At 59.7% G+C, this 57,671-nt stretch carries 44 protein-coding genes and 2 pseudogenes (2 of these 46 cut by a window edge); 11 read left to right on the top strand and 35 right to left on the bottom strand.

The genetic code is table 11. The features are described 5' to 3' along the window. The 5 genes and pseudogenes from Q5H33_RS00325 to Q5H33_RS00340 all read left to right on the top strand — a co-directional run. Nucleotides 1-3,078, top strand: partial view of an LPD11 domain-containing protein gene (locus Q5H33_RS00325; protein ID WP_302422424.1) — the end only. Its footprint begins 5,895 nt before the window's first position; the window shows 3,078 of its 8,973 coding nt (coding positions 5,896-8,973); its start codon lies off the left edge, out of view; its stop codon occupies nucleotides 3,076-3,078. A 134-nt stretch (nucleotides 3,079-3,212) separates the two neighbouring features. After that, a complete protein-coding gene (locus tag Q5H33_RS00330) occupies nucleotides 3,213-3,596 on the top strand; it encodes a hypothetical protein (protein WP_042990973.1) in 384 nt (127 codons plus the stop codon). Nucleotides 3,597-3,842: 246 nt separating this feature from the next. Then, nucleotides 3,843-4,487: a hypothetical protein gene (locus tag Q5H33_RS00335; protein WP_042990972.1), complete on the top strand. Its 645-nt coding sequence runs from the start codon at nucleotides 3,843-3,845 to the stop codon at nucleotides 4,485-4,487. A gap of 108 nt (nucleotides 4,488-4,595) precedes the next feature. Further along, nucleotides 4,596-4,676: pseudogene (locus Q5H33_RS08390) on the top strand (IS3 family transposase); the annotation flags it as partial. Between the two features lie 373 nt (nucleotides 4,677-5,049). Continuing rightward, on the top strand, nucleotides 5,050-5,574 hold the full coding sequence (locus Q5H33_RS00340) for a GNAT family N-acetyltransferase (RefSeq protein WP_065438808.1): 525 nt from the start codon (nucleotides 5,050-5,052) through the stop codon (nucleotides 5,572-5,574). Between the two features lie 167 nt (nucleotides 5,575-5,741). On the opposite strand, the gene Q5H33_RS00345 is transcribed toward Q5H33_RS00340, so the two are convergent. Beyond that, a complete protein-coding gene (locus Q5H33_RS00345; RefSeq protein ID WP_134817124.1) occupies nucleotides 5,742-6,944 on the bottom strand; it encodes an IS256 family transposase in 1,203 nt (400 codons plus the stop codon). 189 nt (nucleotides 6,945-7,133) lie between these two features. Here Q5H33_RS00345 and Q5H33_RS00350 point away from each other — a divergent pair, with 189 nt between their 5' ends. Continuing rightward, the gene (locus tag Q5H33_RS00350) at nucleotides 7,134-7,451 is read left to right on the top strand and encodes a hypothetical protein (RefSeq protein ID WP_302422432.1); all 318 of its coding nucleotides are present in this window, start codon (nucleotides 7,134-7,136) and stop codon (nucleotides 7,449-7,451) included. After that, entirely contained in the window at nucleotides 7,448-7,702 is a 255-nt protein-coding gene (locus Q5H33_RS00355) for a hypothetical protein (protein WP_042990970.1), read from the top strand. The genes Q5H33_RS00350 and Q5H33_RS00355 overlap by 4 nt, the downstream gene beginning before the upstream one ends. A 103-nt stretch (nucleotides 7,703-7,805) precedes the next feature. On the opposite strand, the gene Q5H33_RS00360 is transcribed toward Q5H33_RS00355, so the two are convergent. From Q5H33_RS00360 to Q5H33_RS00380, 5 genes and pseudogenes are all read right to left on the bottom strand, one after another. Further along, nucleotides 7,806-9,056 carry an amidase domain-containing protein gene (locus tag Q5H33_RS00360; protein ID WP_302422434.1) on the bottom strand — a complete coding sequence of 417 codons (1,251 nt, stop codon included), beginning with the start codon at nucleotides 9,054-9,056 and terminating at the stop codon, nucleotides 7,806-7,808. A gap of 68 nt (nucleotides 9,057-9,124) precedes the next feature. Continuing rightward, nucleotides 9,125-9,583 carry a hypothetical protein gene (locus tag Q5H33_RS00365; protein WP_130081819.1) on the bottom strand — a complete coding sequence of 153 codons (459 nt, stop codon included), beginning with the start codon at nucleotides 9,581-9,583 and terminating at the stop codon, nucleotides 9,125-9,127. 101 nt (nucleotides 9,584-9,684) lie between these two features. Further along, nucleotides 9,685-10,020, bottom strand: coding sequence for a hypothetical protein (locus Q5H33_RS00370; protein ID WP_042990969.1), 336 nt, complete (start codon nucleotides 10,018-10,020; stop codon nucleotides 9,685-9,687). A 302-nt stretch (nucleotides 10,021-10,322) separates the two neighbouring features. Continuing rightward, a pseudogene (locus Q5H33_RS00375) lies at nucleotides 10,323-11,473 on the bottom strand (IS256 family transposase). 397 nt (nucleotides 11,474-11,870) lie between these two features. After that, complete coding sequence (locus Q5H33_RS00380; protein ID WP_042991133.1) at nucleotides 11,871-12,668, bottom strand: hypothetical protein; 798 nt, start codon at nucleotides 12,666-12,668, stop codon at nucleotides 11,871-11,873. A 170-nt stretch (nucleotides 12,669-12,838) separates the two neighbouring features. On the opposite strand from Q5H33_RS00380, the gene Q5H33_RS00385 reads away from it, so the two are divergent. Both Q5H33_RS00385 and Q5H33_RS00390 read left to right on the top strand, forming a co-directional pair. After that, entirely contained in the window at nucleotides 12,839-14,764 is a 1,926-nt protein-coding gene (locus Q5H33_RS00385; protein WP_042991138.1) for a class I SAM-dependent DNA methyltransferase, read from the top strand. Next, on the top strand, nucleotides 14,754-15,839 hold the full coding sequence (locus tag Q5H33_RS00390) for a restriction endonuclease subunit S (protein ID WP_042991132.1): 1,086 nt from the start codon (nucleotides 14,754-14,756) through the stop codon (nucleotides 15,837-15,839). The genes Q5H33_RS00385 and Q5H33_RS00390 overlap by 11 nt, the downstream gene beginning before the upstream one ends. A gap of 71 nt (nucleotides 15,840-15,910) precedes the next feature. On the opposite strand, the gene Q5H33_RS00395 is transcribed toward Q5H33_RS00390, so the two are convergent. The 7 genes from Q5H33_RS00395 to Q5H33_RS00425 all read right to left on the bottom strand — a co-directional run bounded on the left by Q5H33_RS00395 (nucleotide 15,911) and on the right by Q5H33_RS00425 (nucleotide 23,936). Beyond that, on the bottom strand, nucleotides 15,911-16,273 hold the full coding sequence (locus Q5H33_RS00395) for a hypothetical protein (protein ID WP_042991131.1): 363 nt from the start codon (nucleotides 16,271-16,273) through the stop codon (nucleotides 15,911-15,913). A 6-nt stretch (nucleotides 16,274-16,279) separates the two neighbouring features. Next, nucleotides 16,280-17,035 (bottom strand): hypothetical protein, encoded by a 756-nt coding sequence (locus Q5H33_RS00400; protein WP_042991137.1) that lies wholly within the window; start codon nucleotides 17,033-17,035, stop codon nucleotides 16,280-16,282. A gap of 22 nt (nucleotides 17,036-17,057) precedes the next feature. Further along, nucleotides 17,058-18,407 (bottom strand): hypothetical protein, encoded by a 1,350-nt coding sequence (locus tag Q5H33_RS00405; protein ID WP_302422437.1) that lies wholly within the window; start codon nucleotides 18,405-18,407, stop codon nucleotides 17,058-17,060. Beyond that, nucleotides 18,388-19,869: a hypothetical protein gene (locus Q5H33_RS00410; RefSeq protein WP_302422439.1), complete on the bottom strand. Its 1,482-nt coding sequence runs from the start codon at nucleotides 19,867-19,869 to the stop codon at nucleotides 18,388-18,390. The genes Q5H33_RS00405 and Q5H33_RS00410 overlap by 20 nt, the downstream gene beginning before the upstream one ends. After that, nucleotides 19,866-21,818 (bottom strand): type IV secretory system conjugative DNA transfer family protein, encoded by a 1,953-nt coding sequence (locus Q5H33_RS00415; RefSeq protein ID WP_302422441.1) that lies wholly within the window; start codon nucleotides 21,816-21,818, stop codon nucleotides 19,866-19,868. The genes Q5H33_RS00410 and Q5H33_RS00415 overlap by 4 nt, the downstream gene beginning before the upstream one ends. A gap of 43 nt (nucleotides 21,819-21,861) precedes the next feature. Continuing rightward, nucleotides 21,862-23,595, bottom strand: a complete 1,734-nt coding sequence (locus Q5H33_RS00420; protein ID WP_302422443.1) for an ATP-binding protein — start codon at nucleotides 23,593-23,595, stop codon at nucleotides 21,862-21,864. A 92-nt stretch (nucleotides 23,596-23,687) separates the two neighbouring features. Beyond that, on the bottom strand, nucleotides 23,688-23,936 hold the full coding sequence (locus tag Q5H33_RS00425; protein WP_042991465.1) for a hypothetical protein: 249 nt from the start codon (nucleotides 23,934-23,936) through the stop codon (nucleotides 23,688-23,690). 316 nt (nucleotides 23,937-24,252) lie between these two features. Between Q5H33_RS00425 and Q5H33_RS00430 the strand changes: the two genes are divergently transcribed. Next, the gene (locus Q5H33_RS00430) at nucleotides 24,253-25,617 is read left to right on the top strand and encodes a hypothetical protein (RefSeq protein ID WP_302422445.1); all 1,365 of its coding nucleotides are present in this window, start codon (nucleotides 24,253-24,255) and stop codon (nucleotides 25,615-25,617) included. A 26-nt stretch (nucleotides 25,618-25,643) separates the two neighbouring features. Here the strand turns inward: Q5H33_RS00430 and Q5H33_RS00435 are convergent, their stop codons facing one another. The 16 genes from Q5H33_RS00435 to Q5H33_RS00510 all read right to left on the bottom strand — a co-directional run bounded on the left by Q5H33_RS00435 (nucleotide 25,644) and on the right by Q5H33_RS00510 (nucleotide 51,333). Then, nucleotides 25,644-25,850, bottom strand: coding sequence for a hypothetical protein (locus tag Q5H33_RS00435; RefSeq protein WP_195247722.1), 207 nt, complete (start codon nucleotides 25,848-25,850; stop codon nucleotides 25,644-25,646). Nucleotides 25,851-26,118: 268 nt separating this feature from the next. Next, nucleotides 26,119-26,685 carry a PIN domain-containing protein gene (locus Q5H33_RS00440; RefSeq protein ID WP_195247721.1) on the bottom strand — a complete coding sequence of 189 codons (567 nt, stop codon included), beginning with the start codon at nucleotides 26,683-26,685 and terminating at the stop codon, nucleotides 26,119-26,121. A gap of 21 nt (nucleotides 26,686-26,706) precedes the next feature. Continuing rightward, nucleotides 26,707-27,237 carry a helix-turn-helix domain-containing protein gene (locus tag Q5H33_RS00445; RefSeq protein ID WP_235363009.1) on the bottom strand — a complete coding sequence of 177 codons (531 nt, stop codon included), beginning with the start codon at nucleotides 27,235-27,237 and terminating at the stop codon, nucleotides 26,707-26,709. A 111-nt stretch (nucleotides 27,238-27,348) separates the two neighbouring features. Then, nucleotides 27,349-28,641, bottom strand: a complete 1,293-nt coding sequence (locus tag Q5H33_RS00450; RefSeq protein ID WP_302422450.1) for a hypothetical protein — start codon at nucleotides 28,639-28,641, stop codon at nucleotides 27,349-27,351. 274 nt (nucleotides 28,642-28,915) lie between these two features. After that, nucleotides 28,916-29,872, bottom strand: a complete 957-nt coding sequence (locus tag Q5H33_RS00455; RefSeq protein WP_080723504.1) for a Fic family protein — start codon at nucleotides 29,870-29,872, stop codon at nucleotides 28,916-28,918. 143 nt (nucleotides 29,873-30,015) lie between these two features. Next, the gene (locus tag Q5H33_RS00460) at nucleotides 30,016-33,099 is read right to left on the bottom strand and encodes a CAP domain-containing protein (protein ID WP_302422453.1); all 3,084 of its coding nucleotides are present in this window, start codon (nucleotides 33,097-33,099) and stop codon (nucleotides 30,016-30,018) included. 193 nt (nucleotides 33,100-33,292) lie between these two features. Next, nucleotides 33,293-34,252, bottom strand: coding sequence for a class C sortase (locus tag Q5H33_RS00465; RefSeq protein ID WP_302422454.1), 960 nt, complete (start codon nucleotides 34,250-34,252; stop codon nucleotides 33,293-33,295). Between the two features lie 144 nt (nucleotides 34,253-34,396). Further along, nucleotides 34,397-38,794, bottom strand: coding sequence for an InlB B-repeat-containing protein (locus Q5H33_RS00470; protein WP_302422457.1), 4,398 nt, complete (start codon nucleotides 38,792-38,794; stop codon nucleotides 34,397-34,399). A 148-nt stretch (nucleotides 38,795-38,942) separates the two neighbouring features. Beyond that, nucleotides 38,943-40,529, bottom strand: coding sequence for a SpaA isopeptide-forming pilin-related protein (locus tag Q5H33_RS00475; RefSeq protein ID WP_302422459.1), 1,587 nt, complete (start codon nucleotides 40,527-40,529; stop codon nucleotides 38,943-38,945). A gap of 340 nt (nucleotides 40,530-40,869) precedes the next feature. After that, nucleotides 40,870-46,245, bottom strand: coding sequence for an LPXTG cell wall anchor domain-containing protein (locus Q5H33_RS00480; RefSeq protein ID WP_302422461.1), 5,376 nt, complete (start codon nucleotides 46,243-46,245; stop codon nucleotides 40,870-40,872). A 239-nt stretch (nucleotides 46,246-46,484) separates the two neighbouring features. Beyond that, on the bottom strand, nucleotides 46,485-47,450 hold the full coding sequence (locus Q5H33_RS00485; protein ID WP_118331869.1) for a hypothetical protein: 966 nt from the start codon (nucleotides 47,448-47,450) through the stop codon (nucleotides 46,485-46,487). A gap of 75 nt (nucleotides 47,451-47,525) precedes the next feature. Then, nucleotides 47,526-47,849 carry a hypothetical protein gene (locus Q5H33_RS00490; protein WP_042990896.1) on the bottom strand — a complete coding sequence of 108 codons (324 nt, stop codon included), beginning with the start codon at nucleotides 47,847-47,849 and terminating at the stop codon, nucleotides 47,526-47,528. Between the two features lie 112 nt (nucleotides 47,850-47,961). Further along, entirely contained in the window at nucleotides 47,962-48,999 is a 1,038-nt protein-coding gene (locus Q5H33_RS00495; protein WP_158001466.1) for a HipA domain-containing protein, read from the bottom strand. A 70-nt stretch (nucleotides 49,000-49,069) separates the two neighbouring features. Then, nucleotides 49,070-49,858 carry a hypothetical protein gene (locus Q5H33_RS00500; RefSeq protein WP_118286444.1) on the bottom strand — a complete coding sequence of 263 codons (789 nt, stop codon included), beginning with the start codon at nucleotides 49,856-49,858 and terminating at the stop codon, nucleotides 49,070-49,072. A gap of 277 nt (nucleotides 49,859-50,135) precedes the next feature. Further along, nucleotides 50,136-50,924, bottom strand: coding sequence for a hypothetical protein (locus Q5H33_RS00505; protein WP_302422470.1), 789 nt, complete (start codon nucleotides 50,922-50,924; stop codon nucleotides 50,136-50,138). A 172-nt stretch (nucleotides 50,925-51,096) separates the two neighbouring features. Then, a complete protein-coding gene (locus Q5H33_RS00510; protein WP_042990899.1) occupies nucleotides 51,097-51,333 on the bottom strand; it encodes a hypothetical protein in 237 nt (78 codons plus the stop codon). Nucleotides 51,334-51,575: 242 nt separating this feature from the next. Here Q5H33_RS00510 and Q5H33_RS00515 point away from each other — a divergent pair, with 242 nt between their 5' ends. Beyond that, complete coding sequence (locus tag Q5H33_RS00515) at nucleotides 51,576-51,785, top strand: hypothetical protein (protein ID WP_118278527.1); 210 nt, start codon at nucleotides 51,576-51,578, stop codon at nucleotides 51,783-51,785. A 42-nt stretch (nucleotides 51,786-51,827) separates the two neighbouring features. Here the strand turns inward: Q5H33_RS00515 and Q5H33_RS00520 are convergent, their stop codons facing one another. From Q5H33_RS00520 to Q5H33_RS00545, 6 genes are all read right to left on the bottom strand, one after another. Beyond that, on the bottom strand, nucleotides 51,828-52,382 hold the full coding sequence (locus Q5H33_RS00520; RefSeq protein ID WP_046999611.1) for a hypothetical protein: 555 nt from the start codon (nucleotides 52,380-52,382) through the stop codon (nucleotides 51,828-51,830). After that, nucleotides 52,372-53,169, bottom strand: coding sequence for a hypothetical protein (locus Q5H33_RS00525; protein WP_118278526.1), 798 nt, complete (start codon nucleotides 53,167-53,169; stop codon nucleotides 52,372-52,374). Before Q5H33_RS00525 ends, Q5H33_RS00520 begins: the two co-directional genes overlap by 11 nt. Nucleotides 53,170-53,492: 323 nt before the next feature. After that, a complete protein-coding gene (locus tag Q5H33_RS00530; RefSeq protein WP_046999608.1) occupies nucleotides 53,493-53,816 on the bottom strand; it encodes a hypothetical protein in 324 nt (107 codons plus the stop codon). A 74-nt stretch (nucleotides 53,817-53,890) separates the two neighbouring features. Next, nucleotides 53,891-54,313 carry a hypothetical protein gene (locus Q5H33_RS00535; protein ID WP_302422476.1) on the bottom strand — a complete coding sequence of 141 codons (423 nt, stop codon included), beginning with the start codon at nucleotides 54,311-54,313 and terminating at the stop codon, nucleotides 53,891-53,893. Nucleotides 54,314-54,596: 283 nt separating this feature from the next. Then, nucleotides 54,597-56,063 carry an SCO6880 family protein gene (locus Q5H33_RS00540; RefSeq protein ID WP_302422477.1) on the bottom strand — a complete coding sequence of 489 codons (1,467 nt, stop codon included), beginning with the start codon at nucleotides 56,061-56,063 and terminating at the stop codon, nucleotides 54,597-54,599. 126 nt (nucleotides 56,064-56,189) lie between these two features. After that, nucleotides 56,190-57,671, bottom strand: partial view of a type IV secretion system protein gene (locus tag Q5H33_RS00545; RefSeq protein WP_118331866.1) — the 3' portion only. It continues 168 nt past the right edge of the window; 1,482 of the gene's 1,650 nt are visible here — the last part of the coding sequence; the start codon falls outside the window, past its right edge — the gene reads right to left on this strand; the stop codon is at nucleotides 56,190-56,192.

The following is a 57,671-nucleotide window of genomic DNA, read 5'->3' on the forward strand; positions in this document are numbered from 1 at the left end:
TGGCAGGTCAAATCGTCCCTCAGTCCGAAACTCGACGAGACCACCATCCAGGAATACGGCCTGGGCACCGGTCCGGGACGCAACCCGTTCGAGATCGTCGCGGGAGCTCTCAACTCCACGACCAGCAACCTCACCAAACCGGATCCGAACGATCCGACCGGGAAGAGGAAGGTCAGGGACCCGCAGGCCACGGCCATGCTCTACCAGAAACGCCACGCCGTCGAACAGGCATTCACCGAATGGGTGTGGAACGACCCGGACCGCACGCGCATGCTTGAGAACGTGTACAACCAGCGGTTCAACCGAATCCGTCCACGCGAATACGACGGCTCCTATCTCACGTTCCCCGGCATCAGCAGCGACATCGACCTGTACGGCCACCAGCGCAAAGCCGTCGCGAGGATCCTGCAATCCGAGGAAGGCACGCTCATCGCCCACGTCGTGGGCGCCGGCAAGACGTTCACCGGCGTGGCCGCATGCCATGAGGCGAAACGTCTCGGCAAGGCCACCAAGCCCATGATCGTCGTGCCGAACCATCTGACCGAACAGTGGGCCAAGGACTTCCTCACGCTCTACCCGGACGCGAACATACTCTCCATGACCGAGGCGGACGGCGCCGGCAAGGGCGCGGCACGCTTCTGGGCAAAGGTCGCCGGCGGCGACTGGGACGCGGTCATCGTCCGTCAGGACACGTTCCAACGCATGCACGTCAGTCCCGAACGCCGGCAACGGTACTTCGACCGGCGCAAGAGCGAAATGCTCAAAAGCATCGAGACCGCGAAGACGGACGGCAACGACTTCGCCGCCAAAAAGCTGAAGGACGAGATCGGCAAGATGGAGAAGAACCTGAGCAAGACCGTCAAACAGAACGAGAAGGACCGCGCGCGCGTCGACGGCAAACTCCAGGCGCTCCGTGGCGGCGAGAACAACAAGGACTGGATCGACTTCGAGGACCTTGGCGTGGACATGCTGTTCGTGGACGAGGCCCACCAATACAAGAACCTCGCCATCGCGACCACGATCAGCGTGCCCGGCGTGGACGTCGCGGCCGCGCAGAAATGCGAGGACCTGTTCGACAAGTGCGAATACCTGCGCGATCAGGGCAGGGGAGCGAACATCGTGTTCGCGACCGGCACGCCCGTGTCCAATTCCATGGCCGAACTGTACAACATGCAACGCTATCTAGCCCCAGGCCTGCTCAAGGCCCAGGGCGTGGAGGCGTTCACCAGCTGGGCCAACACGTACGGCAGCATCGTCGAAAGCGTCGAGGTCAAGCCGGAGGGAAGCGGATACCAGATCAAACAGCGTTTCTCGAAGTTCCATAACCTGCCGGAGCTCATGAGCACGTTCCACAACTACGCGGACCTGCTGACCGCCGACAAGCTCGACCTCGACGTGCCGGACTGCGACGTCATCCCCGTCGCGGTCGAACCGACCGAATCGCAGAAAAAAGCCGTCGAAGAACTCGTGCAGCGCGCCGAAGTCGTCAGGGACGGCGGTGTCGACCCGTCCGACGACAACATGCTCAACATCACGAACGACGGCAGGAAGGTCAGCCTCGACCCGAAGCTGCTCGACGTGTCCGACCCGGACGTCAAGCCGATGGAACACGGCAAGGTACAGGTCTGCGCGGAGAACATCTACAGGATCTGGAAGGAGCATGCGGCCGACAAGGCCACGCAGCTCGTGTTCTGCGACTCGTCGACCACGGCGTCCGGAAAGTGGAACATCCAATCCGATCTGAAACGCCGTATCATGGAACAGGGCATCCCCGAGGACGAGATCATGTTCGCAGCCCAGGAGAAGGACCCGCAGAAGAAGCAGGCCCTGTTCGACAAGGTCCGCAAGGGCGAGGTGCGTGTGCTCATCGGCTCCACCGGAACGTTGGGCACCGGCACGAACGTGCAGGACAGGCTCTTCGCCATCCACGACCTCGACTGTCCGTGGAAGCCGGCCGAACTCGAACAGCGTCAAGGCCGTGTCCGCAGGCAGGGCAACATGTTCGACAAGGTGGAGGACTACCGGTACGTGACCGTCGGCACATTCGACAGCTACATGTTCCAGACCGTGGAACGCAAGGCCGGGTTCATCAGCCAGATCATGAACTCCGATTCGCCCGCCCGCGAGGCGTCCGACGTGGACGACACCGTGTTGAACCTCGCGCAGATGAAGGCCCTCGCCACTGGAGACCCGAAGATCGCAGAACGCATGGAGGCCGAGAACAGGCTCACCCAGCTGACGTTGCTTAAACGAGCACACGCGGCGCAGCAGAAGTCCATCCGATTCAAGATCGACATGCAATTGCAGCCGACCGTGGACAGTCTCGAAGTCCAGCACGCCGAAGCCGTCGACGACGAGCCGGCATTCCGGAAGGCGGCGGCATTGCGCGAAGAGTACAGGGAACGCGGCGTATGCGGCCTCGACCTCGGCAACGGCCCCATCACCGACCGGAAGCAGGCCATCCACGATCTCACCGGCATCGCCAGAAGGCTCGGACACGGACAGACGGTGGAGGCCGGCGAGTACTGCGGCATGACCGTCGTCATAGAGAACCGCGACATGAGGGTCAAAGGTCTCAACGCGTTCCATCCGGTCGTCGGTCTGAAAGACAGGCACGTCCACTGGTCCGGTAACGGCATGCCCGACATCAACAATAGCGCCGACAACGTCATCAACCAGCTCGGCAGAATCATCTCCGGCAACACCGATACCGCGCAAAGTCTTGGCGTAAGACTCGAAAACGCCAAGGCGGATCTGGACAACGCGTGGACCGCGTTGTCCAGGCCGTGGAGCGGACAGAAGGAATACGACGAGCTCACCGACAGGATCGCCAAAATGGACATGGAGATCAAGGGGCGGCCCGCCCAACAGCAGGACGACATGGAAGACGGCATGCAGGCGGACCTAGCCGAGGCCACGTTCCGCTCCAACGGACAGGAAGGCGCTCAAACCGCGGACGACCCGTCATACCCGTCCGATTTTCCCGCCATGGACATGGACGAACCGGAAATTCCGGTCCCGGACCCCTGCGTAGACCCCGGCAGCGGCATGCAGGACGGGCCGGGCCTCAGCATGTGACCTCGTCGATGAGACCGAAGGCGTGAGGAAGAGAAACGGGTCGGAAGGGATTGACGCTCCCTTCCGACCCGTTTTCCGATATCGGCGGACTCGCACGTGAACCGGATGGAACGACACAAGAAAGGACTCCACCGATGTCCGAAACGGAGCAGGTAAGAACGGAAATAGAAGACATCCGAGCCCGTTCCGACGATCTTGCGGATGTCTTCGACGGGGTTTCAGAGGGCGTGCCGATGGTCGGAAACGTGGGAAAGACGCGTAGCGAAAACGAGGTGTTCATTCCGGACACGCTGCATTGCACCGTTCTGGTGAAAACCACGGACGCCACGTATATGGGCAGGACATTCAAACGGATCTACCGGCTTGGCGTCAATTCTGCGGAAGCTCCCCTCAAGAAAAGGGAGGCGTTGGAATTTTCCGACTGTTCGCCGGACAATCCCGTACCGGGCCATATCGTCGACTCCATCGGTCCGGTCGCGCAGGCCAACGGTCCCGACGGTCTGGAATTCATACTGTGACGCGTGCCGCAGGGGAAGACCGGAAGGAACCGGCCACAGGCGGGGAGCTCAAGGAATTCTGGAACAGGGCGAAACGTCGGATGGTCCGAAGGGAATTCGAAAAACTCAGACCGCCATCCAACGCCCTCCAATAGGCCGATCCGCCACAAGACCAATAAAAATGTCTCCGCTTCCCCCATCGGAAACCGTAAGGACGATTGGGGGAGACGGGCAAAACAAAAATACAACGACAAAAGGAGAGAAAACATGGCCGAAACCGCACAGACCATGACCGAATTCACGTACGCGCCGGGCGAGAAGAACATTATCGGCGACCGTTTCAGCCCCAGCGTGGTGATCTTCTGGCTCAAGACCTCAGTCGCCGCGTCCAGCACGCGCGTGCAGTACAAGGCGCCGAACACCTTGTTCGGACTGATCCCGTTGGGAGCGTCCACCAAGACCATTCCGCTGCGCAACATCGCCAGCGTCGACACGAACACGAAATTTAACCTCGGAAGCCTCGTGTGGGGTCTGATTTTCCTGTTCGTCGGCTTCGGCATGTTCGACTCGAACGCCCTGGTCGCCATTGTCTGCCTGCTCGTCGCCGCGGCCAACCTCGCCAACGTCATGAGCGCCAGCCTCGTCTTCCACGATCCGTCCGGCGGAGCGAACGCCATCACCGTGAGCATCCTCGAAAAGGACAAGCTCATGAAGCTCGCGCAGGAGATCCAGGCCCGCGTGTTCACGGACGCGGACCAGCTGCGCCACGAGGAAAGCATGCACATGGCCGAGAAGCAGTACACCGCGCAGACCAACAGCGTGCTCATCCAACAGCAGATGCTCGCCAATCAGCAGGCGCAAGCCGTACAGCAGGCTCCGACGCAGTCCGAGCAAACCCAGCAGGGCGAGTGACATCATCCGAAAACCCGAAACGGGAACAGGAACGAAGAAATTGAACCGCACTCCGATTGTTCGGACTGAAGAAATTCAGATTCGACGATCGGGGTGCGGTCCTTTCATATGCGTGAGGTTCGAAGGAGATGTTACGACGACGGATTCCGGCGTGATGCGCTGGAACTCATCAAGGCCGGAGCCGGCAAAGACACACACGACAACGACACCGAGTTCGCCCGGCACGCCCGGTCGCGTGACAAGCTGGGAATGGATACGTGCTTCGTCTACCCGTACTCCAGCTGGCGGCGGGAAAACAACGGGAACAGGAACGGCGTTGCATTTCTAACTAGACACCGGGGGTCGAGATGGGACGGAGCATGTGATATATTTCAATTGACACGAGACATTTATTGGCTAGGAGTATCCACATGATTACCGTTGCGGCTGGCGTCAAGGCGATGCCGGCATACGTCCCTCCGAAGGACGGGAAACCTCGCAACCAAGTGGACGCCAAATGGATGAAGCTCGCGAAAGCATCCTCCAGGAAGAACAGGCGTGGACGGGCTCAGTGCGTTTCCGAATGATAAGCAGCAGGATCTGCGGGCCGGACGACCAGCTCGCCGTCCGAAGATTCGTGTGCTGCGGAGCGGGGGCACCCGAATACGCGATGGACGTCCAACGGTATATCAGAGGTCTTGACCTGAAAGAGAATGCGGACGATGTTCTGCGCATGGCCCTGTATTGCGAAGGTGATTCCGACGTACTCGCATTCTGCGAGTTCGGATGGATAGGGTCTTCGGACGCGTACGCGATTTCGTATATAGCCACGGCCTTGTCCGAGCAGTGCAACGGTCTTGGCGGTATGCTGCTCGCCACGGTCCTTAGATGGGTCGGCAATGATTCGGCGGTCACGGGACGCGACCCGTACATCATGACCCAGATAAATCCAGACAACCACGCGAGCATGCGCCTGTTCAAGGCGTATGGGTTCTCCGACGAGGGCGCCGATGAGGATGATCCCGAATACCACATATGGTCAAGGAACGTCGAAAGGTTCAGAACCGATAAGCTATGGCTGTCCCAGCTAACGCAGGTCACCGAATGATCGGGGGTTCGCCTCTTCGCTGTGTCGGCTTTCCGTCTGTTTGTTGCCGACGATGATGTATTGTCTGCGGCTTCTGGCGTGCCGGTGAACTTGCGGGGAGGGGCGAGAACTGCGGAAAAGCTGTCCACATGGCGGGGTTTCGGTCGCAGGCGATAAAAACCCTATCCTTATGATTGAGACGATATCAAGCAGCCACACCGGAAAGAAGCCTCATATGGAACAATGTCCAGGTAGCGGCGGCTCGACCAATCGTTGGCGGTGACGTATCGGATCCTGGCGCAGACGAGCATGAGCGCGCTCCTGCCGTCGGGGAAGCTGCCGACGACCCTGGTGCGCCGGCGGATCTCCCTGTTGAGGCGTTCGATCATGTTGTTCGTGCGGATCCGCCGCCGGTGCTCCGGGGGATACTCGTCGAGCAGATAGGTCGTGGTCTCGCCGATACCTTCCCTCAGGCAGGAGGCTGCCGCTTTCAGTCTCCTGGACTCCATCTCGCGGGCGACCTCCTCGGCCTTGGCGAGGGCGGACGCGCGTGATTCCATGGCGAAGATCGCCTTGAGCGCGGCGGACGCCCATTCGCGGTGGGTGGGCGGCACCTTGGAGAGCACGTTGCGCATGAAGTGGACCATGCACCGCTGGTATCTGGCCTGCGGCAGCATCTCGCCGACGGTGGCGACGAGCCCGGCGCACCTGTCGCCGACCACGAGCCTGACGCCCTTCAGGCCGCGCTCGATCATGGACCGTATGAACTGCTCCCAGCTGGCCTTGTCCTCCTTCATGCCCTCGGCCACGCCGATGACCTCCCGGTGGCCCGTGTCGTCCACGCCGATGGCGACCAGCACGCTCACGTTCTCGACCGACCCGCCCCATGAGCGCTTGTGCCACACACCGTCCATGAACACGTACGGGCACTCGCCCCCAAGCGGCCGGTTGCGCCATTCGTCGATCTGGTCGTACACCTTCCTGAGCTTGTCGGAGAGCGTCTGCGAGGGCATCCGCTCGCCCCACAGCAGCTGACTGATGTCGTCCACGCGGCGCGTGCTGACGCCGGCCAGATACATGTCGATCAACGACTCCTCGACGCTCTGCTCCCGCCGCCGGTAGCGTTCGATCACCGCCGACTCGAACAGGGCGCCCTTGAGCTTGGGCACCTTGAGTCCGAGCCTGCCGGCCTTGACGGTGAACCTGCGCGCGTAGTGGCCGGCCCGGTACGCCTTGCGTCCATCGCTTCTCTCGTATCTGGCGGCGTTGGCGATTAGGTCGGCCTCCTCGTCGAGCATCGCGTTGACGATCTGCTCGACCTTGTCGCGCACCATGGCGTCGAGCTTGGTCTCGAACATGGCCTGGTCGAACTGTATGATTTCCTTGGACATGGCCCGTGCCTCTTTCCAATCGCGGTTTTCCTGTGTTAGCGACTGAAAATCGTACCCGGTGCGAGCCATGTTCATATCCGGGAAGCCCGAATCACAAAGTGCGCAAAAAACCGGGCGTTATCGCGCGACCGGCGCCCGGACCGCAACGGCGAACTGATCGTCATCGACACCCCGCCGAACGGGTCCGTCGTGGACGAGGCCATCAAGAACGCGGACTTCGTGGTCATCCCCACCCTGTCCTCGCCCATCGACCTGCAGCAGACCATGCTCACCGCCGCCCAATGCCAGGACGCCGGCAAAGACTACGCCGTGCTCATCGTCATGGCCCGCAAGGGCACCAACGCCCTGCGCGCGTTCAGGACCGCCGTCGAGGAATACGGGGCCGGCATCTTCGACACGGAAATCCCGCTGAGGGAGGATTTCAAAGCCGATTTCGGCCACACGTTCAGAAGCAATCTCAACGGATACGAGGACGTGTGGAACGAGCTGAAGGAGGAACTGCGATGAAGAAGGCCTCGGGACGACTTACCATGAGCATGCAGCCACGCCGCGAACTCGAAGGAAAACCAGTGACCAGGCTCATGGACGTGCAGGACAACACCGGCCGTGGCGACGGCGAAACCGTCCGCAAGGTCATGACCACGTTCCAGATGGACGCGGACCTCAAAGCCGAACTCAAACGATACTGTGCGGACAACGGCATGAAAATGGGAGAGACCATCAACCAAGCCATAGAACAATGGCTTCAAACCAAATGAATATTAGGTTCTATATCAACAAATACAGCGCGACTTTTTCTGTCTACCTGGCCTAGGGTCAGAAAAGCCGCGCTGTATATTGCTAAGAATGTATTTAGCCTCTTTAATAAATGAGGTTTAGTTCCACTGTATTAATCTTAGTCTTTCCTTCCGAATACGCTTTAAGTAAAAATGTGCTGTACGGTATGTTTGCACGAAGTGGTGATTTCTGTGATATATAACGCATTCCATCACTGGATACGCCAACAACAATATTTGCATGATCTAAAGTACCATCAGGATTATTGGCACCACTACTATCAATCCAATCATAGTAAATAATCGACCCCATATATGTTTTGAAAACAGAAGAGGCAGCTGTGAAAGATCCAGAATGGTTGAGCATGAATTTATAGTTGTAATCCGCATTAGACCAGGTCCGTGAAGAATCATTCTTTTCTGTATCATAGTCCCAGACATTCGTAAAGTATTTTGTTACAAGATTATACGGAACAAGAGCTTGGCCTCCAGCATGCACTGCCTGAGAAACAAAATTTGTACAGTTTCCACCAGATTTGAAAATCGGATATTCGGTATTAAAAGCATCTACCGGCCCAGTGGTCCATTCATCTACATAATTAAGCATACGACCTTCCGAGATTTGTGATGCCCGAGGCTGCGGCGATGTGTCACCTGGCAGGTTCCCCTCATCTTGAGTGTTCGGAACAGAGTCAGTGTATGCCGTGTCGGGTAAATCACTGTCTATGCCAAACAAATTCTGGTTTTTGCTGTATTTCTTTGCAAAAGCAGCCAAATCATTTGCTTGCATGTATTCTGAATAATCAACCAATTGGTCTGAAATTACTGTATATGCATTTCCAGATGACGCTGACAATGTCAGAATATGGATGTCCTGCCAAACTGATGTCAGATCCTCGGTCTCCCCGTCATACAGAGTCACCGTAGAACCATCAGATGAATGCGATTCAATTGTTTTTGTTTCCAAAACGGCAACTTGTGCTGTGTTGGAAATTACTTCACTCGAGAGAATGGACGACTCCACTGAAGCCGATATAATATCCAATGAACCTTTCTGGAAACAAACCAAATCTTGTGCGGCTTGGCTTGAAGCAATAGCGTTTTGCTGATCATCCCGGCTGTCGCTTTGCAAAAGTGCATTCAAATGCGCTTCCGTAAGATCCGAATACGGATATTTGTACGCATCCTCTATATTCTGCATATAGTTTTGAATGGGAGCACTTAATACATCATCAAGATTTTGAGATGTCTGAGCCGATGCGCTATTAGGTATACCGAACGCCAATGCAGTTACAGATATAGCAACCAGTACGGTTTTGCTCCACTTTCTATACATATTGGCCTCACTGTCTAGTGATGATTGTTTCCCTCATATCATTGTATTGCATTTAATGTTACAACACGTTATTTTTCGATAACGTTAATCAGCTCAATTTCACTTTTGACGGCATCGCTACAAAGGCTTTCCAATTGATTATCATAATACTTTGGAGATTTTGACCATTCAGCTAAATCATATTCAAAGAAACCGGCATTACATGTTGGTATTGGTTCATCATCAAGGTAATCCAACACATCCTGTACATCATCTTTGAAACGATGCAATACGCTAGGAGATTCAACATCAGAATCAGAAAGCTCCATATACTCAGTTATCTCACTCGAATTAATCCACCCAGAATAATGATCATATGCAGCAACTGCATCTTCTCTATAAACTTCACAAAGATTTTCAGATTCGCGAATCTGAATAATTCTACATATTAATAAATATGAAATTAGTGCAAAAATAAGCACTACAACTACCACAATGCATCTACGCGCAATAATATACCGACGTTGATTTGTGTGTTTTAAAGTCATATCGCATCAACCTAAATAATAGATGTTATATACGCCTGCCTGTGTTTACCACGCACTTTACGAAAATCTATCATTTCTTCGTTAATTTACTTTTCTGCGTATCAGAACAGTGATTCCTGGATGTACCCATGCAGGGCGCGATTGCGTTCATCAAACGCGCGCACCGGACACGAAACGGAATCGACGGACCCCTCCAGATGGGCACGGGCCGGCCCCACGTCGAACAGTCTCGGGTACTTGCCATAGGGCAGACAGTCCGCACCGGACACGTAGCGCACGACCAGGCTGCCGTTGCGTCGTTCGATCTCCTTGACGCCGCCCTTCGGCTTGCGGTAGGGCAGGGAGACCTGCGCGGCGATCTTCGAAATGAAGCCGTGCGACATCCACGGCTCGTCCTCCGGGAGCGTCAAATCCTTGAAACGGGTATCATCATCCATTGCCAATCACGGTCCTTTCGTGGTTGCCACGCCTCCGGAGATTGCCGTCTCGCGGGGGCATTTTCATACCAAAATCCAGTGTGGACTTTAGCCACCATAGTAATCGAACAAGTGTGGACTTTAGCCACCGACATGCGTGGACTTTAGGTAGGTTCGGTGGATAACTGCCGTGGACTTTAGCCACCATTTGAGGGACTTTAGCCACCGCAATGTGCTCTTAGCCATTGTGGGAGTAGAGCTGAGCGAGGGGTAGTGCCCGAAAGGTTGCGCACTTTGGATCATGGCCGTCCATGGCGCGATGATCAGTTCGCTGCCTGTAGGGTGTCATCGAGTCGGGACATGTCGAGGTAGCGGCGGGTCGACCATTCGTTGTCGGTGACGTATCTGATCCTCGCGCAGACGAGCATGAGGGCGCTGTTCCCGTCGGGGAAGCTTCCCACGACACGCGTGCGCCGCCTGATCTCCCGGTTCAATCGCTCGATCATGTTGTTCGTGCGGATGCGCCTGCGGTGTCCGTCCGGGAACTCCGGCAGCAGGTACGTGGTCGTCTCGCCGACCCCTCGCGCAGGCAGTTCGCGGCGGCCTTCAGCCTCCTGGCCTCCATCTCCGCGGCGACGGACTCCGCCTTTGCCAGGGCGGATTCCCGGGATTCCATGGCGAATATCGCCTTCAGGGCCGCCGACGCCCATTGCCTGTGGGTGGGCGGCGTCTTGGAGAGCACGTTGCGCATGAAGTGCACCATGCACCGCTGGTATCTCGCCTTCGGCAGCATGGAATTGACCGTGGAGACGAGCCCGGCGCACCGGTCTCCGACCACCAGCCGGACGCCTTTGAGGCCGCGTTCGATCATGCCTCTGACGAACTGCTCCCAGCTGTCCCCGTCCTCCTTCATGCCCTCGGCGACGCCGATGACCTCCCGGTGACCCTCGGAGTCCACGCCGATGACGACGAGCACGCTCACGTTCTCCACGCGCCCGCCCCAGGAGCGCTTGTGCCACACGCCGTCCATGAACACGTACGGATACTCCGATTCCAACGGCCTCGTGCGCCACGAGTCGATGTCCCCGTACACCTTCTTGAGCTTGTCGCTCAATGTCTGCGAGGGCATGCGGTCTCCCCACAGCAATTGGCTGATGTCGTCGACCTGTCTGGTGGAGACACCCGCCAGGTACATGTCGATCAGGGATTCCTCGACGCTCTGCTCACGCCGCCGGTAGCGTTCGATGACGGCGGATTCGAAGACCTCGCCTTTGAGCTTGGGCACCTTCAAAGCGAGTCTGCCGGCTTTGGCTGTGAGCTTGCGTTCGTAGTGGCCGGCCCTGTATGCCTTCCGCTCCCCAGTGCGCTCGTATCTGGCGGCGTTGGCGATCTCGTCCGCCTCGGCGTCGAGCATCGCGTTGACGATCCGCTCGACCTTCTCTCGCACCATGGTGTCGAGCTTGGTCTCGAACATGGCCTGGTCGAACTGTATGATTTCCGCGGGTCTGGCTCCGTGCCTCTTTCCAATCGCGGTTTTTCATTGTCTGGCGACTGAAAATCGTACCCGGCACGGTCCATGTCCCTTTCCATCAAGGCCGAAATCCGAAAATGCGCAAGAATCCGGACGTTATCGTCTAATTCCGGTTATGCAGACATAGCACGCCCCTAATAAATGATTCCTCATCTGCATTCAGATTCTATGCTTATTCCGAAAACGTCCGTTTTTGAAACAGATTTTGTACGATGCTCCGGAGTCTTCAATTTGACGGTGAAAAGCGTCCCAAAACCCGTTTCAAAATCAATGTCCCATAAGACCAGCTGGTTAATGAGTAATGAAAAGAGACATCATCGAAGGTGGAAAATCTAGAAAATTAGTTTTCAGATTCCGCTGATTCGTGAGACAGCTGCAAAATAGGTGTTTCATCTACATCACACGCTTTTAAAGACAAACGTATAATCAACTCAGCACCGAATGCCACACCTGCGCACACCCATGCCCATTGGTTGCCATTATTAGTTCCTAAGCCAACGAAGAAAGTGCCCGCTGGAATCGCAAACGGTTCAATCGCCTTTAATATGGGAATGAATCTGTTGCTACGGTACTCCACTGAAGCGTTTCGTCTAATTATCTCTACTAGCCTCGTAGCTTCATGAAGTTTCTCCTCGTATAATCCCTCTACTTTTTCATCATTCGGAGGAAAAAGCTCATGGATCCTTTGAAGCTGAAGGAAGAGACGATCCGAACTATTGACCTGCCCGCCAAAAGTAGGAGCGGCAGTCCAATCTCTTAGCTGTTTTAATGCCAAGACCGCTGCCGCTTGGGCAATCTCTTCTTTCCAATTGTTCCCATCAATTATTTGTACTTTGGCTTCTCTTCCAGGAAGAGAAGTGTTGCCAAGCCACTCCGTACCACAATCGGCAATGACAGTACCAGTGGACACATTTTGACCTGTCACCACAGCAAATCCAAGGAAATGGACATAGAGGTGCGTCGACTGTTTCTCAAAACAGCATGATGAGTTCTTAACTTCGGAACTCAATTTCCATTTACGCTTTAATAGATGCTTCTTTGCCTCTTCGAGGGGATTGCCGTAGCTACGGGGCCAAGCACCGAGATTCAAGAAAAACGTTTCATTCCGATCAGCATCCATGCCATCGATTGGGCTCATCCCATCGCCTTTCTTTTGAAACTATAGCTAAAGACAATAATAACGGGAGACAGTTACTGCTTTTATGCAATTGAAACACTTTCAGAGGGTATACCGACACACGGTATCGACGGGTGCGGATTAAACCTAACATGGAGAAGCAATGTGAATCGGAGATGGGAGGGATTGGAATGAACAGACATGGAATTGTTGATGTCATTGGTCCGGAGTATCTAACAGCCAATATAGAAGAGGACGAGTGGAGCTATGCCAAGGATGCCGGTAATTTGGGCAAACTGACCGAGGCCCTAGGCGGCGTTAAGCCACATCACTATAAGCTGGATCGCCGGTTCGTGGATAAGGACGACACCGGAACATACACCGTGATTGTCGAGACTAAGCAGGAATTCGTCGATTCCGACTCCGAACAGCTCGCCTCCTATCTTGAGGAGGAATATGCGCTGCATCGCGGTGCAAAGGTTATAGCGATACTCGCCAACACCAATGATGACAAGATTCGTGTATGGAAAGACGAGGTGGACGACGACCATCTGCTTCCGGGGGAGACAGTCCTTGATTGCATGGCGCATTACAAGAAGCTGTTCGCGGTGGATCGTCAGAACGACCGCGAAGCCGTGATGCGCAACACCTATGCGCTAAACGAAATGCTTCACAAGAAGGATATTGACGAGCGCAATCGCAGCCAATTCGTCGGAACGTGTCTCCTTTTCGTCAAGGACGAAGTAGAGAAGAGATGCAGCGGTGGACGAGTGAATGAGACGACCAGGAAAAAACTCGCAGCAAGATGGTCTCAATTCACCCCTTCAGGAATCAGAAACGCCATTGGCGAAATGCTAGAAAACCTACTGGACGGAAGCCAGAATAAGCAAATCAAAATCCAGCTTCTGAATCGCGATGTGCTCGAAGAGCAGCACATCAAGGCGCTTACGCTGAAGGATTGGCTTGAGGTACTGTCCTTTATCCTCATGAAAATTTATAGGTTCATCGATTCCAATTCATCCGAGGGTCAGGACATCCTTAACCTGTTCTTCATCACATTCAACAAATATGTGGGAAAGGCCGATAAGAACCAAGCGTTCACCCCCGACCATATCACTGATTTCATGACCCGTCTCACCGAGGTCACCTATAAGGACAGGGTCCTTGACGCCTGTTGCGGATCAGGCTCCTTCCTGGTCCAAGCCATGGTTCACGAGTTGGCCGACGCACGATACGGTCATACAGACGCTGAGTTCAAGGAACTAGCAGACAAGATTAAGCAAGAACATATATTTGGCATAGAGAACGAGGAAAAGGCATACGGTCTTTCAACCACAAATATGCTCATTCACGGGGACGGCAACAGCAATGTCGAATTCGGATCCTGCTTCGATCTGAAAAACTTCATTGTCGGGGCGAAACCAAATGTGATTCTGATGAACCCTCCTTATAATGCCAAGCCCCGAGGTATCCCAGATGCTTATAAAAAAGAGTGGACATCTTCTGAGAAAAATGGCAAATCCGACCCTACCAAGGGCATGGTTTTTGTAAAATACTTGTCGGATATAGCTAAAGCCGAGAAGTGGGAAGGTACCCGTCTCGCTGTCCTTCTGCCGATGGCTGCGGCCATTGGCACAGGTACTCGTCTAACCAAGATGAAGGAGGAGCTGCTTCAGGACAACACCCTCGATGCGGTTTTCTCTTTGCCAAGTGAGATTTTTTATCCAGGTGCAGCAGTACAGGCTGTCTGTATGCTGTTCACGTTAAACAAGCCGCATTTTGATCACGCCACAGGAAAACCTAGGCGCAAAACATTCTTCGGTTTTTATAAGGATGATGGATTCATTAAGAGGAAAGGCCTTGGCAGGGTCGAACAGTTTGATTTCAATGGTCATAGCGAATGGAAGAAAATCGAGAAGGAATGGCTTAATCTATATCGTAACAAAACCGTGAAAGCGGGTTTCAGCGCCATGCATGCAGTCACGAAAGATGATGAATGGCTGTGCGAAGCGTATATGGAAACTGATTACACAACACTTACTGAAGAAGATTTTCAGCAAACCGTTAACGACTATTTGGCATATCTTGTGAAGACGGGGAGCGTATATGAAGCTTGATATAGATGCATGGGAATGGTTCAAACTCGGTGGGAAAGAAGGCCTTTTCGAAATTAAGAAGGGGAAACGACTCACAGCAGAAGAACAGGTAAAAGCAGGAAAAGGTAAAACCCCATATATTGGGGCGATAGATTCCAATAATGGCGTCTCAAATCAAATAAGCCAAGACCCCATTCATAAAGGGAATACGATTTCGCTAAGCTATAACGGTTCTGTTGGAGAAGCTTTTTACCAGCCTAAAGATTATTGGGCAACAGATGATGTGAATGCTCTATATCTGCGTGCTAGATACGGAAAACTCACCCCGGCGACCGGTCTTTTTATCTGTGCTGTGCTCAAACATGAGAAATGTCGGTTTTCATATGGTCGCAAATGGACTCTTGATAACATGAATAACACATGGATTAAGCTTCCTGCAAAAGATGGGCAACCCGATTGGCAGTGGATCCAGCAATATATGGAGACACTCCACTTCAAACCTCTTTCTACAGCTAATGATGCGAAAAAGGATGAGAGAATTGACGTTTCTGATTGGAAACCTTTTCTGTTATGCAAGCTATTTGATGCCTGTATGGGTAATGGAATAGATGCGATAAAGACAAAAACCTGCCATCCTAAATATAACTATGTATCCCGCGATAGTAACGGCAATGGTGTGGTGGCAAAAATTGATGAAGTTCCCGGGGCGAAGGCATTCCTAGCTGGAGATATGACTCTGTCTCTAGGAGGAAGCTATCTCGGTTCATGCTTCGTGCAATCTGCGCCGTTCTATACAGCACAGAATGTCGCAGTTCTCAGAAGTAGGGAAAACATCTCCACGGAAACGAAACTATTTATCGCAACGCTTATCCGTCTTGAAGCATCAACTAAGTTTCAAGCATTCGGACGGGAACTTAATACCCATTACAAAAAGGATTTCACAATCAAGTTACCCATCAAGAAGACTGAAGATGGTCATCCAATAATAGATGCGGAGCATCGTTTTTCTGATGATGGGTATATCCCCGATTGGGAATACATGGACTCGTATGTTAGGCAATTGCCTTACGGTGATCGCATTCCAGGTTCCATGTGATTCGGTATGGCGTGTGTCTCGCGATGTTTTGGCCTAACAGACATACGTCATACCGAATCTACTTGATTTTTTCAAGCGCTTAGCCGTTTTGCCATGATGATGTCCATGTCGGTGACGATGACGATATAGTAGTTCTGCCCAGACATGTCATGCCATTCGCAGGGACGTCCGATGAATTCGACCGTCTCGCCGCCCTTCAACGATTCCAATTCCTTGCGGATTCGACCGGTCGACGGCATGAGGGAGACGAAACGCGCCTCGTCGCCCTCGAACCAGCAGGCGCGGACGGTTTTGATGCGTCTGCCTCCGGTGAGGTTGAGCGTGGAACGTGGGCAGACGGGCGGGATCTTCACCCTGCCGATCTGCGGGCACACTCCGATGCCGCCGTTCCGTGGCAGTAGCGCTTTCCAAGAGCGGTTGTTCGTGGTGGCCATGTTCTCCTACTCCTTATCTTCCTTGAGGGTTCCCTGCGGTCGGCCGAACACTTTCTCCCGGTTCGTCGGATCGAGGTTGGTCGCGCAGCCGCTCATCGCCGTGGTCAGATTCTGCTGGGCTTTGGTCAAAGCGTCGTAATCATCCGACTTGGAGTCCACGAGTCGTTTCGCGGTCTCGTACGCGGCTTTGAGATCGCCGCAGCCTTGCGTGCCGGAAAGATCGTCCCGTTCGATGGTGGCGACCTCGCGCGCGGTGTTGTCCAATCCGGACGAGAGGTCGTCACGTCTCGCCTCGATGCCGGCCTGCATGGCTTGCGGATACCATTCGCGTGCGAGGCTGCGGATCGTGTCGATGTCCTTCTGCTGGCCGATCGCGTCATACAGATCCGTCGCTTCGGCTAGATCCTGACGGTTATGCCGGTACAGCAGGTTGCCGAGCGTGTCGACGTTCGAGTTCTCCGGCGCGTTCAACAGGTCGCGCACGTCGTCGGCGATCTGTTCCGCGCCGCCGATGAACATGGATTGTGCCTGCTGTTGCAGGGTGCCGGACGGTTTCGTCGTCTTCTTTTTCTTGTTCTGTTTGTGGGATCGTGTCTGCGCGGATTGGCTGGATTGCGGCGTGGACGTCGTGGACGTCTGCTGTTTCCATGGGTTGGCGACCAGGACCATGACGGTGATGGCGATGATGGCGATCGCGCACCAGACGGCCGCCTGCTTCTTCGATTCGGGCGTGGACGCCTGACGATGTTTGTTCTTTCCCATTGTTGTGCTCCTTTCCCGTTTGTCAGAGGCTTGAGTCGTTGCTCGGCAGACTGTTGTCGTTGGTTTCCGGTGGCACGTACCATCCGCCGGAGTTGCCGTTGGATGTTCCGCCATTGTTGTTGTTCGTGGTTCCTCCGCCGTTGTTCCCGCGGGGGATGCTGGTGGAGCCTCCGGATTGACGATGGTATTGCGGGGTTGGCTGTGGCGTGGGAGAGGCCTGCTGTTGCTGTTGTTGCGCCTGCTGCCGGGCTTGTTCCTCCGCCTGCCGTTTGGCTTCCTCGTCGGCCTTGGCTTTGGCGTCCAACGCGTTCGTGAGGTCTTCACGCGCCTTGTCGAGTTTCGCGGCCATGTCGTTCCATTGTCCGACGGTGGTTTTCGAACCGAGTCCGCGGGCCTGCGCGGCCAGCTTGTCCAACGTCTCCTTCGCCTTCCGGGTCGTGTCGTCGGATGGTTTCGCATCGTCGGACGCTTTCACGGCCTTGTCCAGGGCGGCGGAGCATTTGCGTTTCGCGTCCGTCAAAGGCTTGTCCTTGATGGTCTTGGCGATCCTGCCGGACAATTCGCGTGTATGTTCGGACGCTTCGTCGGCCTTGCCGGCCAGCCGGTCGGAAGCCTCGATGGACAGTCCTGTCCGTTTGGATTTCATGAGCATGCCGTTCGATTCGATGGCGTGGCGTAACGCGTCCGCGGAGTCGTCCAGTCCAAGCCGGCCGGCCTGTTTGAGTGTGGCTTTCGCCTTGGTGTTGGCCGTGGCGAGTTGGCTCATCGACGTCTGCAACCGGTCGTACGAGGCTTTCTGTCTGACGGACGCGGAATGGGAGCCGGCCAATGCGAATAGCAGGAGCAGCAGGATGATGGCGCCCACGCCGATGAGGACGCGTGCGACCCATTTCATCGTGGTCTTGTCGCGGGTCCCGCCGTCGGTGGAGTCGGCCACGTCCTCCAGGCCCAGTCCAAAGAGAACGTCCGACGTGTCGTCGTCCGCCAGAACCGTTCGGACGGATTCGGTTTCGACGGGTACGGTCCCGTCGTCAGTCATGTCCGAGGCCGTCATGCCGTCCGGCTCCATGCCCGTCATGGTCCCGTCGTCCGTGCCGGTGTCGGGGATGAGAAGCATGGGCGCGGGCGGTTCCGTGATGGAGTCAGCCGGCCGGCGTGTCTCATGCTCCGGTTTGGGAGTGGTGTTCTTTTCCTCCCGTGGTGCGGGCGTGGCGTCAACATCATGCCGGGTCTTGTCCGGCTTGCGGCCTCGTCCGCGGGTTTTGCGGGGAGCGGGTTCCGTCTCCTGTAGGGAGTCGAGCCAGTCGAGGTCGTCCCTCAGCGAGTCCGACGGCGTCAACTGGTCGAACAGGCTAGGCTGTCCGACGTTCATCAGGTGTCTCCCTTCCACGTTCGAAGGTCTTGTCGATCTGGTCGAGCATGCGTTCGCAACGGTTGAACACGTCGGCTGGATCCCCGTCCACGAGACGGTCCAATCGTGCGGTCAGATCGTCCTGCATGTCGATGGAGCATGGCTCATAGCCTTCATCCAACGGATTCTTGCCGTATTCCCGTAGGATTTCCCGCCCCTTGGAAATGAGACCGGAAAGCGTTACACGTTCCGTGTCCGTTAGGAGCCGGACACGGCCGGTGTCGCGCATCAGCATCGACGCGGACGTCACCGCACGGTCCAGGTTGTCGCGGCTCGTCCGCTCACGGTTCCTGTAGTCGAGCCAGACGCGGCGCATCCGCTCCTCCTCGTCCCGCGCGGTTTGCAGGCGTTCCGGTGAATGGTCCATGTCGTAGCTGTCCCGCAGCATCCGCATGTTCTCCCTCCACTGGCGGGAACGGTCCGACAGCGTCTCGTCGTCGGCCACGCCATCATCCTCGACGCGGGTGGGGGTCAGCAGGTCGCATACGCTGTCAAGACCCTCGTCCGTGCTGCGGTACTCCCACGACGGATCGAAGCGTGGTTCGCCGGACCAGCCTCCCTCACGGTTGAACCAGTCCGCGTATTCCTTCTTCCGGGCCTGTTCGCGTTTGCGTTCGTCCGGTCCGGACAGGTGGTGCTTGTGGTCGGTGTTCGACGTTTCGGCCGATGAAAGGTATTCTTTGACGCGTTCCAACGCCGAATGGATGAGCGATTGCAGCGTCGGCGCGTAGAATCCTCCGTTAGGACTGGCGGCCACAAGGTCCATATAGCATTTGAGCGAATACACCTCCTGGACCACGTCGTCGTGGCGGATCCAGCATGCGGGAAGGGTCTGCGCCCAATCCGTGTAATGCGTGGTGAGGAAACGTCCCATGCGGATGGTGTGCAGCATCATCAGGTCGATGTCCATGCGGGTCGGCGAGCCGGTCAAATCGACCGGCCGCGCCTCGACCATCTCGTCCATACGGTGCTGGGGGAGTTTGGCCCACAGTCCCGGCCCGTGCAGAGGGTCGATGGCGGGCATGAAGGTGACCTGCTTGATGACGTTGTCGACGTTCGTGGCGGCCGTGCCCGGCAGGTCATGGCCGAGCAGTTCCCTGTACTTGTCTTTGACGGTGTCGAGCAGTTCCCCGTACGCGTGTTCGCACTGGTCGATGGCCGGCGGCGTGCCGTTCCTGGAAACGTCCTTCACGAAACGTTCGAAATCGGCCGAGACCCTGCGGCGGAACTGCCTTTCCATGGCGTCGGTCCAATACGGGGGCCGTTCCAGTCCGTCCGTCACGTCCGTTCCGCCGGCGACCGGCGTGGACAGCACGTTTCCTTCGTCCCTCACGTCGTCGTCCGGCATCGTGGCCTCGCCGTTCTCCGGATCCGGAGAGGCCATCCGGTCGTAGAATTCGTCCACCTTGTTCCCGTCGCTCATGCCATGGCCTTCCCCGTGTTCCTCTCATGCCATGGCGTGGATCGTGCGGGACGCATGCCTTCCAATCCTTCCCGCCACCATGCGCGGCGCATGTACATGATCATGTGCACGAGGGCGGGCGCCTGGCCCAATGGTTCGACGAGCGCGTAGCCGACGGGCAGGAGGCTCAGTTCCTGTTGGGTGACGGATTCCTCACGTTCGTGGCGAGTGGTCAATCCGCCCAACGGCCCCTGTCCCGGATTCCAGGAGGATTCGCGGCGGGTATGGTGGTGCGTGCCGATCTGGCTGATCCACCATTTCAACGTCTCGTCGTCGGACACGCCCTTGAGCATGATCCGATGGCAGTTCTCCCACACGGTCTGCTCCACGGCCTTGCCGTACCCGTCCTTCTCGTCGGCCATCTGCTGGCGTGACTGTTCCACGATGATCAGCTGGTAGCCGTTGCCGCCGCCCTGGGTGATGGCGTTGCGCAGACCGGGCCATTTCTCGATGTTCGACAGTTCGTCCAACACGAATCGGGCGGGAGGTTCGATCTTGCCGCGCGAGCCGGAGGCCTTGTCGAACGCGAGATCCTGGCATGCCTCCTGGAACGTGTCGAGCAGGAGGCTCACGAAGATGCCCGCGTTGCCGGCCACTCCGCCGTCACGGCGTGGCTTGGACAGCACGTACACGGTGTCGCCGCGCAGGACCATGCGTTTCGGGTCGATCAGTCGCGGGTCGGACGGGCTGAGGTTCATGCGGGCTCGCACGTTCGGGTCGGCGAGGATGCTGAACGCGTTCTTCACGCCGAACCATTCGCTGCCCTTCTGCCTCGGGTCCACGTGGGGCAGGGCGTTCAGGGTCGCGGCCCAACGGTCCATCTCGCGTTCGTTCGTGTACTTGCGTATCAGGTCGGCGGCCTCCTGCGCGTTCTCCGGGGACAGGCTCCACTTGTAGCAGTCGTTGATGGTGCGGTCCGCGATGGCCGCCGCGTACAGCATGGCCTGCACATACATGGTGGCGCTCACGCCCCACTCCTGGTTGTTCGATCCGGAGCCCATGCCGCCGATCGCGACCATGGTCTGCGCGCGGCGCATCGCGACGGCCGGATCGTCGCAACCCTGCAACGGCGTCCAGTTCATGTTGTGGCGCGTGTCCGGATCGTTCTCCGCGATGCCTTCGGGATCGAAGATGTGCGTGGTGCCCGCGCCACGGCCACCATACGACGCGCCGGTCACCCGATCCTTCACGCCGCATTCGCGCAGGTAGCGGGTCGTTTTGATGATGTCGCCTCGCGTGGAGGTCGCGAGCACGAAGCCGGGAGCCTCGACCACGCTGGGGATGACGACACTGACGGTCTTGCCGGAACGGGTAGGACCCAACACGTAGATGTGCCGTTCGGAACCCAGCCACACCTCCATGTTCCACGACCTGCCCACATACCATGCCGCATGCCATGGGCGCGGACGAATGGCGCCCGGCTTGCGGTAACGGAAATCCTCAAGCATGCGCGGCAGGACGGAGGGAAGCACGTCACGGTTGACGGCGCGTGGACCGTAATCCGCGGCGATCTGACGCCAGGTGGCGACGCCGGGACGTGTGGACAGCCAGTCCGCGGCCCTTTCGCCGGAATCACGGTACGCGTCCCAGAAGATCCACAAAACCATGACCAGCATGAACGCGATGGCGAACACCGGCAGGGTGAGCAGCGTCCACGCGAGCATGCCGCCCTTGACGAGCAGGAACATGATCATGGAGAGGATCAGCGCGAACACGCACACCATCGCGCCGGCACGGACCACGAGATGGCTTTCCTCGTCGGACAGGCGTTCCAACAGATGCGTGTGCCGGCTCAGCCATACGCCCGTCTTGGACGATTCAAACCTTTTCCACACGTCCATGACCTTGCGACGGTTGTCCGCGTTCAGTTCCTCACGGTCATACGAGCCATCATTCCAATATCGGGCCATACCATTCCTCCTTCGCGATTGTTTTTCCCTGGAAGGGCTTGTCTCACGACGCTTTTCGCAGGCTCGACGTGTCGAACACGTCCGCCCACATGGGGCCGGCGATGGGCAGTATCATGCGTGGATGCTCGTGTCCGATACGCCAGATGCCATAGCCTTGCGCCAAACGTGGTATCTGGTCGAGTTCGTCCTCGCTCAAGTCGGGGATGAGACGGTTCAGCAGGGGGATGTTCTCGCCACCCTGCCGGTAGATGATCTTCGTCTCCATCAGATTCATCAACTGTTCGACCTTGCCGCGCAGGCCGGAGCCGGCGGTGAACACCTGGGTCATGTCCGCGACGCCATGCACGATCAGCCATGTGGCGCACCCCCAGTGGCCCGCGGAACGCTGCCGGGTCTGCAACGAGTCGACCAATTGCGGGTTGCTCAGCAGGTCCCACGCCTCCTCGCACACGATGATGCGACGCAGTCCGTCACGCGCCTGCAACAGCCGGTCAATCCACGAGCTGACCGCCGCGGTGTACACGCGTTTCAACGTGGGATCCTGGAACACGGGACCGGACGTGTCGAACACGATGATCGGCGCGGCCGGATCCAACGTGATGGTCGACTCCTTGTCGAACATGCCGCTCATCGTGCCGTCATCGACCATGGGGGAGAACACGCGGGCCGCCTCGCTGGCCTTCTCACGCGCCAGATCACGGTAATGCTCGAAGCCGTGGATATGCGAGTATATGGAATCCACCCAATCCCAGTCGGACAGTCGTTTGACCGCGGCCTGCAACGTCATCGGACCGATACCGTACGAGGCAATGAGCTGGTCGATCAGGGACAGCATGTCCTTGTCCAACGGGAATGGACGGTCCGGTTCCCTCACCGCCTCCGCCAACGCCATCATGGCGCTTTTCCTGCCGGCCAGGACCTCCTGGCGCAACGCGCGCTTGTCCTCCTCGGATTTGAGGTGGGACATGTCGGGCATGGCGAACGGGTTCAGATAGTTGCCTTTGCCGGGGGAGACGACCTGCCCGCCGGGAATGGCCCGCGCGATGGCCTTCCATTCGCCCTGCCGGTCGGATTGGACGATGATGTTGCGTCCGAACCCGATCTCACGGACAGCGATGGTCTTCGCGCAATAGCTTTTGCCCTGGCCGCGCAGGCCGCTGAAGAACAGGTCGGGACTGGTGGTCATGTGCGCGTCGTACGTACCCCAGCAGTCGAATTGGAACAGTTCGCGGGAAAGCGCGTCGATGCCGATCGGCGGTCCGGGGATCAGCTGCGCGCCGGAACCGGCCACGAAAGTGGTGAGCACTCCCGCCCGTCCCGTGCTGGTCTGATGCCATGGGATCAGGGGACGTTCGTTGAAATCGCGGGTGATCATGTCCAACGGGCTCGCGGAACCCAACGGGAGCATGCCTTCCTCGTCACGCTGCCGCGCCTTGTACAGGCTCTTCGTCTGGCTGACCTGCTTCGACACCATCGAATACAGGCGTCCGCGAGCCGATTCGACCGCGCCGCGGTCGGAACGCGAATACCGGTGTTCCGGCACACGCACCGACCGGCCGGCGCCGTCACGCACGCGCATGAGCCAGTCAAGTTCGGGAATGGACAGTCTGGTCGGCGCGGGAACGAAACCCACCACGCCGACGCCACGCCGCGCGGGACGGCCGAGCCTGTGCCCATCGTCCTCCAACATCGGCACGAACGGATCGGCCCCATCGCCGTCCGGTTCCATGCCATCTGCTTCCGAACCGTCGTATTCGTCTTCATCGTCGACGGACATTCCCACCTCTTTTGAAAAGACGGAAGATGGGCGGGAGGAATCCCGTGGATACGGAACCATCCCACCCATCATGGATGTGAGCCGGTCCGACGTCACACGTTGTATCCGGCATGGGCCATCAGCATGCCCGCCACGACCATCAGCACGAAGCAGACGACGGCGAGCACGATGAACAGGACGGCCTTGCCTTGACGGGTCTTACGGCTCATGGCGAGAACCTTTTCCTTGGTCTTGCGGCCAACGAAGGTGCTTTTCTGTTTGACGGCCATGTACACGAACGCCTCATACAGGCATGAGGCGGCGACGACCATCAGGACCAGGATGCAAAGGGTTGCAGCCATATGGATTCCTCCCTAGTTAGGACATGTCCCGGAATCGGCCGGCCATGCGACCGTACGGTTCCGCACAATCCACATGGCACGCGGACGATATCAGACAGGGGGAGGGAATCGAATGCTTTCACAAAAAAGGCAATTCATCAGCAGCGGATATCCACAGGAAAACCAGTATGCCGAAAAATTCTAACGAAAAACATGTCATTTAACGGAGGATCGTATTGACAGAAAACCCGCCCCCTATGAGATAATGGTTTATAGGATATCCACCGGAATGGTCGGGTTCACAGCGGTATTTCTCCAAGAATGACAGAAGGTAATTTTGGATAAAGAAAAAGATCCCATTCTAAAATTGAGGCGCATGGAGGGAAAGCTGCTTCTACTTGATTTGAAGAAGATTATTTGGGTCGCGCCTCTGTCTTGGCTGACGATGTTCATCAGCTTGGCATGTTTGCTCCTTTCGGAGCACCAGTCAGATTGGAAATGGAATATCTCTAGTGTTACCAAGTCAATTATTCCCTTTCTGGAACAGGTTTGGGCGGATGCCGCGGATCATGTTCGACCAGGCTGCTCCGATCCGCTTACATGCTTGTTGACTTTTCTGACATTGAACGCTGCCATTGTTGTGGTGATTGCGTTAGAAGGGAAAACCAGAGTAAAAGGGACGATAGAGCTTTTTTCCTCAGTATCTATCGGAACTTCCGTTTTCATACTGGCTCTCACAGGGATTCTGACCCCATGCCTGATAGAGGAATACGGTCCTATTTTCGGACCCCTCTTCATCCTGTTCATCTTGGTTTGGTCGTGCATATTGGCGAATGCCAGTAGGATTTACAGCGAAGAAGAGCGAATTAAACGCTCAGAAGAAGAGCAGAAGAAAGAACTTGAATCAGAGAAGAAAGATCTCGCAGATAAACTTGAAAAACTACCCGGCGAGGCCAATAAGACAAAATACCTCAAGTGGCACCGCTACGGTCCACCTGTACTGCTTGTATTTATTCCGACATTCCTGCTCAGCTCTGTGCTTTTCACCGTTCTTCTCGGTAACCGGTCCAGCAATTCTGGATTGCTATTTCTTTCGATCCTCATCTGTGCACTGCTGATTTCTTTGTTGTACACCGGGCTTCTTGTCCCCATGCTTCTCGAAGTTGTTGTCGACGCTGAACAACACTCTTTCATTAGGGTAATGGGGATTCTTCTTTGGCCCCTTATGGTTATTTTTTTCTCTCCGCTCCTTCCTTTGCTCACGGTCTATCCCTCTTGGAGCCATGACACACTAGTTCTAATATGCATTGCATTGTGTGCCGTGGCTTATGCTTATTTTTTGATGCGTCTGCCCTGGACCTGCGCATCGAGAAAAAACTGGAGAGGCAGACTATTTAATTGTTATCGTTACCATTCTTTCACTAATAGCATTAAGCGAATTGACAAAGAACTTGAGCTGGTTAATAAAAAACTAGAGCAGAGGAAAAAGTCCGATCAAAAACAGGATCAAAATGGAACTGTTCCACCCTATGCTCCTGCTTCAAATATGGGACAACCATTAGAACAGCGTCTTGCCGTTTTGGAACGTCAGACAGCCGCACTCCTCGACGTTACGGAAAAACTGGAAGCATCCATTTCCAGTACGAAACAGAAAAAACTCTCTGCGGTCTTTCCCATTGGTTCGGCCATTTTTAGCCTGTAAGATCTTCGATTTACTTGAATCGAAGACTAATCATATGTATCTGTTCTTGTAGTCGGCGCCGCTCCCGTCAAGCTTTGGTGTTCCAGCCGGCGCGTTTGAATCCGTTGGCGGGCGTGGCGGTTCTCTTCCATACGTCGGTCGGCTCGTGCCGCGACGACGCACATGCTCCATGCCGTCAGCAGTCCGAGGAGCCAGAAGACGGCGATGATGGTTATGACGACGATCTTGTCCATCTCATCCTCCTTGCGCGGGGATTGTCGTTCCTCTATGCCGCGTTATTTCCACACGCGCCCCGTCCGATACCGTCACGGGGGAGATGATGAGGGTGTGCGGTCTTGCGGAGGGTTGCTTTTCCGTTCCCGACCGTCGTTGGACGGGAGGCATGCGAGGCGGGATAGGGATGCAAGGGAGAAAAACGGCCGGAACAGGGTCGGGAAGCCCAGTATGGGTTTCCGTCGTCCTGCTCCGGCCGTCTGCCGGGTGGTTTACCAGATGTTTAGATCATTCGGAATATAGGCTCTTCAGTCTGTCGGAGAACGTGTTGAGCCGTAATTTTCTGAGATGGGCCAGTTCCTCGCCCATGGTGCGTGGCGGATTGTTCTTGTTGGAGACGACCGTGTCCATCACATCCAGCACTCCACGTGTGTCCCGATCCAGCATGCGGCACAGGAAAACGTCGGGATGGATGGCCGTGATCGAATACCGACTGAGTTTTTCCAAGGGAAAGTCCTTGAGATTGTAAGTGACGATGTAGTCCGCGTCGGCAACCAGAGCGGCGGCGAGCACATGTCTGTCATCGGGATCGGGCAGCTCATCAAGTAATGTTTCGCGAGGCTCCCACCCGTATATGCAGTGCGTGGGATTCATGGAACGTATAGAGTCCAGGAAACGGTCTATACGTTCCGGATCGCGATGCTGGCGTTCGACCATTGCTCGACGCGTTTCGTCGAGGATGCGTTCGGACCATACCACGTCGACGATCTCATGTTCGTCCAATGTGAGGAGGATATCGAGCAGCCAAGTGGTGGGGAATACGTTGGCGTCCAGTAACGCAACCGGCTGGGTCATGGCGTTGTGGTCCCTTCCGGGTTAGTCGAACTGCGCGACGTAGGCGGCCATTTCGTCGTCGTCCATTGTGATTTCCCGAGCCGCCCGTCGCATGGCGTCCAAGGACTCCCGCATGCGCGTACGTTCCTGACGCTGGTATTCCATGATGTCGACCACGTCGACCATGCGTCGTCCGGTTCCGCCGTTACGGGTGAAGGGCAACCGTCCGGAATCAAGGATACGGGCGACGGTACGGGGCGAACAGTTCATCAGCTTCGCGGCCTGCCCGGTGGTGATCATCCGGTGCCGTCCCATGACACCCATCGCCGCGTTCATAGCCGCTTCGAAGGCCTTGTCGTTCAATTCCGTCACGACGCCGTCAGCGTCGATCAAGACACGACGTCCCGCCACAGCCGTGGCGTTCCCAGTGGACGTGCTCTTCTTCGTCGTGCGATGAGCCTTGACGTTGCGCAAGACATAGCGGGTCTTGTTATTGCGTGAAACATGATGGGAATGGGAACCTACGGCTCTCCCAACATGCGAGTGTTCCAATTCCATCGTGCCGGTACTCATATTCCACCTCCAGAATCGACTATCGTGCCTTCACCAGCATACTAAAAACTGTCAAAACTGACAAGGTGCCGTTTTGTCGCTTTTTTAGCCATTCGTTTCTTGAAAATTTCCCTAGGTTAAGCTACTGCCGGGATCGTCCGGCCGCGTATCGTCCGGAATATCGGCCGGGTCCGGCGGTTGGAGTCCTTGACCCGTGGACGGATTGTCCAATCCATGAATGGGAGTCATGCCGATCATGTGGCGGGTGGCGGTGGTGTTCCTTTGACGTCTGATGATCGGGAGCCGGCCACGCAGCAGGCCCGTGATCCGGTCGATGAGCATGGGGGAGAGGCGCTGGTTGGTGGAAAGCTGTTCGTGGACGATGTCGGGCACGTCGTCCAGAACACTGAGATCGTACCTGTCCCAATCGTCGATGAGGGACAATTGCCAGTACGCGTTGTCCTCCTCTCCCCATTGGTCGGTCCAGAACGGTTTCGTCCGGTAGTCCCCGTTGTCCATGGCGTCGGGATCCATGCCGTTCCACAGGCTCGCTCCGCTGTCGTAGATCGGGGCGGGACGGATGGTGAAGGATTCCACGTCCCTGATCAGACCGAAATTGTTGTAATGCCGGTCCGTGTTGCGTAGCAGGAAGTCGAGGAACAGGAAATCATCCGTGGCGTGCATGATCGTTTCACGGTCGACGCCGAGCCGTTGGCAGGCGTCCACCCAGATGTCGCGGCGTTCCCGGTATCCTCCCTTCCGGAAGATCCGCATGATCTGTCCGGCGGGAATGAGCTCCTCCGTATCCGAAAGCATTTCGTCGCATGCCGACACCCTGGCCCCGTTGATCTTGCCCACACGGTATTCGACATGGTCGATGCCAAGCAGGCGGGCCGTTTTCCACGCTATCCGCTCGTTGTCGGGCTCCTGGCCGGACCGTCCCGCCTTGATGAGGGTCCTGACGCCGTCGTTCCGGATGATCCACCGTTTGGGCAGGTCTCCGGCGCTGGTCACGTCCGGCGTGTTCACGTCGCCGATATGGGATGAGTCGCCGGTGAACAACGCCTTGCCGAGCCGTTCGTCGAAATCGTTGTGGAAGAAGTTGAGGTCCTCCCAACGTAGCGCGTCCATGCCGGCGGGACGGATCCAGTACTGGTCGGACAGGCTCAATCCCATGGAACGGTCGAGCAGTTCTTTTCCGGAGGGGATGCCCGTGGCCATGAGCAGCGTGCGCAGGCCGTCCCTTGTGGCGGGGATTCCCCGGGACCGCCACCATGCGGTCACCGAATCACTGTCGGGTCGGGGCTGTCCATCCACGTACATGCCGATCGGTACGCGGCTCGGATCGAACACGTCACCCACTTCGAGGATGAAACCCGCGTTCGATGAGTACGCGAATTCCAGTACCGGATGGTTCCGGCACATTAGGACACGGTTCATTTCAAATAGCATCGGACCCCGCGATTATGGTGGATGGATTCATTGCTTCCCGTTTCCCATGGTAGCAACGTGGATGTCCTTCGTTCATGTGGACGTTCCAGGGGAAACGGACGGCCGGAACAGGTTCGGGAAACCCTTATATGGGTTTCCATCGTCCTGTTCCGGCCGTCTGTAGGATGGTATCGGATGTTCGGTTATGTTCGGGATGCGGTCTCGCTGGCTTGCTCATGCTGGAAGCCGTCAAGACCTGCGAAGAGGGTCAGACCAGGCCGATGCCGGGATCGTCCGGCCGTGCATCGTCCGGAACATCGGCCGGATCCGGCGGTTGGACATCCTGGCCCGGAGCATCCATGGCGATGGAGCCGTCCGTGGTTTTCGGATCATGACGGAGCCGTTCGACAAGGTCGATGAACGTGCGTTCCTCCTGTTCCACGCAGTCGAACAGGATGGAGCAGAACGGTTCGGGATCACCGTCGACCTGCCAGGATTCGAGACCCCGGGCGTAAACACGTCCGGCGTCATGTTTGATCGCCACGGGACGGTATCCGTTCTCCAACAGCATGAGGTTGAGCAGTTGCCGGCCGGTCCTGCCGTTGCCGTCCATGAATGGATGGATGTTTTCGAACATCGTATGGAACGCCGCGGCCTTGAGCAACGGGTGCGCGTCGCTTCCGTTCAGCCCGTCGATCAGGGCTTGCAGGTCGTCATGGATCTCCAACGGGTCGGCGGTCTTGACGCGGGTCGCGGTGATTCTCGCCAGATATCCGTAAGGACGGAACGTGCCGCGTGCGAACGGCTGCAGGTCCAATGCGGTCACCTCGTGGATCCTTTGGATCAGTTCCGGGTCGAGTTCACGTCTTTCGGAGGCGTATTCGCGGACGTAGGCCATGCCGTCGGCGACGCCGCGCGCCGCGAACACGAAACGTGCCGGGGAATCCGAGGGCACGAATTCGCCTTCCAATACAAGGGATGTGTCCTGAAGAGTCAGGGTCGATCCTTCGATGGCGTTTGAATTGTAGGTGTATCTCACGAGCCAGTCGCGGTCGTAATCGGATAATGCCATGGTTTCGACGCCATCCAACGGTTCCAGTGAGAGGGCGTGGGCGCGCAGGGTGTCGATGAGGTCCAGTCGGGTGGTGATTTCCGGAATCCGTTCAAGTTTGGCGAGGATGCCGGGCATGTCGTCGATATGTTGACGCAGTTGCGTGTTGGGCATGGTTTCTCCTTCTTTGGCTTATTTTACCGAACCGTGGTGGATCTGGGTCCTGAGAGAGAAACGGCCGGAACAGAGTCGGGAAACCGTCATGTGGTTTTCCGTCGTCCTGTTCCGGCCGCCTGTTTGTTGGAGGGGGAATTGGGTCAGCGCGTGCCGTGGCGTGCGGTCACGTCCATGCGGCGGCGTTTCAGGTCGAGCGTGGCGGCGCCCATGCCGGCGAACGCGACGACGGCGAGGATGATGCCGTTCGTGTCCGCGCCGGTGGATGCCATGACCTTGTCGGCCTTGTCGGCCGCTTCGACCGTGGCCTGCTGGGCGGCGTTCAGACTGGTCTGGCCGGCATTGTCGTCATGCTTCGGGTTGGCGGCCTGCTGGGCCGTCTTGAGCGCTGCCTTCGCGGTCTCGTAGTCGCTCTTGGCCTGGGCTTCGACCGTCTGGGCCTGCTTGAGGTCGGCCTGCGCCTTGGCGAGGATCGTCTTGGCCTGGTCGAGCGCGTCCTGTGCTTCCTTGACCTTGGCCTGCGCGGTCTTGACGGCTTCCGTGTCCTTCGCGTCGCTCTTGGCCTTGGCGAGGCGTGCCTGCGCGTCGGTCAACGCCTGCTGCGCGTTCCTGACCGCGGTTTCGGCGTCCGTTTCGGATTGCTTGGCCTTGTCGGCCTCGTTCCTGGCGGCGTCGTATGCCTGGGTCTTCGCGTCCAGGTCGGCCTGCGCGGCGGCGAGGGCCTGGGTCCTGGCCGCGAGGTCCGTCTTGGCGTTTTCGAGGTCCTTGACCTGTTGGGCGGCCTTGTCGCTTTCCTTCTTGGCCTGCTCGTACGCGGTCTGGGCTTGGGCGAGTTCGTCCTGCGCGGTCTGCTTGGCCTGCTGGGCCTGGTCGGCTTCGCTCTTGGCCTGGTCGTATGCGGTCTGGGCCTTGGCGAGGGCGTTCTTCGCGTCGGTCAGCACGTCGAGACGCGTGTCGGCGGCGGTCTTGTCCTGTTCGGCCTGCTTGACGTCCGTGTTGGCCTTGTCGAGCGCGGCCTGGGCTTGGGTGAGACGCGTCTGCGCCTGCTCGTCGGCGGATTTCGCCTGCTCGTACGCGGTCTGCTTGGCCTGGCGGTCGGTTTCGGCGGTGGTGAGGCTGGCCTGCGCCTGCTCGTCGGCGGATTTCGCCTGCTCGTACGCGGTCTGCGTTTCTGCGGCCTTGCGGGTCGCGTCGGCGAGCAGCTGCGTGGTGCGTGCGGATTCGTCTTGCGTGTCCTGCAGGTCGGAGGTGGCCTTGTCGAGCGTGAGGACGGCGGACGCGTGGGCCGTGTTGGCCTTGTCGAGCGCGGTCTTGGCGGCCTCGACCTGCTTCAACGCGTCCTCGTACGTGGATTGCGCGGATTTGATCTGGTTGACGTACGCTTCGACCTTCGCGCGGTACACACTGGCATCGAACGTGGTGTCGTTCGCGTTGTAGGAGTTCCAGTCGTTGAAGTACTCCTGCGTGAACGCGTGATCGTAGTTGGTCTCACCGTAGCCGCTGTAGGCCATGCCGGTGGCGATGTACTCCGGGTCGACGATGTTGAGGTAGTGGCCGACCTGCTGGTACAGGTCCGGGTACTTCAGGAAAACGTCGTACGGGGACAGCTTGGCGAGGTCCGGATAGTCGCCGGACTTCACGGCCGCGTCGTAGGTCTCCTTCTCGGCCGTGTACCAGTCGTCGTACGGATCGTCGTCGGAGAAGCCCCAGTCGAGGTTTTCGCCGACGTTATCGTACTGGTAGTTGTGGTTGTAATGGCCGTTGGCCGCGTAGTTGGCCTGGACCATGGCCATCGCCATCGCGGTCTCGGACACCTTCAACGGTTCCAGACCATGGTCGGCGCGCAGCTTGTTGCATTCGTCGATCATGTCCAGGGCCTTGAGCAGGTTGTCGAGGCTGGTCGCGTCGTCCTTCGCGCCGATGTGCGTGTATTCCAGGTACTGGGACACGCTGTCGTCGGTCAGATACTTGTACGCCTGTTCGGCCTTGTTGGTCTTGAACCATCCGGCCGCGCCCTCGGCCTGCGCCTTCGCGGCCTCGTCCGCGGCCTGCTTCGCGGCGTCCGCGGCGGCCTGCGCCTTGTCGTACGCGTCCTTCGCGGCCGCATACTCGTCCTTGGTCCTGTCGGCCTGCGCCTGCGCGTCCTTCACGGCCTGGTCGGCCTTGTCGAGCGCGGCCTGCGCCTTGTCGTTGGCGGCCTGGGCGTCCTTCACGGCCTTCGCGTCCGTGTTCTTCGCGTCGGTGGCCTTGTCCAGGGCGGCGGAGGTCTGGTCGGCCTTCTCCTGGGCGGCGTCCTTCATGTCGTTCGCCTTGTCGAGCGCGGCCTTCGCCTGGTCGGCCTGGGTGCGGGTCTTGTCGGCCTCGGATTTCGCGGTGGCCTCGGCGGCGGTGGCCTGGGCCTGCGCGGTCTTAGCGTCCTTCACGGCCTGGTCGGCCTGCTTGGCCTTGTCCTGCGCCTCCTGGATCTTGGCGGGATCGTTCGCGTCGCCCGCGATGCGGGTGGCCTCGTCGAGCAGGCTCTTCGCCTGGTCGGCCTTCTGCTGGGCCTGCTGCGCGGCGTCGGATGCCTGGTCGGCCTTCGTCTGGGCTTTGCCGAGCGCGTCCTGCTTCGCGGCGGTGGTCTGGTCGAGCTTGGTCTTGTCGGTCGAGTCGACCTTCCGCTGCGCGTCCTTCACGGCCTGGTCGGCCTGTTCCTTGGCCTTGGCGGCGTCGTCACGGATGGACTGGCTGTCGTTCATGGCCTTCTTGATGGTCTCGGCGTTCTTCGCGCTCTGGTCGGCCTTGTCCTTCGCGGCGGTGAGGCTGTCGTGGGCCTTGTCGAGGTTGGTCTGGGCCTGGTTGACGCCCGTCTGGGCGGCGGCCACGTTCGGATCGTTGTTGATGGTGGTCTCGACCTGCTGTTGCGCCTGCTGCACGTTCTGCTGGGCCTGCTGCACGCCGGTCTGGGCCTGCTGGACCTGCTGCTGGGCCTGCTGGGTGCCGGCCGTGGCCTGGTCGAGGCTGGTCTTCGCGTCCGTGACGGCCTGCTGGGCCGCGGCGACCTGGTCCTGCTGGGGCTGCGTGGTCGGCTGGGCCGCGGCCTGGTCGACGGCCTGCTGGGCCTGCTCGACGGCCTGCTGGGCCTGTTCGACCGGGGTGGTCGCGGTCTCGTCGGCCATTGCCGGCGCGGCGATGGTGCCCGCGACGGCCACGGATGCGACGGCCGTTGCGAAAGCCTTCTTGTTCATAATTCTCCCTCCAATGCCATGCCCCGTATCGGGGTCGTGGCTCCAATGGAAACATCCCTGCGACGTTTCCGACAACCATTCCACGTGCCCCCAATCCGATATCGGCGCCATCGGCGTGTCGCGGTCGCGGAGGCATATGGCGCGCATACCCACCAGTCTACCCCCGCATGAGGCGGTGCCGGCGGGTGGGCGTCTACCGTTTCATGCCGTGACGTCCGTACGGACGGACGCGTGGCCTGGACTCGACCATCGCCACGGGCATGCCCGCGAGCAATGCCACACCGGACACGAGCAGCGGGCGCGCGTCACGGCCGGTGGTCCTGGGCGCGTCCTCGGGATAGGGCGCGTCGTCCGGCATGCTCACGCGTTCGCCCGTGACGAGCAGCCGATACGTGTTCAGGAAGATCGGAGTGCAGGTGACCAGCGTCACCAGGTCGCGTCCCGGCTGGATGCGCACGTCGCGCAGATCGTCCGGATCGACCTTGCGGATGCGTTCGACCTTGTAGGCGAGGGTCTGGGCCGCGACCCTCACGTAGAACACGTCACCCTTCCTCAATTCGGTGAGCCGGGTGAACAGGGCCTTGTCGGCCACTCCCGTATGTCCGGTGATCACACTGTGGGTGCTTTGCCCGCCGACGGGCAGGCTGGTGCCGTGAAGGTGTCCCGCACCGTTCTCCAACGCGTACGCGTCGGCCCCGTGGCGGACGGGCAGGTCCACGCCGATGGACGGGATCTCGATGGTCGCCATGATCCCGTCGCCGAAATCCAGCAGGTTCTGGTATTCCGTGTCCGATTTGAAACCGAAATCACCATCGATGGTCCCGTCCTTGCCGGACGTCTCTCCGATGACATGCGGCGTGGCGGCGAGCCTCCGGTTGTACTCGCGGGCCGCGGCGACCATGCGCGCGTAATGTTCGGCCGAATGGTCGTCCTTCGCGGCCAGGGCGGACGATTCGGCCGCCCTGCGGGCCGCTCCGGCCTGTTCCACGCCAAGCCAAGCGAACGTGCCCACGCCCGCCAGGCAGAACACGACCGTGACGGCGATGAGCGCGCGGAACACGCGTCTCGCATGCCGTGCGCGTATGCGGCGCAGGCGCCGCATGCGACGTCCCTCCGAAGCACGTTCGCCCTCGATGATCCAATCCCAATCCATAACGTCCATACCTTTGCCACGATCCGTTCCACGAATATCGACGGGGATGGGCAACGGGAAGGGCCGGCGTCCGGACCATTCCGCCCACGTCCGAATGGAGTTGGTGGATGGCCGTCCGCCGGCCCTTCCGTCACCGGGTTCCGGTCACTCGTCGTCCGGCATGCCGTGGCCGTTCATGCGTCTGGTGAGCATGACGGTCGAGCCGATGCCGAACATGAGCAGCAGGACGCCGCCCGCGATGGCGATCGGCAGGCCGATACCGCCCGTTTCGACGAAGTTCTCGTGAACCTCCTGCCATTGCGCGTACAGGGTGATGTCCTTGTCCTGCAATGCGACCTTGCTGCCGTCCTTATAGACGACGTCCGCCTTACCGGGTTTAGTGCCCCAACCCTTGAACACGTACTTGTCGCGTTTGAACGACTTGGACGTGTCACCGGGAATGGTCACATCCGAATACTGCCAGCCGGTCGTGTTCGGATGCGAACCGGTGCCGCCGTTCGCGTTGTAAACCACGTTGGCCTGCAACCGCTGCCAGTGCGCGTACACGGTCACGCTGCCCGTCAACGGCCTGGTCCAGTCGTACAGGCCCGCATTGTCCTGCGGTCCCGTGTACCAGCCGAGGAACCTGTAGCCGCGGATCTTCGTCGTGTCGCCCGCCCGCCAGCCGGAACCATCCGCCGCGGCCGTGTTGTAAGCCACGGATACGGACGCCGGGGTGGACGGCATCTGGCCCGACCAGGTGCTCGGCTTGTTCGTGTCGTAGGTGAGGACCGGGTTGCCGACCCACACCGCGTACACGGTCATGCCGCCCTCGACCATCGTGACCTGGGCCTGCGCCTGGGTCGCGTTCCGGTCCTGGTTCCAACCCAGCTGGGTGTGGCCCGGACGCGACAGCATGCTGGAATCCCAGCAGTCGTCGTCCTTCGCCATGGTCGCCAACGTGATCCTCTGGCCGGCCGGATAGTAGACCTGGCAGCCGGACACCACGTCCGTGCTCGTGTCGATGGTCTTGACGGTCACGCTGCCGTCCTCATGCGTGGTGGTCCGCTGCACGAGGTCGGACACCTTGCCGTCGGTCTCCGATTTCGCGGGCCGAATGGTGTCAGCGGCCGTGTCGGACGGGATGGAACCGGTGGCATCCTGCGCGTTCTTGTCGTAGGTGAGACGGTAGGCGATGGTCGAATCGACCGGCTGGAAGCCGGACCCGCGGGCCTGTCCCGAGGCGACCGACCAGCGGACGCGGAAGGACGAGCCGGTGAACGTGGCGCCGACGTAATGCTTCATTCCATGCGCGTCGGCATTGTTCTCGTTCTCATCCGTGGCGCCGGCCCAGCCGTTCGTGCCGAACCGGGCGAGATGCGCGTCGGAGCGCACGTACGCGCCATCGAAGCCGCTGACGAGTTCGACGCCCTCGTTGTATCCGCTGGTGCCGCCGTCAAGGTCGGTGAAACCGGTCACACCACGCAGTCCCTGCGGCGTGGAGCCGTCGTCCAGCAGGAAATCGACGGTCACATCCATATACGGGCGGGACGAGGGATGCTTGTCCCACTTGCCATACGATGCCACGAACTTACGTGTCGATGGGATATAAACCAGCGTGCCGAGGTTCTGGCCGTTCACGGTGATCCTGGCGTTGAGCCACCGTTGCGTGCCGGAGGAGTCGCGCCACTGTCCCACATGGTGCAGGATCAGGTTCGCGCCATTCCCGTTCGGCTGGTACATGGTGGCCAGAACACCGGCGTATGCCTGGTTCTCCTCGCACGGATCCCAGTTCGTTTTGACGGTGAAGCCGTTCACGTCGGTGATCTGGTCCGCGGTGAACCCATCGGTCGTGGAGAACTTGAAATCGCCGTACTGGGCCGGAGCGATGTCGCCCTTCTTCAAGTCATGCACCGTCAGACCGGAAGCGGTCCTGTCCGCCACGGTCCTCACGCTTCCGGTCGTCCTGGTCTTGGCCTGCTTGACGGTGTTCGCGGTCGTGTCGGACGGGACTTGGCCGTAGGCGTCGTTCGCGTTCTTGTCATAGGAGAGCTTGTAGGCGAGCTTGAACTGCACGTCGTCGATCAGATTGCCGGAGATGCCGTCGATGGAACCCAACGCCTTGAACGTGAACCTGCTGACGTTCTGACCGGCGGGAACCACGACCGAACCCTGGAACGTGTCCCACGAGCCGAGCCAGCCATCCGTGTTCGGAGCGTTCACCGTGGTGGACTTCTCACCCAGCCTGTTGCCCCGGTCGGACGCGATGCGGGTCATCTCCACCGGCTGCTCGTGGCCGGGCGCGCCGACGAGGATCTGGATCTTCTCATTGGAGTTGATGGTCCCGTTCCTGTGCGCGTACCGGAGCTTCACCGTGTACACGGTCGGATAATCGTGCGCGGTGTCGATGTCCTGATACAGGTACGTGCCCGCCTGCGAGGCGGTGATCTCCGCGTACATGTTGTCGTTCGCACGGGAGCGTTGGATCTCGACGATGCCGCCGCGCCCGTCGACCCTGGTGTCGGTCTGGTTGGATTTCCAGCCGAACTTGTTCGCGTCGAACCCGTTGAGGTGCACCCACTGCTTGGACGCCTCGCCCTTGCCGTTCAACGGTCCGCTGACCTCCACGTCGCCGTGGGCCGGGTCGATGTTGGCGAAATTGTATTTCGCGCTCATCTTCGACTGGGTGACGATGTTCCGCCAATCATGGTCGAAGTCGCTGTTGACGAGCTGCTTCGGCAGGCCGTTGGCGGCGTAGGTCGCCACATCGTCGGATGCGAGACGCACGCTGCCATTGGTCTTCGTCTTGGCCTGCTTGACGGTGTTCGCGGCCGTGTCCGACGGGACGGAACCGGATGCGTCACCGGAATTCTTATCGTAGGTCAGGCGGTATGCGCGGGAGAACTCGATGTCGTCCACGAGATTGCCGACGTTGTTGCCGGACAGGGTCGCATCCTCTTTGAATCCCTCAAGGCTCTTGAACATGAACACCGTGTTCTTCTGCCCCTCGGGCACCAGGTAGGTGCCCTCGTAGGTCTCCCATTGTGCGCCATGATCGCGGGGATCGGTGTTGGACACCTTCGTGGTGATGGTGGTGGACTTCCCGCCCACCTTGTCGCCATGGCCGTTAGAGGTGACGCGGGTCATCTCCACAGGCGTCGCATGGTCCGTGTCGGATCCCACGAGGACCTGCATCCTGTCGGCATGGGAGGATTGGCGGCTGGCGTGCTTGAGCCGGATCTTGTACAGCACGCCGCCGTTGCCGGTGGACACGTTCTGGTAGATGCTGGTGTTGTCCTGTTGGGCGACGATCTCCGCATACGTGTTCTTGGTGTTGCGGTCCTGCTGCAATTCGACCCTTGAACCGTTCTCGGTACTGGACCATGCGAACCTGGAAGAGTCGAAACCGGGGATCTGCCCGATCTTTCCGTACTTGGAAAGATCGGTGGCGGACATGTTGTACCAAAGCGTGCCGTCATCCGATTTGAGGAACGTGCGCAGATCGGCATCGCCGCCCTGCTCGTTCTTCTGAATGTCGGAGAACGAAGGGTAAGAGAAATCGCCATTAGCAAGGGAACCGGACCGGACGTTCTCGTCCGCGACGGTCTTCACGGTTCCATTGGTCTTCGATGCGGCGGGCTGGACGGTGTTCTCCTTGCCGCGCTGATTCGACGGGACCTCGCCGGCGGCATCCGAAGAGTTCTTGTCATAAGTCAACTTGTAGGAACGGGAGAATTCGATATCGTCAAGATCATTGCCGGAATACCATTCCGCGGACGCGACGGATTTGAAGGTGAAACGTACCGTGGTGACCCCGTCGGGCACGAGATACGTGCCGGAGTACGTATCCCACTTCTTGTTGTCCGCGCGGTCGGACGTGGTCGGGGTTGAGATGGTGGTCATCTTCTCGCCGACCTTGTTGCCGTTCTCGGACGCGATGCGGGTGGCCTCCTGCACGGTCTCCTTGTATGGTTCGCCGATCATGACCTGCATCTTGTCCACGTAGGCGCTGGTCGCGCTGGAATGCTTCAGACTCCATTTCATCATGGTGCCCGGCGTGACCTTCACATCCTGATAGATCGCGGTGCCCTGCTGGTCGGCGGTCAGTTCGGCGAACTGGTTGTGGTGGACGGAATCGTAATTGAGTTCCACATTGCCGGCCTCGCAGCTCATACCGCCGGAATAATGCGTGTCTCCCTGGGTGGAGCTCCAGGCGAAACTCGACCTGTTCCAATTGGGAATGGCCCTGCCTGTGGTGGACATGGCGCATCCCGAACCGTATTTGCCGGTACCGGGGTTGATGGTGGCGAGCCGCTTGCCCTTGTTGAATTTGTTCGAACTCGACCCCGCCAAGCCCGTCCACGACGGTACGGATGGATAGTCGAAGCTGCCGTTGACGATATGGTCCGGCAGGTTGTTCGTGTCATCGGCCGTGAGCTTCACGACGCTTTTCGTGGTCCCGGCCGCGCCGTTCGTGTCCACCGCGTTGGCGGTGCCGGCCAGGCCGGTGCCTAACGCCGCGGCCGCCGTGAGACCGGCGAGAAGTCTTGTAAGGAATCCCATTTTCCCTCATCCTTTGTGATTCATATGTGAGTTCCGTATTTTTTGGAAGAGGGCCGGGATCGTGCGGCTGACAGGAGAAAAGGCCGCACGATCCCGGCTCCTGGATCCCCGGACCTTCGCTTTCGAGGCCGGGGACGATTCGGAAAAATCAGGCGATGGCCGGACCGTCGTCCAGGTTCTCGTGGCGGACTCGGTAGGCGGCGAAGCCGGACGCGGTGGCCACGAGGATGATCGCGAACGCGCCGACCAGCATGACGGCCATGGTGGTCGCGCCGGTCTGCGGCAGCTGGGTGATGTTGTCGATGTTCTTCACCACGGCGGTCGGCGTGGTGGCCTTGCCGTCCGCGTTGGTGACCTTGCCGGTCAGTCCCGGCTGGTCCTTGCCGGTGATGGTCACGTGGCCGTCGTCGGTGATCTTGAGGGTGAAGCTCGGCTTGACGAAGCTGAAGTAGCCGGTCGGCACCTGCGTCTCCTTCACGGTGTACGTGCCGGCGCCCAGACGGGTGAAGTTGATGACGCCCTGCGCGTTCGTGGAGAATTCGGTCGCCTTGGACTCGTCCGTGCCGAACGTCCACTGGTTGGAGGCCGAATCCCACGTGTACCACTGGTTCAGGCTGTCGTTGTGGATTTTGAACTTCGCGCCCTGGATGACCTTGTTGCCGTCGGCCGCGCTGATCTTCTTCAGGTTCACGTCGTAGGTCGGGACCGGGGTCTCATCGGTGCCCGGGTTCGGGGTCGGCACGTCCGGCGGGACCACGTTGGGCAGCCAGTTCGAGGTGATCAGGATCTGGTTGATGGCCTTGTTGGCCTTGGACGCGTTGACAACCTTGCCCTGGTAGGTGACGGTCACCTGCTTGCCCTGGACGGTGTCCACGAGGCTCTGCAGGCTGGTGACCTTGAAGCCGGTGCCGTCGGAATTGCCGATCTTGTCCTTGCCGATGGTGCCGAACTGGTTGGTCACGTCCGTGCCGGACGACGTGGTCGCGTGGAAGGAGCCGTCGATGTAGGTGATGCCGGTCATGTGGTCCTCGAGGGTGATGGTGTCCACGGCCAGCTTGTTCGGCACGGTGAACGTGGCCTTGAAGTCACGGGTCTCGCCGTTGGTCGCGGCCGCGGAATCCTTCCACGTGCCGTCCACGCTCTTGATCTTCTTGTCGATCTTGGTGACGTTGGTCTTGATCTGGGTGGAACCGAGGGTCTGGCCGTTGCTCATCCTGACGCTGCCGCCGATCGTGGTGGACACGAGGATCGGGATTCCCTGGGCGTCGACGACGAGATAATAGCCCTCCGGCAGGGTCAGGTTCAGACTGCCCGTGGCGGAGGTCTGGTTGGTCTTCACGGCCGCCACCTTGCTGGACGCGGCGGTGGACTGCAGGGTGCCGGCGACCTTGCGCAGCGTGTCCGAATCGGTCTTCAACCGCAGGAGCTGTTCGGCGGCGTTACGGCCTTCGGACGTGTTGTAGGTCACGCCGTTCTTGTTCAACGCGGCCTTGACCCACGCGTCGGTCGTGGCGTCCGGGGATGAGGCGCTCACGCTCTTCACGTTCGCGCCGTCCTTGACGACGTCGTTGTATCCAGCGACCTTGTACACGGTGAAGCTGTGTCCGGCGAGGGTGCTGCCGTCGCCCGCGTTCAGGGTGAGCGTGCCGTCGGCCGCGAACGCCGAGCCCGGGACGCACAACGCGGCCAACGCGGCGGCGGTCGCGCAAGCGGCTGAGATCTTCTTCATATCCATACTGGATGTCTCCTTTGATAGGGATTCTTCTGTTTTCTGCACGGACGGCTCACGCTGCCGTGGAAGTCCGATATCGTCGGCGTCCGCTTTCGGATCGCCGGCCGGTTGTCGGATCTCTCAACCATTCCCACGTGCACATGGCCGTATGAGCGCAGATATTCGAACGGGTGGCACCCCAATAAGATGGATGGGGGCGTGGGCCGTTCTTTCGGACGAGCCACGCCGGCCTTGTACGGCATCCACGGTCCGGGAAAGGAAAAGGGCGGGATGTTGGAGAATCCTCCAACATCCCGCCCGTGGCGTCACTCATGCCGTATGGCGGATCCGAACGGTCATCGGATCATTTGGCGGCATGCACGCCGTGCTTGACGGTCGAGGTCCTGCGACGTGCGCCCAAGAGGGTCACGCCGACACCGCCGAAGGCGATGAGGGACAGCAGGACGCCGCCGATGGCCATGCCGGTCTTGGCGAGATCCTCGCGGTAGCCGCTCCAGTCGTCGGTGTTCGAGTCCACGGTGGTGTCCTCGCATAGGGTCCTGTCGCCGACCTTGACCTGCTTGAGGCCTGTCGTGTCGGACGCGTCGCCGTCGACCTTCGTGCCGGCGTCGGACTTCTCGTCGCCGGTCTGGTTGCCGTCGGTGGGCTGCTGGCCGCCGAACTGGTCGGTGACGGGGCATTCGACGAGCGGCGTGCCGGTGACCTTCACACGGTCGGTGTGCTTGCCGCCCTGCTCGACGCCCTTCAACGTGCCGGTGATGACGGTGGACTCGCCGGGCTTGAGCACGAGGGTATCCCAATCGTCCGGATACTTCAGGTCCGTGACGTCGCCTTCGCCGGCGATGGTCCTGTCGACCATCTTCAGGTCCTTGGCGAGATACCAGGCGCCCTCACCGGTCGAGGAGTCCGTCTTGGACGTGTTGGTGATCTTGAACGCGATCTGCTGGCTGTCTCCGGCCATCTTCAACGCGTCCTTCACGTCGTCGCGGTCGCCGGCCTGTTCGCCGGAGGCCACGTCGTACTTCTCGATGTGGATCGACGGGGTCATGTCCGGGGTGCGGGTCCACACGATGTTGGACTGGAACTCCTTGTCGTTGAAGATCTCGGTGAACTGGTTCTCGACGCGTTCGGACACCTTCAGGCGCTTGCACTGGATGTACGCGCGCCAGCCGTTCTCATGCGCGTTGTCCGCGGACACGAGGGCACGGTACGCTTCGGTCGCCTCGACGGTGACCACGCCGTTGGCGTCGGCCGTGGCGGTGAACAGTTCACCGCCGAGCTTCGAGCTGTCGAAGCCGTTGCCGGCGAGCTTGTCGCCCTTGGCGGCGAGCACCTTGCCGTCCCTGTACAGGTCGCGGGTCGCGTACACGGCCCACTGGCCCGTGTACTGGTCGAACTCGGTGTTCAGCGGATCCACGATCCTCCACTGGCTGACCTGCGGGTAGGCGCGGTCGGCCGGGATGACGGAGCTGTCGAGCTGGTAGAGGAAGGTGCGGTCCTTGTACACGCTTCTGCCGTCGATGCTTTCGCCGCCGACCTTGACGGTCACGTCCTTGGCCGGGTTGACGGGCTTGAGCGGGTTGGACACCTCGTTGGTCTCCACGGTCGTGTCGTTGGTGACCTGGATGGCCTTGTTCCTGACCGTGTACCCATCCTTGACCTTGACGACCTTGTACGGCATGACGACCTGGTAGGTCCGGCCGAGGAGGTTCTGGTCGATGGCCGGATCGTTGAGCGGATCATGCTTGCCGTTGGTCGAATACTTGGCGAGGTCCTTCGGCTGGGGGTCGCCCTTGACGGTGACGCCCTTCTTCGGGATCCACGTGTCCACGGTCTTCGCGTACACGTATGCGACGCCGTCCTTGACCTGGATGTTGAACTTTCCGGTCACGTCCTTGCCGGACCGGTCGAGCACTTCGATCTTGGTTTCGTCGATGGCGACGTACCCGTCATCGAAATCGTCGGTGATGCCGGCCTTCCACACGCGGTACGCGTTGTCGGTCTGCTTCAGGTCGAGGGTGACCAGATAGTTGCCGGTATCGCCCAGCAGCATGGTCTTCCCATCGATGCTGACGGTCGGATCGCCCTGCTCCTTGGACTGGTTGTCCTTCTTGGAAGGGTTGTGGACCGGCGGCAGGTTGTCGACGATGTTCGACGGGGTGATCATGTTGTTCAGCGTGAGCGCCCACTGGTTGGCCACTTTGCGGTCGACGGGAGCGTTCTTCGCGACGGTGCCTTCGAAACGGACCTGCACCTGCGGGTTCGTGCCGGCCTTCCAATGTTCGGCCACGTACTTGTTCGAGTATGTGATGGTGAACTTGTGCGCCGCGGTGTCCCATGCGACCGTGTAGTCGCCTTCGACGCCCATCTGCGGGTCGCTGGTGGTCAGCTGTCCGCCGGTGGCGAGGTCGGTGATCTCAAGGGTCTGCGGGTCGGGTTCGAGGTACTGGTCGTACACGTCGGTGTCCTGGATGGACACGATCCGGTATCCGAGGTCGGCGGGCAGTTTCGGCTGCGTGGTGAGACGGTATTCGACCTTCTGGCCCGGATACACGACCTTGTCGTCGGCGTCGTTGTTCGCGCCGCCCTGGCTGCCTTCGGCGATGACCTTCTTCTTGACCGGTGGGACGTAGCCGCAGATGTGCGGTTCGTTGGTCGGCTGGGACTCGTTGTTGACCTTCTCGGAACCCGAGTTGGTCAGCTTGGAGCCGTCGGGGTTCTCGCAGAACGTGAGCTCGTCGCCCGCGGCCTTCCTGAAGTCCTTGCGGACCTGGGCCGCGCCCTTGCCGTTGGCGAAGTTCACCACGCCAGGCAGGAGCAGGCTGATCTGCTTCGGATTCTTCAATCCGGCCTGCGCGGCACGGTACTCCGGCTTCGCGGTCGCGGTGACCTTGGTGCCCTGGACGGTGATGTCGAACTGGTCGGTCACGTCACGGCCCTTGTTCGCGATGTCCGCGACGGAGGATGCCGCGTCGGTCGTGGCGTCGGCCTCGTACACGCGGATCTTCGACTTGTCGGACGTGAGGTCCCAGATGTAGTCGGCCTTGGCGTAATCGTCGGTCAGCTTGATGTCGGTGACCTTGACGAGATCGGACGCGATGACGCCGTTGACCACGGACGCGACCTGGTCGCCGTCGAGGAACTTCTGGGTGTCCGCTCCGGTCTTGTTCGTCTCGTCCGGATCGACCACGGCCTGCCAGGTGCCGTCATCGCCGAGCTTGATCCAGCTCTTGTCCGGGTTCGGGCTCCACTCCCTGACGGGCGGCTCGTTGCCGGGCACGGTCTGCTGGTTCCATTTCTCCCAATCGCCGTTGGTGAGCTGGACCTTCTGGCCGGCCTTGAGCACGCCCTTGGCGAACGCGCCCTTGATGGTCATGCGCACCTTGCGGTCCGCCGCCTGGTTGTAGGTCGTGTCGAGCAGCGACTGTTTCGCGGTGATCCACACCCTGTCGTCCTGCTTGTGCACGTCGAACAGGCTGTTCGCGTCCTTGCCGTCGATGGTGACGGTCACCGACGCGGAATCCAGGTCGATGTTCCTCGCGCTCTTGGAGAAATCATCGCCCAATTCGTAGGAGCTCATCTTCCTGGCGAGGTTCTTCGGCAGCAGGCCGTTGACGGTCACGCCGAAATCATCCTGCTGGACGAACGTGTGCGTGTCCGCGTTGACCTTGTTGCTCCACGCCGTGTCCTCGGCCGTGGCGGCCTGGCCCTGGTCGGCGCTCCATACCTTGTCGGGCTTCGGATTGCGCACGTAGACCGGCGGCTCGTTGGTCGGCTGGGATTCGTTGTTCCACTTCTCGGAGGCCTTGTTGGTCAGCTTCCTCTGGTCGGCCGCGGCCTGCGCGTTCGGCGTCTGCTTCACGTATCCGCCGATGTACAGTTTGACCTTGCGGTCCTTGGTGCCGAACGCGGTCTTCGTGAGGAACGACTGCTTCGCGGTCGCGGTGGTCGTGTGCTTCGTGGTGTCGACCGTGATGTCGAACTGGTCGGTCACGTCCGCACCATCCACATACACCTTGACCTGGTCCTTGTGGTTCCAGTCGATCCACTGGGCCGAAGCGGTCCAATCATCGGTGATCGCGTAGGAGGTGAACGGGTTGAGCAGGTGCGCGGGGATACGGCCGTTGACCACGGCGCCGATTGCGTCGCCGGTCACGAACGTGCGGTTGTCGCTGCCCTTGTCGTTCGTATGCTGCGGATCCTCGGCCGTCAGGGCGCCGTTGGAGTCCAACACCCACACCTTGTCGGGCTTCGGAGTGACCTTGCCGACCTGTTCGCTGTTACCGGTCTGGCAGTGGCTCTTATCCGCATTGCCGTATTCGTCGCCGGTCCAGCAGGCCTGGCTGTCGTCCGGGATGGTGTAGTCCGTGCCGGTCGGGGTCGCGGACTGGGGCACGTTCAACGTGTATTGTCCGGAGACCGGGTTCGGCACGTGCGCCTTGACGACGCGTTTGCCCGCATGGGAATCGTCCACCGTGATGTCGGCCTTGACGGTGTTGCCGTCCTGGTCGGTCACGGTGATCTTCGAATAGTCGTCCTTGTCGGCGCCGCCGATCAGGACCTTCTGGCCGGTCACGTCGATCGTGTCGTACAGCCAGAAATGCTCGGACGCGTTCGACTGGGCGGTGATGTGCGCCGTATACAGGCTGCCGGACGCGATCTGCTGGGCCTCGGCGGTGACCTGCTGGCCCGCCATGTTGGTGAGCTTCTTCGACGGCGGGGTCGGAACGGGCTTCCAGGATTCCTTCGCGTCCTGCGCGCCCATATGGATGGCCGCGGCCTTCATGTGGCCCTGCTTGCCGACGGTCACATCATAGTAGTAGGAGCCGGCCGGCCAGACCTTCCAAGACTTGTCCACGTCCCTATAGCCGAACGAGACGCTTTTGGTCGTGTTGTTGTTCTGGGTGAACTGCTTGGACGCGGTACGGGTCGTGCCGTCCAGACCGGTCCAATGCAGCGTGACGGTGCCCGTCACGTCCTCGGAGATCGTGCTGCCGCCACGGCTGGTGGTGATCGCGTCGGAAACGTCATCGGTCGAACCGGCCTGGGTGAACAGGCCACCCGCCTGCGTGCTGACGGTCAGATCGTAGTCGACCGGCGGTTCGTCCTGGTCGAGGACGATGGCGACGACCGCGCGCGGGGCTTTGTTCATCTCACGGGTGGCGAGACTATTGATGGAAGTCTGTCCATCAGAGAAGAACGAACGGGTCGTGTAGTTGGCTCCCTGATACGAATAGGTGCCGTTCGGGATGCCGGAGGCGTTGTAGGCCGCCTTCCACTGGTCCGCGCTGAAGGAGCCGTTGGCGCCCGTGTACCAGTCGCCGTTCGCGCCGGGCGTGTGCACGAAGCCCACGGACACGAGGCGGCAGGTCGGATTCTGGTTGCCCGAAGCCTTCGAACGGGCCACGCATTCGGCGTTCGCGCCGTTCACGGCCTCGTCGATGGCGCTGTTGGACTCGCTGCCGTCCATCGACTTCACACCGACGGATCCCATGGCGGATTTCACATTCTCGCGGGTCGGGGAGCCGAAGGAGTCCTTGTACACCCATGTGATCTTGCCGGTGCCGCCGGCGGAGCCGTCGCCCGTGCCCGTGCCGTCACCGGAGCCGCCGCCACCGTCGGCGGCGAACGCGCCGACGACCGGGGACGCCAGCGTGGCCGCGGCGACCAGGCCGGCTATCGTGGCCTTGCCCCATTTCTTGTTCTTGTTGGAACCCAATGTTCCGTCTCCTTTCAGAGATTCTGCTTGCAGAACGTCCCGCCGTGCGGGCGGGACGGGACGGCGGGAACGCACGTTCCCTGCGCGGTTCCCCTCACGGGGACCGGCCCATCCAATCCGTTCCACGCGCGCACGCCTCGATAAGGGGCAATATTGGTTCGGGGTGGTATGCCGTGCGGACGAAAACGGCCCCGTCCATTGTTGGACGGGGCCTGCGGAAAGGACAAGGGGAAAATGAATCATCCAAGCGGACAGAATTTATCCGGCTGGCAATTGTATTGATCCCCAGTATTGTCTTCCCAGTCGTAGTGGATGCTTGGCGCGGGGGAGTTCCCGCTCGGGGAGCCGCCACCCTGGCCTTGCGATCCGCCTGAATACGATCCGCCGGAATAGGACCGTCCACCGGCGGAACCGGACCAGCCGCCGGACGAATACGAACCGTACGAGTACGAGCGTTGCGCCTGCTGTTGGGCCTGCTGTGCGGCGGCCGCCTGGGCTGCGGCCTCCTGTTCGGCCTGCGCCTTCGCTGCGGCCTCGGCGTCGGCCTGGTCCTTCGCCGTCTTCGAATCGTTCACGGCCTTGACGGCCTTGGCGATTGCGTCGGCGTCGCGCTTGGCGATGGCCTGCTTCAACGCGTCACGGGTCTTATCGTCCTGGACCTTGCCTTCCGTCGCCCTGTACAGTCCGTCCGCATCGTCCACCGTCTTGTCGAGCTTCGACGATTCGACCGCCCTGACCGCGGCCTGCAGCGTCTTCGCATCCGCCTTCACGCTCCTGGCCGTCTTGTCCGCCTTGGCGGTGGCCTCGTCCAGACCGGTCTTGTCGGACGCGTCGCACTTGACCATGGCGGGAGTCTCCGCCCCAACGGCCCGTTTGAGCGCGTCAAGGGTCTTCACGTCCTTCACGCCTGTCGCATCCGTCTTCAACGCGGCCGTCGTAGCATCCGCGCCGAGCAGCGCCTTATACGACTTCACCGTCTTACCCAGGTCCGTGACGGCCGACTGGCACGCCTGGCGCGCCACCGACACCCGATGGTTCTCGTACGCCCTGTATCCGCACACGCCACCCGCGACCAGCGCGACGGCCGCGACGGCGGCCACGCCGATGACGACCGGCCTGCGGTTCTTCCTTCCGGCCGAAACGGTCCCGTCCACGGGCGTGGACTGCGGGATGGTGTCCGGCGTCATGCTGTCTTTCTCGTCCATGACGACTCCTTCTCGACTACGTATGTGATTCATATTACCCACATAACCCCTTGTTGATATCGCACAGGGAAGAGGCTACAGGCTCCTGCCATGCGAGCGAACGAGCAGATACGTCCAGATGGCGAGATTCAGGATTTGGACCAGCAGGAGGATCACTTCCACGCCGGATGCCATGCCGGTCCATCCGTCCCGTGCATGCATGAGCCCGTGACCCAGTCCGTACGAGTAGGCGAACACGCCTATCCAGCCGGCCAGACGACAGTACAGGTCGGTACGACGTCGCGCTTCCGACCATTCACGGTCGGACCGTTTCGGAATCAGATATGGTCCGGTCAACCGCACGCATGCGATGAGGTTCAGAACGCATACGATGCTTTTCAACAGGTCCGCCCAGCTCATTGCCCGTCATCCTCTCCCAGTCCGGAACCTTCAGGCGACTTTTCAGGATACGCTTTCGATGGTCCGGTTGTCCGTTCCACGTTCCTTGACCATTGATATCGAGACGGACGCGTCACATTCCCGGACCGTCGAAACACGTCGGAACAGAAGATGAGGGTAAGACGGAGGGATCGGGATCAGGAAGAGGCTCGGGGACGGATGCTTCCGGACTGGACGGGACACCCACAGTTGGATGCAGGTCGCGCCATGCCTCCATGAACGCGTGCTCGTACCGATAGTCGCAGACCCTGCGATGGTATTCGTGGAAACCATCAGGCACGACGGTGAGACCATGCGACATGGACGGTATGGAGCCAAGCAGATCATGGAAGGAACGTGGATCGTATCTTTCCATGAAGCGATCCAACGCCTTGGTGCATTCCTCGTCCTGTCCTGATGCGAGGTATTTCAATGGGGCGATGGGTTTTCCCCTATCCGTCACGTAGCAGGAGCGGACGTCCAACGCGTCTTGGCGAATGAGATCCGGGTTGGCGAGACGGCGTTCGATTCCCGAGTCGGTTCTTTTGTTGTTGAACGAGTTGCCATTGTCGTAGACCGGCGCGAGGGAGAACTCCCCGCGTGGATTCCTGAGCACGCCCCAATTCGTGTTGTTCCGGTCTATGTTGCGGATGAACGCGTCCACCACGAACATGTCCCAGAACCGGTCGGACACTCCATCGATCGAGCGAAGAACCGGGATGCGGTGAATCGCCGACCGTACGTCGGCGAGCACCACTCCGGAACCGGTGGACGCGTCCTCAGTGAATCCTGGCTCGTCATCGGAAAGCGAGTTCTTCAGATCATGGAAATTGACAAGTCTGGAATCCGGGAAGGTGAAGTCCCTGCAGGCGCAGACGATACGCCCATCACGGATTCCCAGCACCGTTTCATGAACCGGTATGCCAAGAGCGGCATACACGTGGGATCCCAGCCATTCGGACACCGGCGCGGTCGTATACGAAGGAACGCTGCCCTGAAGGTTCCTGGTCGTTCCGGGGAATTTCACCAACCAGTCGCCGGCCCTCCAGACGAGTCCGATCTTCCGTCCGGCGTTCCCGCCGTAGAACTGTCCGGAAGTCTCGCATGATTCAAAATCTTGGATGTCGATCATGATGCCCATTCTAATGGAGCCGCCCCATGACCGGCATATCCGCCCGCATTGGCCAGCCACGTCCCTTGTCTCATAGTCCGGCGTTTTCTCGTACCTGATTCATCAGGTCCTCCAACGTGTCCGCCAAGGCCGACACGCGTCGATGGTCCGCATCGTCGGCCCCGTCGAACGGTTCCGCCTGTTCGACCGTGTCCGCGAGCCTGGACCGCAGGTACGGGACGGACAGTTCCATGCCGGCCGTCCGGTCGAGCAGGTCCCTCGCGGCACGCAGGTCGCTGGATAGTCGCGTCATGTCGTCACGCCGTGACTTCTCGGATCGGGTCTTGTCGTACTCCTTCCGGAACGCGGCCACCCGTTTGGACTGTTCCACGTATGCGGACGCCTGTTTCCTCGCCTTCGCCGTGTTCGATTCGAGTTGCCTGTTCCTCAGAGTCGCGTCGCATTGGATGGATGGCGCGCGTCGTATGGTCCGTAACGATTCGTATCGTCCGGCCCTTTTCCCGTCCAGAACGGACCCGTCGATGTTGAGGTCCACGGCCACGAGTCCTTCCAACCGTTCACGATTCCGGTTCATGGACGCCACCGCGTCCGAACATTCCGAGACGAGCTGGTCGTGGCGCACGCTCAACCGTGATTCCGTGATGACCATGCCGATGCCCGCGACCGCGATGACGAGCGTGCATGCGGTGAGGACGGCCACGCCCTTCCTTGACATGCGCGACGGGTTGGCGTGAGGCGTCTCACTGCCGTCATCCCAGCCGATATCGTCCGGGTCGTCGTCGCGTGGCGTGGAGAACGGATTCCAATCCGGGTCCACGCCATGCGACCGTATGCCGTCGTAACCGTCGTCGTCAATCATGGGAAACCTCCTGAAGAAAAATGAGAAGGCCGCCCGCCGGACCTCCCGTCGAGAAGATAGACAAAAAGAAACGGGACAGAAAACGGTCCGGCGGACGGCTCCCGTCGAATGTCGGATGGGAAGGGGTAGAACCCATCCGGACGGGATCGCTCACCAGCCTTGAAGCGTAGGCCGGACGGGAACGCCGGACGCTCCCTCAAGGGGAGGAAGGAGAAGCCCGGACGTTTCCGTCAACCATCCCACATGACGGCCGACCGATAACAGCCGATACGGGTTTCTAATCCAACACGTCGGCGGCCATGTCCAACAACGTTCGGTTCCTATGTGAATCATCCTTCGCCATGAGACTGTCCAGGAAACCGGTATCCAAGACCAGTTTCAGATCAGGTTCGAACCGGACGTCACCCAAGCATACGGACAGCCGATAGGTTTCCACGCAATGCTCGCCGCGCATGACAGGACTCTGATCGTGGATAAGGAAAGACAAATCGACGAAACCATGGCCCTCCGCTCTATCGACACGGACATAACCATCCATCCTGGTCGGAGTGAAACGAATGCTTTTGATCTGTAGCTTTTTCAGATAACAGTGCAATGGGCCATCTACCAGCAAGTACCGTCCCACCAGGTTCTGGGCGGGCGCGGCGTAGAAAAGCATGAACGACTGGTTGAAATAGGAGGCGCGATAATACTGCCATCCCTCATCGGCACGCCACATGGACAGCAGTTCCCGAGCGTATCCACGTCCCACATGCAGGCCCGTGGTCTTCTCCCAGATGTAAACATACCGGTCGAATTGGTCGCGCATCAGAGCGTACAGTTCCCGTCCGGCCTTATCCGTCGGAGTCCGGCGCGTGTTACCGGGATCCGAATGGTTCCTGGACAGCGGACAGAACATGTACGCGGTCTCGTCATAGTCCGCGACTCCAGGAACCGACGCCGAGTAATGCCGGCCGTACGGATTGGCCGACCGGCTTCCGTCAGTCCTTTTGAACAGGTTGCAGATCAGGATCGGATTGCCGCACGCCGGACATACCGCGAAATACGAGGGATGTCCGCCCCGCATCTGCACGAACGGTGCTTTCCGGTTCGTTTCCCGCCGATAATTTTCTTCCGTCAACGGCACAACGCGTCCTCTTCGACCTGTTCTGAAAACATCCATGGCGAACCTCCACTAACCGGAACCGATATCGGTTCCAATCGTAGGACGATTCGCCTATCATCGGTCAGGACCAAACTCACTGGTACCTCCTGCTGACTTTTATCCACCATTCCGTCGAGAGGGGTGGCACCGCGCCCTCATGTTCGGCGAACGCGAGCATGGAAAGCACCGTGGTCAGTCCCATGCCGAACTCACGGCCACCCTGCCGCAGAAGGAACACGTAATCCTCCGTGCAGTCGTCGCAATCCATATGGTCGATGATCGCCTTGCGCGCCAGACGCGCACGCTCCACCTTGTCGATATCCTCCGCCACGCTTCAGCTCCTTACTATCATTCACTATGCTTTCTCACATGCGTCACTGAAGAGCCGCCGCGATAAGGATACGGGTCCCGAAACAAGCCCATCCATTAGGACCTGCAATGATTAATGCCATGCCGGCGCATGGAACGACAAGCTGATAGAAGTGCTCGCCCGGCCGCAGGGACGTGACATGCTCGTGTTCCACATCGAGCATCTGGCCGACATACCTGCTGGATGAAATGGAGACAACGGAAATGACCGATATCTATGAACGACTGGCGGACGAGAACGAGCCCGCTCCCGCGACAGCTCCGGCCGCGCAGCTCACGGGCGATCAGGCCTCCAATCTGATGGCCTCGCTCACGGTCGAGGACTCCGACGCCACCACGATCCTCGCCGCCCTGGCTGGACCCATTCAGGCCGCCCACGCGCACCACGAAGAACACCGTCTACAAGCCATGTGACGGAACCGTTCACTTTCCATTCCCGTTTCACTTTTCAGGTCATCAGATGAACACGCCTGGCATTCCCGCGCATCCATCAATCTCGACCAGCGGAGACAAGGCCCGTTTGATTCCGTTCACTTTCAATGTGAGGTCCGGTTGTCCCATGGCCGGCCATTCCGCCATCAGACTGCCGTGAGGCCGTTCCGGTGTGAGCATGACTTTAAGTTGCGTGTCGAATATGAGACTCCTGTGGATGATCCGGATCGGATCATCAGCATATGGGAGGTCCACCGTCACGGTCCATGTCAATCCAGTGATTCCATTGAGCCGGTCGAGAGGGGCCACCAAAGGAAGACCGCAACGGGAGACCTTGCGGCCGGCCGTGCGCACCGGACAGTGGATATACCGGTTCGTGTACGGTCGACCGACCTTCCACGTCCCCACGGGAAACGCGTCTTCGCCGGAACGCACCGACAGATCCATGCCGACCCGCGCCCCAGGCTCGAAACAGGGATACATGAGATTCAATACCAGTATCCCGCCACCAGCCCCGACCGGCTGCAGACGCTCGACCTCATCCAGAACGCGGGCGTAATAGGAATGCTCAGTGTCCATGGCGTTCCTCCTCGCATCCGTCCGGCCCATACAGCCAGACACGATGATTCCGCACGCGGAGTACGCCGTTGTTCCTACGCCGTCCGGTGTCGTAGCGGCAGGAGTACAGTCCGTCGAACGGCGGGACCCCTCCGGCCGCGGCGCCGAACCAGTCGACCTCCAGATTCGATACGCCGTAATGGCTCTCCACCATGGACGTCAACGAGGCCGACGCGGTCTTGGGCTTATCCATCATCCAACCGAGCCTTCGCAGCAGGGCGGGCAGTGAATCGTGCAGGACGACGACGATGAACATGACCAGAAGCAGCCAGAAGCATCCATTGGCTGGATTCAATAACGACGGCTGCGGGTCCGTGGAGAAGTCGAATAGCGCCAGCGGGTTCGGCAGCATGCCCATGACGACCAGCGAGAACCATACGACGGGGAGAAGGATCGGGATGACCTTCGTCAGCAGGCATACAAGCCCGCGCCCCATCACGGTTTTGAAGAACCATGGGCGCCGGTCCGGGATCGATTTCGGCGCGCGGGCCTTCCTTCTTTCGTCGAGGTCGAATCCGCCTGCATTGTCGACGGCCTGTTCCACAGCCTCGCTCTTCTCTACTGACCGCTGGGATGCCTCTGGACCGGAAGGCAGGGTATCGACCTCGGACTTCGCTTTCCGCGCTTTGGCTAGCCATGCCTCTATGAGGCTCGCCACAATGACGAAAAGCACAATAGTGCAAAGCGCCAGGATCATCATGGGTTTGGCATCCGAAATGGTTGATACGATCGAATCCTCAAGATTCATGTTTTTTACTTTCCTTCCCGACTGTGTCCTTTTTCGACGAATCCACATGACTGGTATCCGTTATCGCGGAACGCGGGTGACGGGGAAGCGTGGTAGATAAGCCGTCCAAGCCCGATTCAAGGTCATTCCTCGAATCGGAAGACGGGCCATGTCACTGCGCATGGAATGCCTGGCATCCACGTCCTGTCGGAGGTGGGGGTTCGGCGCCTTGAGGTTCCCAGAGCTCAGGTAGAGAAGCCCGAGAACGGCCGAGAGCGAGAACAATGCGACCGCGGGCATCAGGCCCCGGTCCTCCAATATTGCGAACAATCCGTCGATCGATGTCATCGACGGCCTCCCACCATTATGACGATTGCGCCCATGAGCCACAGTGCGAAGATGTAGACAAGCATCCGGCCGTCGCCATCGAGCCCCGCCCACATGGCCTCCAGTAGGTGTTCCAGGTCGGTGGCGCGTGCGAGCATCCACGATCTTGATTCGGGGATGCCGCAGAGAAGCCCCCATGCGATCATGAGCACACCGACCGCAATGGACGCCGGACGTTTCCCGGCCAGCTTTCCCACGATCAGGAAGATTCCCGCCATCACGAACAGCAGTCCCATGCAGAGAATGATGAAGTTCAACGTCTCCACGGTCATATCCTTCATTTCATTCGTCCTCCGCACATATCCGTCCCATCAGCAGGATCGAGAGCCTCAGCAGTTCCCTCTGCCTTCCCATGTCAGAACCTCCTCCTGATCGGCTTCTTCCAGATCTCCTTGTATTCCGCCTCGCCCAGGAGCCGGTAGCTGAAGTCGGACCGGTGTGAGCCGCCTGTTATCTCATAGACGCGCAGCCCGCCCTCCCCGTCGGCCTCCACCGCGCCGGGAACGATGTCGCCGTTGGCGCGCTCGAACCTGCATAGGTTCAGATCCCCGTTGTCCCAATAGCCGGGTGCCGAATAAACCCCCATTCCGGTGACGTTGCGGACTGCAATGTTCAGCATCGTCGCCTTGCGGGCGTCATTCGCCTGCTCGACGTAATAGCCCTTCCTCATGCGTCGGAAGACCAGACATATGATCATCAAGAACACCGCAAGCACATCCAGTAGTACCAGCGGTCGGAATGCCGGATTCGACAGCAGCTCATTCACCAATGTGTTCATTTTTCTTTTCTCCGTTCCCCGCAGCCCCCGGCCGCGGTCCTTCAGCTAGTTCACGGGCCGGCGGGCCGTTATCGCCGGGCGCGGGCCGGCGGCGGACGCGGCCAGCGGACGGTCCAGTCCCCGTCCGACGCCCTTCCGGGAATGGGACGCCGCGCCGGCGGGACGCGCCCTGGATGCGGGGTGCGCGCATCCGACGGGACGGGCGTCATGGACAGGAAGGCCAGCAGGTCTAGCGGACGCAGAAGCGCCCGCATCCATCGATCGTCCATGTCAACCGTCCCGATCAGATGCCGAGGGGAAGGATGGTCGTCAACGCGGCACGCTGCTGGCCCTTCATCGGGTTGAGTTTCATATGCCAGTTCTTGGCCTTGTTCTGCATGTCGCGGTCGAACACGTCGAGTTCCGGCAGACTGGACGCGAACAGGGTGACGTATCCCTGGTGGTCGGTGTCCGGCCAGTTGGCCTCCTGCTCCAGTTCACGCAGCCGCTGCTCCTTCTCCTCACGGCGTTCGTCGCGGCTTTTCTCACGCTGGTCCTGGAGTTTGGCGCGTTGGCGCATACTGCTCTTGCGGTTGCGCAGTTCCGCTTCGGACTGTTCCATCGTCAAAGGCCGCCAGATATGGCAGAACGCCATCATGCGCCGGTCGGTGACCAGGTCGCGTATCCATCCGGCCTGCACGTCGAAGTCGGGCCACTGGTAGATCCAGTAGGTGCGCGCCACGCACGAGTCCAACGTGATGTAGTCGTGTTCCTTGGCTTCCTCGCACCAGGTCACGGTCGGATCGTCCCTGTTGACCGGTGGACGGTCGTTCGCATGCTCCGGGTCCGCGATGGTGCGGATCAGATACCGCAGGTCGTCCACTGAACACCAGTGGATGGTGTTCCGGCGGGCGCCGCAGTCCAGCAGGGACGGGGCGACGGTCATGCGGATCAGGTCGCCCATGGCGATGCCGACCGCGGCCCGTTCCGTCCGGTCCTTCCTCACGACGTGCGGCAGACGGTCCGCGTTCACGCTCACGCTCACGTAGTTCGAGTTCTGCAATGGGGTGAGGATGTCCGGAAGATGCCACAGGTTCGCCAGATCCTCACGCGCCCACTGCGGCGTCCGATCGTCCTTGAGGTATTCGGGTTCCGGGGGAGTGTGGCCGGGAAGCACGAAGCTTGTCTCCTTCAATTCGACGAAACCGTCCGTTTCGGACAGTTCCTTGAGCATCGTGTTCAACGCCATCGCACGGCCGGCCTTCTGCCGGTCGGAGGAAAGAACCCATTCCTCCACGTTCGCGGTCAATACGGCAGTGGCCTGCCGTTTGTCCGGATCCCACAGGTAGCAGGCTCCCTGGAACGGGGTGCCCACGACCTCCACGCCGTCGCCTTCGATGGTCTGGGCACGGTCCTCGACGTGCCCGTACAATCCCAGTACGCCCAACGGGCGGCCGGACGCGAGCGGCGAGTACGCCCAACGGTTCGTGCCGTCCTTCAGCCGGCCACGCCAATGCGTCCAGATCCATGTCCATGACACGAGGCTCAATCCCTGGATTCGTGGGATGCCGTAGGCGAGGACGAGCGCGCCCAATATCATGATCGGCACGTTCAAGCCCATGGCCGCTCCGGCCACGAGGATGGCGAGGCCGATGACGCAGACGATCAGCTGGGCCTTGTCGAGGCCGAGGACCACGCGTGTGGCGGACAGTCGGCTGAACGACGCGGCGGGGACCCTGCTCCGGCCGGCATTGGATTCGTTATCGGACATGGAAACCTCCATCGGATTATCGGTTGTCGGAAAAACAATGGAGGGAACCCGCCTGGGGTCGGGCCCAGGATGGCGGGTTCCCTCCGGTATTACGGCCACACGGCCGCGTGTCGATAACGGATGGCGTCAGCCGACGGTCGGACCGGACGGGGAGCCGTTGACGCCCTGGTACGGGTTCGAACCGCCGGACGAGCCGCCCATGCCGCCGGAGCCTCCCTGGCCACCGGTGCCACCGGTGCCACCGGTACCGCCTTGGCCTCCTTGTCCGCCGTCCGAGCCCTGGCCGCCCTGGCCACCGTCCGCACCCTGGCCTCCCTGGCCTCCTTCGGCGTACGCGCTACCGCCCTGGCCACCGGCCGGTCCAGGAGCGCCTGGAACGCCGGGTGCTCCCGGCGCGCTTGGCGTGTTGGGAACGGAAACGTCCGGCGTGGGTTGCGGTGCGGGAGGGACGGAGGATAGGCCGGAACCGGTCTCGTTCCCATCCGTTTTCGCCGCGGCGTCCATGACCTGGCTCGAACCGGAACGGTCCATTCCATCCGTCGCCGATGGTGGGAGCGGAGGCGCGTCGTTTGGACGGGAAGCGGCGTCCATGACCTGGCTCGAACCGGAATGGTCCGCGCCGTCCGGCTGGACGTCCGGCGTGGACTGGGTTTTCCGCGCGTCATCGCCAACACCGCCGTTCGACGTGTAGTCGCCGTCCGCGCCGCCGGCCTGCCCGTCCTTGGGCAGCAGGTCCTTGATGCCGGAGGCGAGGCCCGGAAGGGAACGGCCCAATTCGCCCGGATTGCCTTGGGACGCGGAAAGCACGGACGCGGCTCCCGAGTTCAACGCCTTGCCGAGACCGCTCGTGTTGCCCGTGGTCGCGGCCTGCACGACACCGGCCGTGACCTGGGCCGCGGCCTTGATGGCGCTTGGACCGATCTTGCCGCCACGCTCCTGCATGTCGGCGGTAACGTTCTCGCCGATGAAGCTCACGGCAGGCATGATGAGCTTCGGACTGAAGCACGCCAGGATGATCGTGGCGATGCCCATCAGCGCGGGGAAGAACGATTCCGCGTAGTTCGGATTGTTCTTCGACACGAAGCAGATGCCGGAACCCACCATGATGACCAGGGCGCTCAACGGTGCGGACAGGAGCACGCCGACCACGGCCTGCGCCCATTTCGCCGCGGCGGGACGCGTGACCTTCCAACCGGTCATCATGACCGGCAGCGGCGCCACGCAGGCCAGCAGGATCAGGCTGATGTCGCGTGCGGCGAGCATGCCCGCCAGGGCGAGGACCGCGAGGAAAAGCACGAAGTCCACGACGCAGCGGATGATCAGATCGTATCCGCCGGTGGTCTTGACGATCGTGCCGATGAGGTTCGACACGATGCTGTCGCCGAACGGGTCGGATGTGCCGGCACCGTTCAACGGGACGGTGAGGATCTTGTGCGTGATCTGTCCGACGATGCCGTCCATGGTGATCATCACGCTGATGCACACCGCGGTCAACGGCCATGCGAGCACGGCCATCGCGAAGCTTTTGATCACGTCGGCGACGCTGCCTTTGGCCGCGGCCTGCAAGGCGCCGATGACGCATAACGCCATGTTCACGAATCCCATGAT

The sequence above is a fragment of the uncultured Bifidobacterium sp. genome, from assembly GCF_959020145.1.
Taxonomy (GTDB): Bacteria; Actinomycetota; Actinomycetes; order Actinomycetales; family Bifidobacteriaceae; genus Bifidobacterium.

What these genes read in the sequence shown, in the direction of transcription:
- Q5H33_RS00330 (WP_042990973.1), top strand. Translation starts at nt 3,213, where the DNA reads ATGTCCGAAACGGAGCAGGTAAGAACGGAAATAGAAGACATCCGAGCC.
- Q5H33_RS00335 (WP_042990972.1), top strand. Translation starts at nt 3,843, where the DNA reads ATGGCCGAAACCGCACAGACCATGACCGAATTCACGTACGCGCCGGGC.
- Q5H33_RS00340 (WP_065438808.1), top strand. Translation starts at nt 5,050, where the DNA reads ATGATAAGCAGCAGGATCTGCGGGCCGGACGACCAGCTCGCCGTCCGA.
- Q5H33_RS00345 (WP_134817124.1), bottom strand. Translation starts at nt 6,944, where the DNA reads ATGTCCAAGGAAATCATACAGTTCGACCAGGCCATGTTCGAGACCAAG.
- Q5H33_RS00355 (WP_042990970.1), top strand. Translation starts at nt 7,448, where the DNA reads ATGAAGAAGGCCTCGGGACGACTTACCATGAGCATGCAGCCACGCCGC.
- Q5H33_RS00360 (WP_302422434.1), bottom strand. Translation starts at nt 9,056, where the DNA reads ATGTATAGAAAGTGGAGCAAAACCGTACTGGTTGCTATATCTGTAACT.
- Q5H33_RS00365 (WP_130081819.1), bottom strand. Translation starts at nt 9,583, where the DNA reads ATGACTTTAAAACACACAAATCAACGTCGGTATATTATTGCGCGTAGA.
- Q5H33_RS00370 (WP_042990969.1), bottom strand. Translation starts at nt 10,020, where the DNA reads ATGGATGATGATACCCGTTTCAAGGATTTGACGCTCCCGGAGGACGAG.
- Q5H33_RS00380 (WP_042991133.1), bottom strand. Translation starts at nt 12,668, where the DNA reads ATGAGCCCAATCGATGGCATGGATGCTGATCGGAATGAAACGTTTTTC.
- Q5H33_RS00385 (WP_042991138.1), top strand. Translation starts at nt 12,839, where the DNA reads ATGAACAGACATGGAATTGTTGATGTCATTGGTCCGGAGTATCTAACA.
- Q5H33_RS00390 (WP_042991132.1), top strand. Translation starts at nt 14,754, where the DNA reads ATGAAGCTTGATATAGATGCATGGGAATGGTTCAAACTCGGTGGGAAA.
- Q5H33_RS00395 (WP_042991131.1), bottom strand. Translation starts at nt 16,273, where the DNA reads ATGGCCACCACGAACAACCGCTCTTGGAAAGCGCTACTGCCACGGAAC.
- Q5H33_RS00400 (WP_042991137.1), bottom strand. Translation starts at nt 17,035, where the DNA reads ATGGGAAAGAACAAACATCGTCAGGCGTCCACGCCCGAATCGAAGAAG.
- Q5H33_RS00405 (WP_302422437.1), bottom strand. Translation starts at nt 18,407, where the DNA reads ATGAACGTCGGACAGCCTAGCCTGTTCGACCAGTTGACGCCGTCGGAC.
- Q5H33_RS00410 (WP_302422439.1), bottom strand. Translation starts at nt 19,869, where the DNA reads ATGAGCGACGGGAACAAGGTGGACGAATTCTACGACCGGATGGCCTCT.
- Q5H33_RS00415 (WP_302422441.1), bottom strand. Translation starts at nt 21,818, where the DNA reads ATGGCCCGATATTGGAATGATGGCTCGTATGACCGTGAGGAACTGAAC.
- Q5H33_RS00420 (WP_302422443.1), bottom strand. Translation starts at nt 23,595, where the DNA reads ATGTCCGTCGACGATGAAGACGAATACGACGGTTCGGAAGCAGATGGC.
- Q5H33_RS00425 (WP_042991465.1), bottom strand. Translation starts at nt 23,936, where the DNA reads ATGGCTGCAACCCTTTGCATCCTGGTCCTGATGGTCGTCGCCGCCTCA.
- Q5H33_RS00435 (WP_195247722.1), bottom strand. Translation starts at nt 25,850, where the DNA reads ATGGACAAGATCGTCGTCATAACCATCATCGCCGTCTTCTGGCTCCTC.
- Q5H33_RS00440 (WP_195247721.1), bottom strand. Translation starts at nt 26,685, where the DNA reads ATGACCCAGCCGGTTGCGTTACTGGACGCCAACGTATTCCCCACCACT.
- Q5H33_RS00445 (WP_235363009.1), bottom strand. Translation starts at nt 27,237, where the DNA reads ATGAGTACCGGCACGATGGAATTGGAACACTCGCATGTTGGGAGAGCC.
- Q5H33_RS00450 (WP_302422450.1), bottom strand. Translation starts at nt 28,641, where the DNA reads ATGTGCCGGAACCATCCGGTACTGGAATTCGCGTACTCATCGAACGCG.
- Q5H33_RS00455 (WP_080723504.1), bottom strand. Translation starts at nt 29,872, where the DNA reads ATGCCCAACACGCAACTGCGTCAACATATCGACGACATGCCCGGCATC.
- Q5H33_RS00460 (WP_302422453.1), bottom strand. Translation starts at nt 33,099, where the DNA reads ATGAACAAGAAGGCTTTCGCAACGGCCGTCGCATCCGTGGCCGTCGCG.
- Q5H33_RS00465 (WP_302422454.1), bottom strand. Translation starts at nt 34,252, where the DNA reads ATGGATTGGGATTGGATCATCGAGGGCGAACGTGCTTCGGAGGGACGT.
- Q5H33_RS00470 (WP_302422457.1), bottom strand. Translation starts at nt 38,794, where the DNA reads ATGGGATTCCTTACAAGACTTCTCGCCGGTCTCACGGCGGCCGCGGCG.
- Q5H33_RS00475 (WP_302422459.1), bottom strand. Translation starts at nt 40,529, where the DNA reads ATGGATATGAAGAAGATCTCAGCCGCTTGCGCGACCGCCGCCGCGTTG.
- Q5H33_RS00485 (WP_118331869.1), bottom strand. Translation starts at nt 47,450, where the DNA reads ATGGACGAGAAAGACAGCATGACGCCGGACACCATCCCGCAGTCCACG.
- Q5H33_RS00490 (WP_042990896.1), bottom strand. Translation starts at nt 47,849, where the DNA reads ATGAGCTGGGCGGACCTGTTGAAAAGCATCGTATGCGTTCTGAACCTC.
- Q5H33_RS00495 (WP_158001466.1), bottom strand. Translation starts at nt 48,999, where the DNA reads ATGATCGACATCCAAGATTTTGAATCATGCGAGACTTCCGGACAGTTC.
- Q5H33_RS00500 (WP_118286444.1), bottom strand. Translation starts at nt 49,858, where the DNA reads ATGATTGACGACGACGGTTACGACGGCATACGGTCGCATGGCGTGGAC.
- Q5H33_RS00505 (WP_302422470.1), bottom strand. Translation starts at nt 50,924, where the DNA reads ATGCGGGGCGGACATCCCTCGTATTTCGCGGTATGTCCGGCGTGCGGC.
- Q5H33_RS00515 (WP_118278527.1), top strand. Translation starts at nt 51,576, where the DNA reads ATGACCGATATCTATGAACGACTGGCGGACGAGAACGAGCCCGCTCCC.
- Q5H33_RS00520 (WP_046999611.1), bottom strand. Translation starts at nt 52,382, where the DNA reads ATGGACACTGAGCATTCCTATTACGCCCGCGTTCTGGATGAGGTCGAG.
- Q5H33_RS00525 (WP_118278526.1), bottom strand. Translation starts at nt 53,169, where the DNA reads ATGAATCTTGAGGATTCGATCGTATCAACCATTTCGGATGCCAAACCC.
- Q5H33_RS00530 (WP_046999608.1), bottom strand. Translation starts at nt 53,816, where the DNA reads ATGAAGGATATGACCGTGGAGACGTTGAACTTCATCATTCTCTGCATG.
- Q5H33_RS00535 (WP_302422476.1), bottom strand. Translation starts at nt 54,313, where the DNA reads ATGAACACATTGGTGAATGAGCTGCTGTCGAATCCGGCATTCCGACCG.
- Q5H33_RS00540 (WP_302422477.1), bottom strand. Translation starts at nt 56,063, where the DNA reads ATGTCCGATAACGAATCCAATGCCGGCCGGAGCAGGGTCCCCGCCGCG.